Annotated in this window: 54 protein-coding genes, 1 tRNA gene and 1 pseudogene (2 of these 56 cut by a window edge); 43 read left to right on the forward strand and 13 right to left on the reverse strand. The window is 36.7% G+C overall.

What is annotated here, in order from left to right:
- A protein-coding gene (locus GGQ92_RS04435) for a Na+/H+ antiporter subunit A (protein ID WP_184245015.1) crosses the window boundary here: on the reverse strand, positions 1 to 1,914 show its 5' portion. Its footprint begins 501 nt before the window's first position; only the first 1,914 of its 2,415 coding nucleotides appear in the window; its start codon is at positions 1,912 to 1,914; its stop codon lies off the left edge, out of view.
- Between the two features lie 134 nt (positions 1,915 to 2,048).
- Here GGQ92_RS04435 and GGQ92_RS04440 point away from each other — a divergent pair, with 134 nt between their 5' ends.
- Complete coding sequence (locus GGQ92_RS04440; protein ID WP_184245017.1) at positions 2,049 to 2,732, forward strand: universal stress protein; 684 nt, start codon at positions 2,049 to 2,051, stop codon at positions 2,730 to 2,732.
- A 71-nt stretch (positions 2,733 to 2,803) separates the two neighbouring features.
- Here the strand turns inward: GGQ92_RS04440 and GGQ92_RS04445 are convergent, their stop codons facing one another.
- A complete protein-coding gene (locus GGQ92_RS04445) occupies positions 2,804 to 3,367 on the reverse strand; it encodes a tyrosine-type recombinase/integrase (protein ID WP_184245020.1) in 564 nt (187 codons plus the stop codon).
- Between the two features lie 178 nt (positions 3,368 to 3,545).
- Here GGQ92_RS04445 and GGQ92_RS04450 point away from each other — a divergent pair, with 178 nt between their 5' ends.
- The 3 genes from GGQ92_RS04450 to GGQ92_RS04460 all read left to right on the forward strand — a co-directional run bounded on the left by GGQ92_RS04450 (position 3,546) and on the right by GGQ92_RS04460 (position 6,527).
- Positions 3,546 to 3,974, forward strand: a complete 429-nt coding sequence (locus GGQ92_RS04450; protein WP_184245022.1) for a YndM family protein — start codon at positions 3,546 to 3,548, stop codon at positions 3,972 to 3,974.
- A gap of 304 nt (positions 3,975 to 4,278) precedes the next feature.
- On the forward strand, positions 4,279 to 5,997 hold the full coding sequence (locus tag GGQ92_RS04455) for a sulfate adenylyltransferase (RefSeq protein ID WP_184245024.1): 1,719 nt from the start codon (positions 4,279 to 4,281) through the stop codon (positions 5,995 to 5,997).
- Between the two features lie 155 nt (positions 5,998 to 6,152).
- The gene (locus GGQ92_RS04460) at positions 6,153 to 6,527 is read left to right on the forward strand and encodes a carbonic anhydrase (RefSeq protein ID WP_184245026.1); all 375 of its coding nucleotides are present in this window, start codon (positions 6,153 to 6,155) and stop codon (positions 6,525 to 6,527) included.
- A 49-nt stretch (positions 6,528 to 6,576) separates the two neighbouring features.
- On the opposite strand, the gene GGQ92_RS04465 is transcribed toward GGQ92_RS04460, so the two are convergent.
- Entirely contained in the window at positions 6,577 to 7,560 is a 984-nt protein-coding gene (locus GGQ92_RS04465) for a diaminopimelate dehydrogenase (RefSeq protein ID WP_184245028.1), read from the reverse strand.
- A gap of 502 nt (positions 7,561 to 8,062) precedes the next feature.
- Here GGQ92_RS04465 and GGQ92_RS04470 point away from each other — a divergent pair.
- Positions 8,063 to 9,202 (forward strand): alpha-hydroxy-acid oxidizing protein, encoded by a 1,140-nt coding sequence (locus tag GGQ92_RS04470; protein WP_184245030.1) that lies wholly within the window; start codon positions 8,063 to 8,065, stop codon positions 9,200 to 9,202.
- Positions 9,203 to 9,273: 71 nt separating this feature from the next.
- On the opposite strand, the gene GGQ92_RS04475 is transcribed toward GGQ92_RS04470, so the two are convergent.
- Positions 9,274 to 10,788: an extracellular solute-binding protein gene (locus GGQ92_RS04475; protein ID WP_184245032.1), complete on the reverse strand. Its 1,515-nt coding sequence runs from the start codon at positions 10,786 to 10,788 to the stop codon at positions 9,274 to 9,276.
- Between the two features lie 385 nt (positions 10,789 to 11,173).
- Here GGQ92_RS04475 and GGQ92_RS04480 point away from each other — a divergent pair, with 385 nt between their 5' ends.
- A complete protein-coding gene (locus tag GGQ92_RS04480) occupies positions 11,174 to 11,923 on the forward strand; it encodes a GTP pyrophosphokinase (RefSeq protein WP_184245034.1) in 750 nt (249 codons plus the stop codon).
- Here the strand turns inward: GGQ92_RS04480 and ligD are convergent.
- The gene (gene ligD / locus GGQ92_RS04485) at positions 11,920 to 13,668 is read right to left on the reverse strand and encodes a DNA ligase D (RefSeq protein ID WP_184245036.1); all 1,749 of its coding nucleotides are present in this window, start codon (positions 13,666 to 13,668) and stop codon (positions 11,920 to 11,922) included. The two genes, GGQ92_RS04480 and ligD, sit on opposite strands and share 4 nt — an antisense overlap.
- A 110-nt stretch (positions 13,669 to 13,778) precedes the next feature.
- On the opposite strand from ligD, the gene ku reads away from it, so the two are divergent.
- The 8 genes from ku to GGQ92_RS04525 all read left to right on the forward strand — a co-directional run bounded on the left by ku (position 13,779) and on the right by GGQ92_RS04525 (position 20,545).
- Entirely contained in the window at positions 13,779 to 14,609 is an 831-nt protein-coding gene (gene ku, locus GGQ92_RS04490) for a non-homologous end joining protein Ku (protein WP_184245038.1), read from the forward strand.
- A gap of 48 nt (positions 14,610 to 14,657) precedes the next feature.
- Positions 14,658 to 14,837 carry an H-type small acid-soluble spore protein gene (locus tag GGQ92_RS04495; protein ID WP_184245040.1) on the forward strand — a complete coding sequence of 60 codons (180 nt, stop codon included), beginning with the start codon at positions 14,658 to 14,660 and terminating at the stop codon, positions 14,835 to 14,837.
- Between the two features lie 134 nt (positions 14,838 to 14,971).
- Complete coding sequence (locus tag GGQ92_RS04500) at positions 14,972 to 16,216, forward strand: cytochrome P450 (RefSeq protein ID WP_184245042.1); 1,245 nt, start codon at positions 14,972 to 14,974, stop codon at positions 16,214 to 16,216.
- A 13-nt stretch (positions 16,217 to 16,229) separates the two neighbouring features.
- Positions 16,230 to 16,955, forward strand: coding sequence for a CBS domain-containing protein (locus GGQ92_RS16570; protein ID WP_184245044.1), 726 nt, complete (start codon positions 16,230 to 16,232; stop codon positions 16,953 to 16,955).
- A 28-nt stretch (positions 16,956 to 16,983) separates the two neighbouring features.
- Positions 16,984 to 17,643, forward strand: coding sequence for a phosphatase PAP2 family protein (locus GGQ92_RS16575; protein ID WP_184245046.1), 660 nt, complete (start codon positions 16,984 to 16,986; stop codon positions 17,641 to 17,643).
- An 87-nt stretch (positions 17,644 to 17,730) separates the two neighbouring features.
- Positions 17,731 to 18,765 (forward strand): oxidoreductase, encoded by a 1,035-nt coding sequence (locus tag GGQ92_RS04515; protein ID WP_184245048.1) that lies wholly within the window; start codon positions 17,731 to 17,733, stop codon positions 18,763 to 18,765.
- A gap of 167 nt (positions 18,766 to 18,932) precedes the next feature.
- Positions 18,933 to 19,685, forward strand: a complete 753-nt coding sequence (hisA, locus tag GGQ92_RS04520; RefSeq protein WP_184245050.1) for a phosphoribosylformimino-5-aminoimidazole carboxamide ribotide isomerase — start codon at positions 18,933 to 18,935, stop codon at positions 19,683 to 19,685.
- Positions 19,686 to 19,723: 38 nt separating this feature from the next.
- Positions 19,724 to 20,545, forward strand: a complete 822-nt coding sequence (locus tag GGQ92_RS04525) for a carbon-nitrogen family hydrolase (RefSeq protein ID WP_343068759.1) — start codon at positions 19,724 to 19,726, stop codon at positions 20,543 to 20,545.
- 55 nt (positions 20,546 to 20,600) lie between these two features.
- On the opposite strand, the gene GGQ92_RS04530 is transcribed toward GGQ92_RS04525, so the two are convergent.
- The gene (locus GGQ92_RS04530; protein WP_184245052.1) at positions 20,601 to 21,056 is read right to left on the reverse strand and encodes a DUF2269 family protein; all 456 of its coding nucleotides are present in this window, start codon (positions 21,054 to 21,056) and stop codon (positions 20,601 to 20,603) included.
- 306 nt (positions 21,057 to 21,362) lie between these two features.
- Here GGQ92_RS04530 and GGQ92_RS04535 point away from each other — a divergent pair.
- The 6 genes and pseudogenes from GGQ92_RS04535 to GGQ92_RS04560 all read left to right on the forward strand — a co-directional run.
- A pseudogene (locus GGQ92_RS04535) lies at positions 21,363 to 21,610 on the forward strand (DUF6434 domain-containing protein); the annotation flags it as partial.
- A 327-nt stretch (positions 21,611 to 21,937) separates the two neighbouring features.
- On the forward strand, positions 21,938 to 22,795 hold the full coding sequence (locus tag GGQ92_RS04540; RefSeq protein ID WP_184245054.1) for an aminoglycoside phosphotransferase family protein: 858 nt from the start codon (positions 21,938 to 21,940) through the stop codon (positions 22,793 to 22,795).
- Positions 22,796 to 22,797: 2 nt separating this feature from the next.
- Complete coding sequence (locus GGQ92_RS04545; protein WP_184245056.1) at positions 22,798 to 23,739, forward strand: phosphotransferase enzyme family protein; 942 nt, start codon at positions 22,798 to 22,800, stop codon at positions 23,737 to 23,739.
- 30 nt (positions 23,740 to 23,769) lie between these two features.
- On the forward strand, positions 23,770 to 24,237 hold the full coding sequence (locus tag GGQ92_RS04550) for a VanZ family protein (RefSeq protein WP_184245058.1): 468 nt from the start codon (positions 23,770 to 23,772) through the stop codon (positions 24,235 to 24,237).
- A 51-nt stretch (positions 24,238 to 24,288) separates the two neighbouring features.
- A complete protein-coding gene (locus GGQ92_RS04555; RefSeq protein ID WP_184245060.1) occupies positions 24,289 to 24,999 on the forward strand; it encodes a class I SAM-dependent methyltransferase in 711 nt (236 codons plus the stop codon).
- 288 nt (positions 25,000 to 25,287) lie between these two features.
- Entirely contained in the window at positions 25,288 to 25,956 is a 669-nt protein-coding gene (locus tag GGQ92_RS04560) for a helix-turn-helix domain-containing protein (RefSeq protein WP_184245062.1), read from the forward strand.
- A 98-nt stretch (positions 25,957 to 26,054) separates the two neighbouring features.
- Here GGQ92_RS04560 and GGQ92_RS04565 read toward each other — a convergent pair whose 3' ends face one another.
- From GGQ92_RS04565 to GGQ92_RS04580, 4 genes are all read right to left on the reverse strand, one after another.
- Positions 26,055 to 26,498, reverse strand: a complete 444-nt coding sequence (locus GGQ92_RS04565) for a flavodoxin domain-containing protein (protein WP_184245064.1) — start codon at positions 26,496 to 26,498, stop codon at positions 26,055 to 26,057.
- A 36-nt stretch (positions 26,499 to 26,534) separates the two neighbouring features.
- Positions 26,535 to 27,587: a ribonucleotide-diphosphate reductase subunit beta gene (locus GGQ92_RS04570; RefSeq protein WP_184245066.1), complete on the reverse strand. Its 1,053-nt coding sequence runs from the start codon at positions 27,585 to 27,587 to the stop codon at positions 26,535 to 26,537.
- A 77-nt stretch (positions 27,588 to 27,664) separates the two neighbouring features.
- Entirely contained in the window at positions 27,665 to 29,950 is a 2,286-nt protein-coding gene (locus GGQ92_RS04575) for a ribonucleoside-diphosphate reductase subunit alpha (protein WP_184245069.1), read from the reverse strand.
- Between the two features lie 584 nt (positions 29,951 to 30,534).
- On the reverse strand, positions 30,535 to 32,253 hold the full coding sequence (locus GGQ92_RS04580; RefSeq protein ID WP_184245071.1) for an ABC transporter ATP-binding protein: 1,719 nt from the start codon (positions 32,251 to 32,253) through the stop codon (positions 30,535 to 30,537).
- A 119-nt stretch (positions 32,254 to 32,372) separates the two neighbouring features.
- On the opposite strand from GGQ92_RS04580, the gene GGQ92_RS04585 reads away from it, so the two are divergent.
- The 5 genes from GGQ92_RS04585 (at position 32,373) to GGQ92_RS04605 (ending at position 38,323) form a co-directional block, all read left to right on the forward strand.
- Positions 32,373 to 33,362 carry a LacI family DNA-binding transcriptional regulator gene (locus GGQ92_RS04585; protein ID WP_184245073.1) on the forward strand — a complete coding sequence of 330 codons (990 nt, stop codon included), beginning with the start codon at positions 32,373 to 32,375 and terminating at the stop codon, positions 33,360 to 33,362.
- A gap of 144 nt (positions 33,363 to 33,506) precedes the next feature.
- A complete protein-coding gene (locus tag GGQ92_RS04590) occupies positions 33,507 to 34,898 on the forward strand; it encodes a sucrose-specific PTS transporter subunit IIBC (protein ID WP_184245075.1) in 1,392 nt (463 codons plus the stop codon).
- A 126-nt stretch (positions 34,899 to 35,024) separates the two neighbouring features.
- Positions 35,025 to 36,428, forward strand: coding sequence for a glycoside hydrolase family 32 protein (locus GGQ92_RS04595; RefSeq protein ID WP_184245077.1), 1,404 nt, complete (start codon positions 35,025 to 35,027; stop codon positions 36,426 to 36,428).
- Positions 36,429 to 36,432: 4 nt separating this feature from the next.
- Positions 36,433 to 37,308, forward strand: a complete 876-nt coding sequence (locus GGQ92_RS04600) for an ROK family protein (RefSeq protein ID WP_184245080.1) — start codon at positions 36,433 to 36,435, stop codon at positions 37,306 to 37,308.
- 97 nt (positions 37,309 to 37,405) lie between these two features.
- Entirely contained in the window at positions 37,406 to 38,323 is a 918-nt protein-coding gene (locus GGQ92_RS04605) for an aldo/keto reductase (RefSeq protein WP_184245082.1), read from the forward strand.
- A 216-nt stretch (positions 38,324 to 38,539) separates the two neighbouring features.
- On the opposite strand, the gene GGQ92_RS04610 is transcribed toward GGQ92_RS04605, so the two are convergent.
- On the reverse strand, positions 38,540 to 39,730 hold the full coding sequence (locus GGQ92_RS04610) for a M14 family metallopeptidase (protein WP_184245084.1): 1,191 nt from the start codon (positions 39,728 to 39,730) through the stop codon (positions 38,540 to 38,542).
- Between the two features lie 196 nt (positions 39,731 to 39,926).
- Between GGQ92_RS04610 and GGQ92_RS04615 the strand changes: the two genes are divergently transcribed.
- From GGQ92_RS04615 to zupT, 15 genes are all read left to right on the forward strand, one after another.
- On the forward strand, positions 39,927 to 41,003 hold the full coding sequence (locus GGQ92_RS04615) for a Gfo/Idh/MocA family protein (RefSeq protein WP_184245086.1): 1,077 nt from the start codon (positions 39,927 to 39,929) through the stop codon (positions 41,001 to 41,003).
- Positions 41,004 to 41,111: 108 nt separating this feature from the next.
- On the forward strand, positions 41,112 to 42,035 hold the full coding sequence (locus tag GGQ92_RS04620; RefSeq protein ID WP_184245088.1) for an AEC family transporter: 924 nt from the start codon (positions 41,112 to 41,114) through the stop codon (positions 42,033 to 42,035).
- 24 nt (positions 42,036 to 42,059) lie between these two features.
- Positions 42,060 to 43,337, forward strand: a complete 1,278-nt coding sequence (locus GGQ92_RS04625) for a nickel pincer cofactor-dependent isomerase, group 22 (protein WP_184245090.1) — start codon at positions 42,060 to 42,062, stop codon at positions 43,335 to 43,337.
- A 23-nt stretch (positions 43,338 to 43,360) separates the two neighbouring features.
- Positions 43,361 to 44,131 (forward strand): SDR family oxidoreductase, encoded by a 771-nt coding sequence (locus tag GGQ92_RS04630; RefSeq protein ID WP_184245092.1) that lies wholly within the window; start codon positions 43,361 to 43,363, stop codon positions 44,129 to 44,131.
- 38 nt (positions 44,132 to 44,169) lie between these two features.
- Positions 44,170 to 44,976, forward strand: a complete 807-nt coding sequence (larE, locus tag GGQ92_RS04635) for an ATP-dependent sacrificial sulfur transferase LarE (RefSeq protein WP_184245094.1) — start codon at positions 44,170 to 44,172, stop codon at positions 44,974 to 44,976.
- 52 nt (positions 44,977 to 45,028) lie between these two features.
- Entirely contained in the window at positions 45,029 to 46,492 is a 1,464-nt protein-coding gene (locus tag GGQ92_RS04640) for a gluconokinase (protein ID WP_184245096.1), read from the forward strand.
- A gap of 71 nt (positions 46,493 to 46,563) precedes the next feature.
- A complete protein-coding gene (larB, locus tag GGQ92_RS04645; protein ID WP_184245098.1) occupies positions 46,564 to 47,313 on the forward strand; it encodes a nickel pincer cofactor biosynthesis protein LarB in 750 nt (249 codons plus the stop codon).
- 38 nt (positions 47,314 to 47,351) lie between these two features.
- Complete coding sequence (locus GGQ92_RS04650) at positions 47,352 to 48,932, forward strand: ABC transporter substrate-binding protein (RefSeq protein ID WP_184245100.1); 1,581 nt, start codon at positions 47,352 to 47,354, stop codon at positions 48,930 to 48,932.
- 2 nt (positions 48,933 to 48,934) lie between these two features.
- Entirely contained in the window at positions 48,935 to 49,918 is a 984-nt protein-coding gene (locus GGQ92_RS04655; RefSeq protein WP_184245102.1) for an ABC transporter permease, read from the forward strand.
- On the forward strand, positions 49,918 to 50,709 hold the full coding sequence (locus GGQ92_RS04660) for an ABC transporter permease (protein ID WP_221437234.1): 792 nt from the start codon (positions 49,918 to 49,920) through the stop codon (positions 50,707 to 50,709). Before GGQ92_RS04655 ends, GGQ92_RS04660 begins: the two co-directional genes overlap by 1 nt.
- A complete protein-coding gene (locus GGQ92_RS04665) occupies positions 50,702 to 51,490 on the forward strand; it encodes an ATP-binding cassette domain-containing protein (RefSeq protein ID WP_184245104.1) in 789 nt (262 codons plus the stop codon). The genes GGQ92_RS04660 and GGQ92_RS04665 overlap by 8 nt, the downstream gene beginning before the upstream one ends.
- A complete protein-coding gene (locus tag GGQ92_RS04670; protein WP_184245106.1) occupies positions 51,474 to 52,097 on the forward strand; it encodes an ABC transporter ATP-binding protein in 624 nt (207 codons plus the stop codon). Before GGQ92_RS04665 ends, GGQ92_RS04670 begins: the two co-directional genes overlap by 17 nt.
- Positions 52,098 to 52,120: 23 nt before the next feature.
- Positions 52,121 to 52,603 (forward strand): PH domain-containing protein, encoded by a 483-nt coding sequence (locus GGQ92_RS04675; protein ID WP_184245108.1) that lies wholly within the window; start codon positions 52,121 to 52,123, stop codon positions 52,601 to 52,603.
- Entirely contained in the window at positions 52,596 to 54,074 is a 1,479-nt protein-coding gene (locus GGQ92_RS04680) for a PH domain-containing protein (protein ID WP_246384047.1), read from the forward strand. Before GGQ92_RS04675 ends, GGQ92_RS04680 begins: the two co-directional genes overlap by 8 nt.
- Before the next feature lie 220 nt (positions 54,075 to 54,294).
- Positions 54,295 to 55,107 (forward strand): zinc transporter ZupT, encoded by an 813-nt coding sequence (zupT, locus tag GGQ92_RS04685; protein ID WP_184245112.1) that lies wholly within the window; start codon positions 54,295 to 54,297, stop codon positions 55,105 to 55,107.
- Between the two features lie 23 nt (positions 55,108 to 55,130).
- On the opposite strand, the gene GGQ92_RS04690 is transcribed toward zupT, so the two are convergent.
- Entirely contained in the window at positions 55,131 to 55,265 is a 135-nt protein-coding gene (locus GGQ92_RS04690; protein WP_184245114.1) for a lmo0937 family membrane protein, read from the reverse strand.
- A 352-nt stretch (positions 55,266 to 55,617) separates the two neighbouring features.
- On the opposite strand from GGQ92_RS04690, the gene GGQ92_RS04695 reads away from it, so the two are divergent.
- The 3 genes from GGQ92_RS04695 to GGQ92_RS04705 all read left to right on the forward strand — a co-directional run bounded on the left by GGQ92_RS04695 (position 55,618) and on the right by GGQ92_RS04705 (position 57,535).
- A tRNA-Gly gene (locus GGQ92_RS04695) sits at positions 55,618 to 55,691 on the forward strand.
- Positions 55,692 to 55,859: 168 nt separating this feature from the next.
- Positions 55,860 to 57,008 (forward strand): tRNA epoxyqueuosine(34) reductase QueG, encoded by a 1,149-nt coding sequence (queG, locus tag GGQ92_RS04700; protein WP_184245116.1) that lies wholly within the window; start codon positions 55,860 to 55,862, stop codon positions 57,006 to 57,008.
- Complete coding sequence (locus GGQ92_RS04705; protein ID WP_184245118.1) at positions 57,005 to 57,535, forward strand: methylated-DNA--[protein]-cysteine S-methyltransferase; 531 nt, start codon at positions 57,005 to 57,007, stop codon at positions 57,533 to 57,535. Before queG ends, GGQ92_RS04705 begins: the two co-directional genes overlap by 4 nt.
- A 33-nt stretch (positions 57,536 to 57,568) precedes the next feature.
- On the opposite strand, the gene GGQ92_RS04710 is transcribed toward GGQ92_RS04705, so the two are convergent.
- Positions 57,569 to 57,671, reverse strand: partial view of a hypothetical protein gene (locus tag GGQ92_RS04710; protein WP_184245120.1) — the 3' end only. 104 nt of this gene lie beyond the right edge of the window; the window shows 103 of its 207 coding nt (coding positions 105-207); the start codon falls outside the window, past its right edge — the gene reads right to left on this strand; its stop codon occupies positions 57,569 to 57,571.

Here is a 57,671-nt window from a genome sequence, read left to right on the forward strand (position 1 = left end):
AGCTAGAATACTAACATCATATATACTGACATTAGCCTTAAAATTCAGATTGAAGCTCACAGAATCGAGAGATATTACAGCTGTTGCTAAAATCCCAACGAAAGCAATTAAGATATACATAATATAGTGGCGAATGGAACCAGTCATATAAAAGTTAGTGAAGGAAGATGACGAGCTCTCCATTTTCTCAATACCTGAATTGTACAAAGAATTTAATGAAAGGTTATCAGGATAAATACGGAGAATCGAATTCCAATTCTTCACCATAAAGAATAATAAAAGTCCAACAACGATAACACCAATGGTCATATAGATTTCTGTGTTCCATCCATGCCATGCTGTTATCTCAAATGGAATTTCATTTAATGAAGTGAATGGTCCTATGGATAAAAGTGCCGGCTTTAATAGGGAATCTGAAAGAACGTTTGGTAAAAAGAAAATTACAACTACTAGGATCGCCAATATGGAAGGTGGTACAAGCATTCCCAATGGCGCTTCTCGTACTTTCTTTTTAGGTAATTGATCCAACCTTAAGGAACCAAAGAATGGTTTAAATAATAGGATAAAGCAATAGATAAATGTAAACACACTTGCTACCCATGCAATAATCGGGAATAGGATAGTAAACCCTTCTAAAGTGAACATATTAACTTCAGCAGCTTGTAACATCCCAGTAAAAAACATTTCTTTACTTAAAAACCCATTGAAAGGCGGCAAACCAGCCATGGATAAACTACCAATGACAGCAATCGTAAAGGTAACAGGCATGATTGCCATTAAGCCACCCAATCGCCTTATATCGCGGGTACCAGATTCAAGGTCAATAATACCGACGACCATGAATAAAGCACCTTTAAAGGTTGAGTGATTAAATAGATGAAAGAGTGCAGCGAATAGTGCAAGTGCATAAAGCTCTTGTTGCTCACCACCACTAAAATAATAGGCAGCGGATCCCACACCTAAAAGACTCATAATTAATCCGAGCTGACTGATCGTCGAGAAGGCTAAGAGTGCTTTTAAGTCGGTTTGTCTCACAGCTCGAAGCGACCCATATAATAAGGTAAGTAAACCGATTCCCGCAACTAACCAAAACCATAAGGAGTGTCCTCCAAATATTGGAGTCATTCTAGCAACTAAATAGATACCAGCCTTTACCATAGTCGCAGAGTGTAAGTAAGCGCTGATTGGAGTAGGTGCCTCCATTGCATCGGGTAACCATATACTAAATGGAAACTGTGCCGATTTCGTAAAAGCACCGAGTAACAGAAGTATCATCGCCGGTATAAATAAATAACTGTCCTGAATCACATTGACAGATGCTATCATTTCACGAATACTATACGTATCAGAGATCATTGCGAGCATAATTAAACCAGCGAGCATCATAAGACCACCAAAAACGGTGATAAGCATCGCTTTTAAAGCACCTGCACGAGATTTTTTTCTTTCATACCAGTAAGCAATAAGCAAGAAGGATGAAATGCTAGTAAGTTCCCAAACCGTATATAATGCAAGGACATTATCAGAAATAACAAGTCCTAACATAGCACCCATAAATAATAGTAAATAAATATAAAAATTATGAAGCGCTTCTCGCTCCTTTGACATATAAAAAATGGAATAGATAACAACGAGAACCCCTATCCCGCTAATGATTAAAGCAAACATTAATGCCAATCCATCTAAATAAATGTCAAGATTAATACCTAACGATGGAATCCATGGCATGGAAGTTGCAATGAAATTTCCATTTGATATTTCTGGGAGATATAGTAAGAGACTAATAAAAATAGTCAATGGTACGAATACAACGAACCAACCTGTGTGAATTCGATGACCCCACTTTTTATATAGAAAAGGAATGAGGATAGTTGCCAAAAATGGCATTAATACGATAAAATGCAAAAAACTCAATACGTTCACTCCTTGTGTAGCAATCTACTTTTCAGTATAATGATTTTATTCTTGGAATTGACTGTTTAGATAGCTTGGGTTATAGTCATACATAGTCAATCAATAAGATACACTTTTATTTTGAGGTGAAAGCTATGGAAAACATCAAAGATCGCCTTGCCGAAAGTATTTTAGTTTGTGTTCATTATGGTCCAAATGGTGAAAGATTAATTAAACGCGGCTGTAAAATTGCCGGTTTGTTAGGATCGCCGTTATATATATTAACGGTAGACGCTAAGCCGTTTGATGAGATGGACGCTGAAAAGTCTTTTTATGTGGAAAGATGGAAACAGCTAGCTGAAGAACATCCATCAGCTGAATTTATAATTATTGATAATGAAAAAAGACCCGTATCTAAAGTAATCGCTGAAGTTGCGAGAGATAAGCATATTACTCAAATTATCCTTGGCCAGACAGCGCAAAGTAGATGGGAACAAATTACAAAAGGCTCTTTAATTAATACGTTACTTCACGATATTCCTTTTGTAGATTTGCACCTCATATCTGTCAACCGTTATATCCGTGACGAAAATGGCCAATATCAAAGAGGTACTAGAGCCTATCTAACAAAAGAAGGAAATCATTATCGATTAACTTTCAAACATACAACGACCGTTGATTATGAAGGTATTTTTTATAAAGAACAAGGTACGGATTTTGACAACGGAATTTTCCGTTTTATGAAAGATCAGGAGATGTACCATGTTCAAGTAACGGACGGTGTCGTACAAGAATTAAAAAAAGTCGAGTTAAATTTTGATATCGATCATCGCCAATAATGTTCAACTCTCCTATATATAGGGGAGTTTTTTTTGCGAAAATTTAATGCAGCAACTAGAACTCTTAATAGTTATAAATTAACATCGACTTTTATTAAATTTTTCTCTTCTTCTGTGATGCCAATATATTTAAGTGTCTCCGACCTAGAATGGTGGTGAAACAAGGACATGAGGATGGAGATAGCAACTCCTTTTCGATAAGCATGATACCCGAACGTCTTCCTTAATGTATGCGTACCGATATTACCGTCTAATCCGACTTCTCTCGCGGCATGATTAATAATACGGTATGCCTGCTGTCGAGTGATCGGTTGAGTATCTCGTCTCGAACGAAACAAGAAATCTTCAGGCAGCAAATTCCCATTATCTAAATATAAATGAAGAGCCTCATGTACCCGGACATTTAAATAGTGAGTCACTAATGCTCCAGATTTTCTATTTTTAATCGTTAGAAATTCTTTTGGTTTTTCATTCTCCCATACATCTTTCACCTTGAGAGTTAGTAAATCCTGTGCCTTTATCCCTGTATTAATACCTAATACGAACAAACAATAGTCTCTTTTGGAGGATTTTTTCAGTATATTTTTCATCTCGTTAATTTTACGAATATCTTTAATGGGAACGACGTATTCCATACACTTCTCTCCAAACTATGTAACATAACTAAATAGTAACATAAGTTTATGTAACATCACAATAATTTTATTACATATAACTATCTTTTTTTACTATCTGCTTTTCTGCCAATTTCCATACATTTACTCTTATAAAAACATGCCCTTTTCCCATCCTATAAAGGAAGGAGGAATAAAATTGAAGCATTTGAAAGCATTAGCTATCAAATTACCTGTAATATTTCTAATTTCCTGGTTATTTCTTGGACGAGTTGAAGGTTTAACTACAGGCGACATTATATTGATTGCTTTAGCGTTTGGTATTGTTGAATATTTAGTGGGTGACTTATTACTCTTAAGAAGAACGAATAATACAGTAGCGACTTTTGCTGATTTTGGTTTGGCACTTATCGTTATTTGGTTCATGGTGAATAGCATGACTCCAGTCAACGATTTTTTCTTGGCACCATTATTAACTTCTATTGGGATAGCAGTATTTGAATACTTTTTCCATAAATATGTTGAACGAAACATTCTAACTTCAGATAACGAGATAAGACGTCAACCATTAAGATATCAGACAGAATCATCACGTGAGCTGACAGAAATGAAAAAGAAAGAAAAGTAACATATAGAAACCGAACCATGGATTTTTCCTCAGATAAGATACATGGTTCGGACATATTTCTTCTTAGCATTTAAAAAATGGAAAAGATAGTGAAATTATTAGGAAATATGTTATTATTATACTTGTAACAAAATGTTCACATTTTATAATGTGTACCATGTCTTTCCGTATAACTACAGATAATTATTGTAGGGAACGGATTTTTTATTCCACTTCTAAGAAAGCGCTAACATCTTCAGAGGATTTAAAACATATCATATTAGATGGAGAGATAATGCAAGAGAAGAGAGGAGAAAAAAACGATATGGAAACTTTGTCAAAAAAGAAACTTAACTTTGAGAACTATCCACAAAAACCACATGGTGGAAAGCTTGTAGATCGTGTTTTAACAGGTAAAGACCGAGAAGAAGCGATGGAGCGTGCTCGTAGTCTACCAACAATCATGGTGGATTTAGAAGCAGTCATCACGCTAGAAATGATTGCAACAGGAGTGCTTTCACCTAATGAAGGCTTTATGGTAGAAGAAGATTACATATCTGTCTTAACAGAGGGCCGTTTAGCTAACGGAGTTGTTTGGCCAGTTCCACTTAGCTTTGCACCAACTGGTAGTAAAAATAGTGAAACAATCAAAAATTTATCGGTAGGTGACGAAGTAGCATTAGTAGATGATACGAAAGAGCCTGTAGCCATATTAAAGCTGGAGGATATTTTTGCGTATGATCCAGCATTCCGAGCGAAGTATTTGTTTGGAACAACGGATCGGAGTCATCCTGGTGTCGATTCTATTTATCGTAGAATGGGAAGAACAGCTTTAGGTGGACCTATCCAGCTTGTACGACGTGTTCATTGGGGACCATTTGAGAGCATAAGAATGGAACCAAAAGATACGTGGGAACTATTTTACGAAAAGAAAAAGTTAAAATCTGTAGGTGGATTTATTACTGGTGCTAATCCGCTTCATAGAGGTCATGAATATATACATCGAAATGCATTAGAGGAATTAGACGGATTATTTGTTCAGCCATTAGTCGAGATGGCAAAGAGGGAATACACTCGTCATGAATTTAGAGTGTTAGCCTACAGAAGTGTACTGGAGGAATATTATCCGAAAGAGCGCACGATTCTAGCTCCCCTTCGTGTTACGTATATTTTTGCCGGGCCACGAGAAGCTGTATTACATGCCTTAATTATGAAAAATTATGGATGTACACACGCGCTGATTGGTAGGGATCATGCTGGTGTGGGTGATTTTTATAGTAAGTACGATGCGCACAATGTGTTTGATACATTTACTCCAGAGGAATTAGGTTTGGATGTCCGGTTGTTCCATGAAGTATTTTATTGTACGAGATGTGATAATTTAGGAACCGAATTAACGTGTCCACATGATTTGAAATATCGAATTAACATTTCCGGTACTGGGATTCGTGAATTGTTACGGTATGGGGTACTACCTCCGAAGGAAATTGTTCGGCCAGAATCAGCTAGAATTGCTATGCAAGGTGTACAACCGAAAGGAACGGATGACCACAACCAAGCAATTAATCCAGTTGGTAAAACAATCAAGAGTATCTTTCCTTACTACTTGGAACATTCTCGGATTGGTGGTGCTAAAAGAGAGAACCCGCTCGATGTTGAAGAATTAACAATTAAGGATTTAGAGGATGCAATACTAGATGTTCGAGAAAATGCTTCACAAATTTATAAAGATATTTTTAGCCAATTTAGCTATGTTGCGGATACATTACGTAACACACAGCCTGATTGGATAACAGAAGCACATGCTTCCATGCATAAACAGCAGGCAATGGTTGTCGAATACTTAGAAGAAAAAGTAAACAATGCACCAACTACTGCGTCTGATGAATTTCTATATCAGGATAAAGAAGAAGCAAGTAAAGAGTTGACTGTAGCAAAGAAAATGTTTGACGATATTCCGAATGTGTTACAATCAGAGGATTTGGATTACCGCACTTGGAATCCATTGCCTTACCGGCGATATAGAGGGGATGACGAAGAATAGGGGGAGAGGACAGCCAAACACCGGCTGTCTTTTTTTATGAGAATTATCGGGTTATAAACCATACGAAAGATTTTTCAATTATTTTAAATAATCGGGTTTTAAGTGGTGAAAATAGGGTATAAAGCAGAGTATTATTTTTTTAGGGGGAAGGTTATATGGGAAAATTCGTAACAGCAATTAATTGTATGGACGGTCGTGTTCAAGAACCGGTTATTAAATGGTTGAAAGAAACGTATAAAGCGGACTATGTTGATATGATTACAGAAGCTGGGCCAAACAAAATTTTACTCTATGGACCAAATGAGACAATAGAAGCAATCAAAGAAAAATTGAAAATCTCTTATGAAAAACACGGCTCCAAAGTTCTAGCAATAGCAGGCCATTATGATTGTGCAGGCTATCCAGTATCACGTGAAAAAAAGATTGGGAAAATTAAGCACTCTATTGAACTTATTCAGACATGGGGTTTAGAAATGGAGATTGTTGGTCTGTATATTAATGAGAATTGGGAAGTAGAAGTTGTAGGGTAACATAGTAATACAAAAAACGGCTCTATCAGTATGATAGAACCGTTTATTTTTATAAATAATTTTTTCTTAAATCTGCTGCAGAAAGAGGAGAGATGTAACCTGGTGCAATATCATAGACTGTTTTCGCACCGAATTGTTTTTCCTCACTTAGTCTGTGTGCAGCACGAGCGTAAGCTACAAGGACACTAGCAGTAAACTCAGGATTACTATCTAACTTTAGTGAAAATTCATAAATTTGGTTATTGTCGCCCGTATTACCACCACGGATAACGAATCCGCCGTGAGGAGCTTTTGAATGATCTCTCTTTAACTCTTCTTCTGTAATAAAATGTACCTCTGTATTATAATCAGCAAAGTAGTTTGGCATAGTTTTAATTTCATTTTCAATAGCTGCCTTGTCCGCTCCGTCTTCTGGGACGATATAACAAACGCGGTTGTGTTTTTCAGAAGTAGATAATTCAGGATTACTACCACTTCTTACTTTTTCGATGGCATCTTCAGAAGGTATTGTATATTGAACGCCATTCTTTACACCATTAACGCGTCTAACAGCATCGGAATGCCCTTGACTTAAACCTTTACCCCAGAAAGTGTAATTTTCTCCGCTCGGTAAAATTGCTTCTGCCATTACACGGTTAATTGAGAATAGACCTGGGTCCCACCCAACAGAAATGACCGCTGTTGTATTACTATTCTCCGCTACTTCATTTACAGATTGATAGTATTCAGGGATTTTAGCATGTGTATCATAACTGTCTACCGTATTAAACAGTTTTGCGAATTGAGGTGTCTGTTCCGGAAGATCTGTTGCAGAACCCCCACATAACAGCATAACATCGATTTTATCTTGGTAATCTTCTACTTCGTCTATGTGTGCTGCTTTTATTCCTGGCTCGCTAATTTGTAGTGTAGATGGATCTCTTCTTGTAAAGATTGCTACGAGCTCCATGTCGTTCGTGTTCTTAATTGCTTCTACTGCACCTTTACCGAGATTTCCGTAACCAATGATACCAAGTTTGATTTTATCTGACATCTTCGTTCCTCCTTTAAAATTATCGCATTTCGACAATCTTTTACTTTCTTACTTTAAATAATTTTTACTAAGAAATCAAACAAGTGTACCTAGAATGTATTATTTTTTTACATTTTTAGGTATAAGCGAGGTCGGAAAAAGATGAAATAAAACGACTCGCGATAGGAGGTATGTGACTCGAGATAGAATGGAACGACGCGTGATAGGCACCATCTCATTTGAAGAAAAATGTGAGAATCCAATATTCAGTAGTGTGAATCCCATGTTAAATCACACAATCCAATATTCAGTAGTATGAATCTCATGTTAAACCTTACAATCCAATGTTAAGTAGTATGAATCCCATGTTAAATCTCACAATCCAATCTTGAACACTATGTATCCGATGTTCTACGTGCTTCTATAGAAAAAATTCACCTATAGCTGTGTGCTCAAAACTTGTATGATATCCTTTTTATAAGTAACCTTAAATAACAATGAAAATAAGGAAGGACAACGAGACATGCAAAATAGAGATAAATTAATTCAAGATATTAGTCAGCAGGAAGAATTTCCATTCCGGTTTGAAGATTGGGAACAGAAGGCGAAGGAAACGATGGAAGAAGGAGCTTTTGCCTATGTTTATCATGGAGCTGGAAGCGAGGAAACGTATTATCGAAATCAATCCGCCTTTAAAAAATGGGCGCTCATTCCAAGAATGCTTCGCGATGTTAGTCAAATAGATATGAGCATCCACCTATTCGGAAAAAAGTATACGACTCCATTTTTACTCGCACCCATTGGAATGCAAAAACTTGCGAATGGTGAAGGAGAGTTAGCTACAGCAAAAGCTGCAGAATCGCTTGATATCCCTTTTATTGTAAGTACGGTTTCGAGCTATTCTATGGAGGCTATTGCAAATGTCGCTCCTAAGGGACCAAAATGGTTTCAATTATATTGGTCTAGTCACAATACAGAGCTTTCCTTTAGTATGGTGGAGCGAGCGGAAAATGCAGGCTATGAGGCAATCGTTCTTACCGTAGATACGGTAATGGCTGGTTGGAGAATTGGGGATATGAAGAGTAAATTTTCTCCTTTGTCTTTAGGTTATGGGAAAGGAAATTACATGGAGGATCCTATCTTTCTAGATAATCTTGAAAATCATGAGGAAGAGACTATTTTGGAATCGATATTGGATAATATCCAACATCCAGGCTTAACATGGGACGCCATTGCTCAACTTAAAAAAAGAACGAAATTACCTATTTTAATAAAAGGAATCCTTCATCCTGAGGACGCGAAATTAGCTTTGGAATATTCCGTTGACGGGTTAATCGTTTCGAATCATGGTGGAAGACAATTGGACGGTGTTATTGCCTCCATTGATGCATTGCCAGAAGTGATAAAGGCAGTGGATGGCAAAATTCCTGTATTATTTGACAGTGGAGTACGGCAAGGGATAGACGCAGTCAAAGCATTGGCATTAGGTGCAAAGGCTGTGCTAATTGGTAGACCTTATTATTATGGATTAGCTGTACACGGTGAAAAAGGTGTGCGTAATGTAATGGAACGTCTTATACAAGAAACGGAAGTAACGTTAGCACTTTCAGGGATTAGTCAGTTAAGCGACGTTTCTAACATCGCTATAAAAAAAGATTTATAATTTTTAAAGGGAGGGGTTAACGTAGGACCCCTCCTGTTAGTTGAACAAGACAAATGTTACTCCATTAAAAGTTACTGTGACTCCCAAGCTTCGTTGTATTCATCGATGACATCTTGCCCACCAGCATTTAACCAATTCTCAATTGCCGCATCGAAACCGGCTTCATCAATCTGACCTAAGAAATAATTATATGTGGCATCCTCCATTATTTGATTCAATGTTTCAGAGACTTTTGCCCAAGTTGGAGAATCTAGAGCAACCGTCGGATCATGAACAAGATAATTATCGTTATCATCGTACAACTCATCGGCCTTTGTACGTGGTTCATAGTCGTAGTAGCCCATATAACGACCATTTGTCGCAGGTTCTCCAATTTCTAGAGGGGTATATGGCAGAATTTCACGGTTAAATGCATCTCGATTTTCTTCTATTACATTCGCTCTACCATCAATTATTTCATAGTGTTCACCTTCCACACCCCACATTAGTAAGTTAGAACCTTCTGGGCTCATTAAATAGTCAAAGAACTCTAATATCCCCAATAATTCTTCCTCTGTTTCCACAGATGCTTTCGGGAATATTAGCATACTTCCGTACCCTGGAATGGCACGTGTGCGATATTCTCCATCAGGACCTTCAATATAATTATGAACATCGAACACTACATCTGGATTAATGTTGACAGCATCTTCGTACATCGGTAGAACATCACCCATCGTACCGATATAAACACCCGCAGTTCCATTTTTAAGCATTGCCTGCTGGTCAGTTTTACTTGTAACAGGTGCATCTTTATTTATATAGCCATTATCAAAGAGACTCTTAAAATAGTCCATTGCTTCTTTGTATTCTGGAAACATAAACTGTGGCAATAACTCCCCATCTTTTTCTCCCCATCTATTAGGAGCTCCATGCCATGTTGCAAAATTTTCAAATGTACCTAGAATTTGACGATCCGTTAACCCAATTGTGTCATCTTTTCCATTGCCATCCGGATCGTCTTCTGTGAAGGCCCGCATCATTTCATATAATTCATCTAAATTGGTAGGTGCTTCTAATCCTAAGTTCTCTGCCCAGTCTTTACGATAAATTAAACCTTGACGAGAAAGTGGACGTCCTGCATACAGCGTGTATATTTTTCCGTCAATCGACGTGTTATTTAGAATATCAGGATTTAACTTACTTAGATTAGGGAAATCTTCTAAGTAGGGCCCGATTTCCCAATATTGGTCATCCCGCACGGCTTGCTTTTGTTGGTCCAACGTCACATCTTTTAATAGAAATACATCAGGTAGATCATTTGTTGCGATTGCTGTATTTAACGTCTCAGCATAGTTGTTATCAGGTACCCAGCGAATATCTAAATCTGTGTTCGTTGCTTCTTCTAACATTTCTTCTAAACGCGGTTCTGGTACTTCAGGTACGTGAAGGTTAAACATCATGGAGATTTTCTGTGGCTCATTATCTGTCTCTGTTTTTGTATCGCTGCTGTCATCTGTTTTATTTGTTTCTTCATTTGACCCACATGCAGCTAGGAAAAATAACATAGAAACCATACATAAGCTTACAAGCCAACTCTTTTTCATAGAAACCCCACCTTTTAGTTAATAGGATAAAAACATAAGATTAATTACCAATAATTACAAATAACAACGTTTTCATTTTTGTGATTTTTAAAAAATAACTCTACGACACCCCCTCTCATTAAATAAAGCGCTTACAAAATAGGATATGCAAATTTTATTAAATGATGATTGAACGACGAAAAATAAAGCGCTTACATTTTTAATGAATTATACATAAACGAATTGAAATATACAAGACTTTTTTAAAAAATAGTTCTATTTACTCTAAATTACACGCTATTTTCATAATTTATTTAAAAATTAACCATAAATCTTTGATACAATATACTAGAAAGGGTTTAGTTCATGTCAGATTGTTTTAATTGACGAAGGGAGTAGGTCTGCAATGATTGAACCAGTAAGAGAGAACCTGGTGATGTTTAAAAAGATGAGGGATGAACTAACAAGGTTTTCTGTTGTCTATAAGTTTGCATTAGACGAAATGAATACAAAAATTAATATTTTAAAGGAAGAATTTAAGTATATACATGATTACAGTCCTATTGAACATGTTAGTTCTCGTTTAAAAACACCTGAAAGCATTCTAAATAAACTTCAACGAAAAAATTTAGATATGTCTTTGAAAACGATTAAAAAGAACATACAGGATATTGCAGGTATTCGAATTACATGTGCATTTGCATCTGATATTTATACGATTAGTGAAATGATTTCACGACAGAAAGATGTAGAAGTTTTAGAAATTAAGGATTATGTTAAAAATCCAAAGCCAAATGGATATCGCAGCCTGCATCTTATTGTAACAGTTCCTGTATTTTTATCGGACCGCGAAGAAAAAGTTCCAGTTGAACTTCAAATCCGAACAATCGCAATGGATTTCTGGGCAAGCCTGGAACATAAAATTTATTATAAGTACGATAAAACTATTCCTGAAAGACTATCAAAGGAATTAATGGAGGCAGCTCAGTCAGCAGCCGCCTTGGATGAAAAAATGGAAAATATCCATAACGAAATAAAGGTTATTAAAGAATTTTCTAGTCTGGATTCGTCTGATGAAAATGTACTATTAAACCAATATAAAGATAACAAAAGTGCTATTACTGCATTCTTAACGCATTTTGATACCGAAAATTAAGTAGATTGTAACCAAGGACAGCCTTTATCGATTAATCGGTCTGGGATTGTGTGAACTGTAAACGCTTTTGGGTTCAATTTTTCATTCACTTCCTCCCAGAAAAGTGGAGTAGCAACTGTTGCTTCTTTCGTCGCACGACAAGAGTAAGGAGCAATAATTGTTTTCCCAGGTGCATGCTGGACGTAATCTAGATAAAGGCGATTTTTTCTGTTTTTCTTCAACCGCTCGACTGTAAACAAGTCTGGGAAATTTTCTGTTAAAACTAGAGAAACTGCTTCCATAAACACCCTTGTTTCTTGAAAAGTCATTTGCTTCTCCTTTAATGGTATATGGAGCTGTAATCCCGTTCTCCCAGATGTTTTGACAAGTGGTTGAAATCCTTTTTCCTCCGTCATCTTCCTAATCAATTGAGCAGCTTTAATAGCATCTGATAACTTGGAAAGGGAAGGGGGATCTAAATCAAAAACCATTTCATCTGGAAGGTTTGATTCTACGGTTTGAAAAGGGACATGAAATTCAATCGCGCTATGGTTTGCTAACCATAATAGACTCTCCAAATTGTTACAAACGATATCGTAATTCCCTTCTTCATCAGAAACACTCTCTAAAAAGTCAGGAGCATAAGATGGGACATGTTTTTGATAAAAGGACTTATCATGAATTCCATCTGGAAATCGGATGGTTGTTAAGCGTTTGTTCATCAGTCTTGGTAATAGAAACGGTGCAACTGTTCGTATATATTGTACATAGTCACGCTTCGTAACATCCGGGAAGAATAATTTATCAGGCTTCGTTATCTCTACGTCATCTGGTAACTGCGAGAGACCAAGTTTAACATTCTCTACTGTACAGTCCTCAGGCTTTAAATCAAAACGAAATTGACTGAAAACAGGTTCTCGTAATTCTCCATTATCTACCCCTAAACAATGAATTTCTATACAGACACTTGGATCTAACGTCCACTCATTTCTTTTTTTCTTCCCATTATTTTTTATAAAGGTAGTCAATGTCTCTTCTTCATTATCTGAAAAACCATTTTTAACTTTACCACAAGGAATTATTTCTTCTGAAGAAAATACACTAACATCAAAATAATCGTTCTCTACATTCCAGCCAGTTATAAAAGTTGGAAAAGACCGATAATATTTCATTTTCGTCCAGTCTTCGGAACGTTTTCCACGAAGATAAGAGGTTTTTTTGTTCTTTGCGATTATTCCTTCTGCTTGATGCAATTCCATGATTTTCTCAATGTCAGATAATTTTTTATAGGTTGTAATCAGCTGTAATTCATAATGATTGCCTATTTGTCTAAAAATGTCATCTAAATAGGATAACCGTTGCTGTAAGTTCTCCTGTACAGCATCTTTGCCTTTAAAGGTAAGGACGTCGAAACAAATAAAAGTTGCAGGTCGTTCCTTAGCAGCTTGGTTAATTTTTTCCGTATTTCTCGTTCTTCCGCGTTTCTGAATTAGAGAAAATTCAGCTTGAAACGGGGTGCGCAAAACGGTAAGCTCTCCATCCAAAAAGAGAGGAAGGTACGATTCTATTTGATCTTTGACTTTTTCGCATGCCTTTATGATTTCCGGAAATTGTTTCGTTAGTTCCTTACCGTTCCTACTCCATAGCCGAATAGAATCCTTTTCCCATTCCAAACCACAGCGGAAACCATCATATTTAATTTGATAGACCCATTCACTCCCAGTAGGTAAATGGTCATTATACACAGTAAGCATCGGTTTCCACATTGATAGCTCCTCCTAAATAAATCTTCCATCTTCTATATATTTAAGCTTATTGTTGCTTTTTTTGTATTTTTTATTTGCGCCTGGAGAAAACTACGATTAGAGGTGATAACATGCACACAATGTGGAAAGGAACGATTAGCTTTGGACTGGTGAATATACCCGTTAAGCTACATTCTGCTACAGAGAATAAAGACATTCCGCTTAAGAACCTTCATAAGGAATGTCAATCTCCAATTAAATATGAAAAAGTTTGTCCTGCTTGTGATAAAGAAGTGACGAATGATGATATTGTAAAAGGGTTCGAATATACAACTAATAAATTTGTCATTTTAGAGGATGAGGACCTTCAATCAATTCGTGATGAAAAACAAGAAAAGTCCGTAGAGATAATGGATTTTATCGATTTAAAAGAAATTGATCCTATTTATTTTGATCGTACGTACTTTTTATCACCTAATGAGGGTGGTGGGAAAGCTTATACGTTGTTAAGAGAAGCATTGAAAGAAACAGGGAAAATTGGATTAGCAAAAATTACAATTCGTTCAAAGGAACATTTAGCTGTTGTACGCTTTTATGAGAATACACTCGTAATGGAAACGATCCATTGGCCTGATGAAGTAAGAGACTATAAGGATGTACCTAACGTCCCGGAAGAGGCGGAACTGGTAGAGAAGGAATTGGAAACCGCAAAGCTCCTTATCGACCAGCTAACCACTGCATTTGAACCAACGAAATACAAGGATGAATATCGAAGTGCCTTACTAGACTTAATCGAACAAAAGAAACAAGGAAAAGAAGTTGCAACTGGTAAAGAACCGAAGAAGAAGGATAATGTGACGGATTTAATGGAAGCATTAGAAAAGTCATTAAAGAAGTCAACGAAAAAAACAACAGCAAAAAAGCAGACAAGAAAGAGAAAAACGGCCAAAAAAACGGGATAATTTTATATTTCTCTGGAAAAACTATGAGAGCAAGAAAGGGTGATATAAATGGATCCAAAACGTGCAGAAGAAATTAGAAATGCAGAAGAAATGGTACATGTTACGTATAATGGAGAGCAAGTATACATTGAGCATGTAGATGAATCTGCTGGTTATGCGACAGTTCATCCATTAAACGATAAACATAACAAGCTAAGTGTATCGCTATCCGAATTGAATGAAGCTTAGAGTAGAAATAATTCCCCAGACGAATAGCTGGGGAATTTTTCATACTTCGCTTTTAAACTTCGTATTTACGTAACGTTTTCTTTCCTCCTTATAGGGAACAATAAAATGGAAACCAATCGTTCGGAGGGATTATAATGAGTAACGATAACATGCCGAGGGAAGAAGGATTCGATCACACACTTCAATTACTAAAAGAAGGCTACCACTTTATTTTAAATCGGGAAAATCGATTCCAATCACGAGTATTTGAAACGACACTGCTTGCTGAAGATGCAATATGTCTTGTAGGTAAGAAGGAAGCTGAGTTGTTTTATGATAACGATAAATTTATCCGAAAAGGTGCTGCACCAAAAAGGCTACAAAAAACTTTATTTGGTGAAGGTGGGGTACAGGGGCTTGATGGCATACAGCATCGCCAACGGAAGGAAATGTTTCTCTTTTTAATGAACGAGGAAAGTCTAATGGCTGTGAAAACCATCTTACGCGATGAATGGAAGAAGGAGTTCACCCAATCTTTAAAAGAAATCAATGTATACGAAGCTGCTAAGAATGTTCTAGCAAGAACAGCATTACGATGGACAGGTATTCCATTCGAGCGAAGTGAAGAATGGGTAGAAGAATTATCACCGATGTACGAGTATGCATCTAATGTAGGGATTAGGCATTATCAATCTAGACGAGCGAGAAAAAAAGCAGAGGAATGGATGTTTGAATTAATTCGTGACTTACGGACTGGGAATCTCCATGCCGATCCGAAGAGTGCATTTCATCGATTTACTTGGCAACGAAATGCAGAAAACGAGCTACTAGATGAAGAAGTCGTTGCAGTGGAGCTCTTAAATTTGTTAAGACCAATAACTGCGGTAAGTGTTTATGTGACCTTTCTTATCTTAGCAGTTCATGAATTTCCAAATGAAGCTGACCTTTTACGTGGAGAGGCTAAATCAGACATGCTTGAACCTTTTGTTGAGGAAGTAAGAAGGTATTATCCATTTTTTCCATTCGTTGTTGCAAGAGTAAAAAATGATTTCGAATGGAATGGTTATACTTTTCCGAAAGATACGTTAACGTTACTTGACTTATACGGTACCAATCATGATCCAGACATATGGTCGGAGCCGAACCGATTTAACCCTGAGCGTTTCATGAATTGGGATAAGAATCTGTTTGCGTTTATTCCCCAAGGCGGAGGCCAAGTCGATAAAGGACATCGTTGTCCAGGGGAACAAATGACAGTAGAAATATTAAAAACGACTTTGGATTTCTTTGTGAATGATATACGTTACACGTTACCAGAGCAAGATTTATCTTATTCAATGAATGATATACCTAGTCTGCCGGTAAGTAACTTGCTCATTCATCACGTTACATTTGTTTAATGGAGGGACACATGTGAACGACGAAAAGAAAAATTTTAGCTTATCAGAACGATTTGAGGTGGCTTATAATCTTATTCATGATGCACTAAAGCAACTGGTCGACGGAGAAGAAGATCGATTTTCGGTTCTTCTTAAAGTTGGCCAGCCCCGCCACCATTTAATTGACCGCTTTTATAATGACCTGAAACAATATAGTAAGCTAAGAAATGCGATTGTACATGAAAAGAGAGAACCGGGATTATATATCGCTCAGCCGAATGAAGAGGTAGTAGAACATATAGAAAAAATTGCCGCTATATTTGGCAAGCCTATGACTGGACTATCGATTGCAACAAAAGAGGTGAAATTTTTTGAGACTACTCAATCTCTTTTAGAAGTATTAGAAGCCATTCAAAAATATGGCTATTCACAGTATCCAATTTATGAGGAGAAGAACTATAAGGGATTGCTAAAAACAACGCATATACTTTCATGGATGTCGGACACGTTACAAGATGGTAAAATTAATATTGCGGACAGGACAGTAGCAGATTTAATCCCTTATATAAAAGAAGCTCCGATTGAATTTGTACAAAAGGATATAAATATATTTGAAATTGAAGAAATATTTGAAGAAAAGCATCGTAGAAAAATTGATTTGGAAGCTGTTATCGTAAATGAGAATGGGGAAGAAAACCAATGGCCAATTGGGCTTATTACTCCGTGGGATTTAATTGAAATAGATTATACAGTGGATTAATCGCATTGTTTAGAAATTAGGTGTAATCGTGAAAAAGGTTATTTTTACAGTAATTGTATCACTTCTTATTATTACATCTAGTAGTATTCTATTTATTGAAATAGCTGAGGAAGTATGGGAAGAGGAGAGCTTTTACATTGATGAGATTGCGAATGAGATATTGCAGATAGATGATACACAATCCTTTCATTTGATTGCCACTTGGATAACAGAATTGGGATCCGTACCATTCCTCGTAACTACTACGATTTTTTTATCTATATACTTTATACTCTCCAATAAATATACTAGATGGACTGTCATGTTCTTGCTTGTAAATATGCTTGGTATAAGCGCCATCACCTCCTTATTGAAAATGATTTTTCAACGTGAGAGACCAGCAATTTTTGCGCAATTTGATGGTGTCGGCTATAGTTTTCCCAGTGGACATACGACTGGAGCCATCGCTTTTTATGGGTTCTGTGCTTATGTTGTATGGAGAAGTGGGAAAAAACATGTTGGTCGTATTTTATTAACACTATTCTTAACGGTATTGGCTGTTATGGTGGCTCTTAGTCGCATTATGCTCGGTGTTCATTACTTTACCGATATCATAGCAGGAGCGGCAATTGCAACTTCATGGTTAATCATTTGTTTGCTATTAATGGAATGGTTTACGTGGAAGCAGAAGGAACGCAAAAGTTCGTAATGCACCTTTTCATAAGTTGACAGAAGTGAAGTCTAACTTAAAACTTGCTATACTTGTTATAGAAAAATGCTACTAGGAGGAATGATTGTGAATACACTATTTAGCCCATTTACATATAAAAGCTTATCTTTAAAAAATCGAGTAGTTATGCCACCAATGTGTCAGTACTCTGTTACAAAAATGGATGGAACACCGAATGATTGGCATTATACGCACTATGTTAGTAGAGCAATCGGCGGAACAGGATTGATTATTGTAGAAATGACAAACGTTGAACCAGACGGTCGAATTTCTAATCATTGTCTTGGTCTATGGTCAGAGGAGCAGGTCGCTGCTTATAAGAGGATTGTTGACGGTATTCATGATAATGGTGCAAAGGCTGCTATTCAAATTGCGCATGCTGGTAGAAAAGCGGAGGATGCAGCTACACCTGTGGCTCCTTCAGCAATCCGTTTCAATGAAAATTATAACGAGCCTCGTGCGTTAACAACAGAAGAAGTAAAAGAAATGGTCGAAAAGTTCCGGACTTCAGCTAAGCTAGCAGTGCAGGCAGGGTTCGACGCGATTGAGTTACATGGTGCACATGGTTACCTCATTCACCAATTCCATTCTAGTTATACGAACAAACGGGACGATGAGTATGGCGAACTATCCCGCTTTGGAGTTGAAGTAATTAAAGCGGTGAAATCTGAAATGCCAGAGGATATGCCGCTAATTATGCGAATCTCCGCTACGGAATTTGTTGAGGATGGCTATGAGCTTAAGGATGGTATAGAATTAGCAAAACAATATAAAAATGCTGGTGTAGATATTTTCCATGTCAGTGCAGGTGGAGAAGGGAAAATCGCTTCAAGTCGTAATCCAGGTTCACACGAAGGATATATGGTTCCATTCGCACGTACTTTTAAAGAGGAGCTGAATGATACGCCAATCATCGCTGTTGGCCGTTTAGAGGATGCGGGACTGGCGAATGCGATTGTAGGGAACAATGATGCTGATTTAGTTGCTGTTGGAAGAGGGATGTTACGTGATCCATATTGGGCGATCAATGCAGCGAACGCTATAAATCAAGACATCGAAGTGCCAGAGCAGTATACACGTGGATTTGCTATCCGTAAATAAAGAAACTGGGATAAAAGTATGTAACAATCCGAAAAATATTTAATGTTTTTCCCGAAAGAGTCTCATATGTTGACTCAGCTACCTAAAAGTCATTTATTCTTCGGATATTTTGTTAGCATTTTATTCTAGTGGACTTACAGATAAAGCATTGGAGAGGGAGTGGCTTCATGCAATTTCGACCTTGTATTGATTTGCATCAAGGGAAAGTGAAGCAAATTATTGGAGAAACATTAAATAAAGAAGGACATGATGTTGTAGAAAATTATGTGTCCAAACACGATAGTACATATTATGCCTCGATGTTTAAGGAAGATAAACTTACAGGCGGACATGTTATTATGCTTGGTGAAGGAAATAAAGAGGTAGCCAAACAGGCACTACAAGCCTATCCGGGTGGCTTACAAATTGGTGGAGGGATCAATGAAGCAAATGCTGAAGAGTTTCTAGAAATGGGAGCCTCTCATGTGATTGTGACTTCCTATATATTTCAGAATGGCCAATTAATGATGGATAGGTTGCAGCGTTTAGTTGAGCGCATTGGCAAGGAGAAATTAGTGATCGATTTAAGCTGTAAACGAAAAGGAGACAGTTGGTTTGTAGTAACTGATAAGTGGACGAAGTTTAGCAATATAGAAATAAAGGAAGAAACGATAAGAGAGCTTGAAAATTATTGTGATGAGTTTTTGATCCATGCAGCGGATGTTGAAGGAAAACGTGGTGGAATGGATGAAGCTCTCGTTGCAAGATTAGCAGACATTGTATCGATTCCTACTACGTATGCAGGTGGAGTAAGTTCTTTAGAGGATCTTGCACGTTTTAAACAAATAACTGCTGGTAAGCTACATGTTACGATTGGTAGTGCTCTCGATATATTTGGAGGGGACTTAACTTATCGTGATGTGGTGAATTTTTGCAAATAAAACTTTCAGATTGCTACCTCCAACGGTGAGGTAGTTTCTTGTTAGCAGAAAGGGTGAAAGGTTTGAAATATTTAATCTATCAAATGGACGTGGAGCCAGCGAATCCAGAGAAGAATAGACAAAAAGTGAAAGACTGGATTGAGAAACAAGTACCACTCCATCAACCAGACACGATAATTTTGCCGGAAATGTGGAATACAGGTTATGCCTTAGATCAATTAGATGATGGTGCTGATGATGATGGAAAAGAAACACTAGAGCTATTACAACCTCTTGCCAAAAAGCATGGTGTGCATATTATTGGCGGTTCTGTGGCAAATAGAAGAAACGATGGCATTTACAATAGTAGTATGATTATTCGAAACGACGGAGAACTGATTCATGAATATGATAAGGTTCACCTTGTGCCTATGTTAGATGAACATAAATTTTTACAAGGTGGACAAGCTGGTGGGGCTATCTTTGAATTAGACGGAATTAAGATGGGGCTTGTGATTTGTTATGATTTACGGTTCCCTGAACTAATGCGTTCTATTGCATTACAAGGTGCAGAGGTAATTCACGTCGTAGCACAATGGCCAGAATCAAGACGAACCCATTGGAGATATCTACAACATGCGCGTGCTATCGAGAATGAATGCTACGTTATTTCAGCAAACAGTGCAGGAATTTGTAACGACACACAGTTTGCAGGAGAATCGTTAGTGATTGAACCAAATGGTGATTTGGTAGTAGAAGGTTCACCGAAAAAAGAAGAAACAATCCAGTTTACGATTGATTTAGATAAAGTGAAGGATATGCGTGAGAGGATACCTGTATTTTCTGACCGAGTTCCTAATTTATATAAAATGGATCAATAAAATAATAGGATTAAAACAAGCTCAACCCTTAGGGGAAGAGCTTTTTCTAATTCTATTAAAAAGGCTTTGTAATCATCAATACAATTACAATGAATAAGAAAGTATTTACTAGGTACTCCAAATGAAGAAGCTTTTTCGATGATTCTTCATATTGAGCTGGCAATTCTTTTAGGGAAGGATCTTCAAGGATATCTCGGACTGCTCTCGAATGCTTCTTAAGAAGGGTGGGACCCAGTACGAGTGCAATTAAATAAAGTATCATACTAGTAAGATACCAACCTTGCTGGAATAAAACGGGTTTTATTGCTCCCATCGTTAAGCCAGTAAGAAGTACCATCGTGCCACCAATCATGACTAAAACATGTACTTTTAATTTAACAAAATGTGCATAGCGAGCTTGAGCTAATGTTTTAGCAAATTTAGTAATCGTCGTAAGAACAAACCCTGGGCCTATGCCAACAATTGCTGAAAATATATGTAAAAAGACGAGAATTCGATAAAATGTCTCCATAATAACCTTCCTTCATAAATGCTCCATTCTATAACCATTATACCAAAAATAAATCTACCTCTCTGTGACGGATTTTCTAATTTATGGATCAATTTTTATTAAATGAATAATTTTTAGCGAAGAGTTGTTTCAGTTCCTTGTAATCTATATTTAATTTGATGAAAACGAACATTTGTTCTATAATGAACTAAAATCAAATAAGAGGTGAGTTTATGAGACCTAATCTAACAAAAGATATAAGTATAGAAAGTTTTAAAGATTATTATTGGTTAAAAGAAGAATTACAATTATTTTTCAACCTATATTCAAAATTACTTTAAAAATAACGTTGGGAAGACATACTGTGACGTTGTTAGAGCCTGGTATGAGGAAGAAGAGCGTAAGAAAGACCTTTCATACAAGAAGGAAATTGGACCTCAATTGAATATAACCAATTCATTCGTGACTTTTTTGCAGATCCTAAAAATAAAGGAAAAGGACGAGAAGAAGCAATAGCTGCCTGGAATGAAATTAAAAAACTCCCTGGTAGTAATAAATATCAATCGAATAATTAACATTTTAAAATTCTATACTTAAGATTTCGTAGTTAACTTCTTTGTGAAACACTTCATCTTAATGCTCTTATCTTCACCTAATTTATATACATTTTTTTAGAATATCTCATAATTTAAAATTCTCACGATTGATGGAGCTTTCCATTGAATTCTCTAGCCTTTCACAGACCCACAATTAAATATGAGTTAAGTATAACGCATATTTTAGCAAGTACGATATCTGTCAAGAAGGAGAAAGTCCTTTTCTGTCGAATTTATAATTTGTAATAGATTATTTTTCTTAGAATAGATGCTATTTTATTATATTAAAGAATAAGGAGACATTTTATGGGAATCGGACGGAAAATTGGTGAAGGTGCTAACGCCGAGGTTTATGAGTGGGAGGACAGTAAAAAAGTTATTAAATTAGCAAAAACAAATATCACTAAAACAGATTTACAAAGAGAATTTAATAATAATTTTATTGCATGGAAATTAGGTTTACCTGCTCCACAACCATATGAAGTCGTGGAGTTTAATCAACGTCCTGGAATTGTATATGAACGTATTCACGGAAAAATGTTAAGTGAACTTTTCTTTGAATCATTAATTCTACAGACAAACACTGATCAACCGCAGTTCCCTATGAAAAATGTAAAATTAACTGCTCGACTACTTGCTAAAGTCCATCATCATGTAGCCAATCAAGAAATTTTAACCAACCAAAGGGATTTTCTCAAGAATGCGATCCTAAGCGTGGATTACTTAAATGAAGATGAAAAGAGGGCAGTGCTTGATGTTTTGGCAGGATTGCCTCAAAAGAAAATGATTTGCCATGGGGATGTCAACCCAAATAATATATTGATTTCTAGTGGAGAGCCTATTCTAATTGATTGGATGAATGCAGCAAATGGTAATCCAGAAGCAGATTTAGCCGAATTTATTATTATGATTAGGTATGCTATTCTTCCCCCAGATATCCCTCAGAATGCAGTCAGGTTATTTGATGATTATAGAGAAATAATTATTAAGGCGTTTATGGATGAATATACACAATTAACTGGTATTACATATGATGAAGTCGATCCTTGGATTGTCCCATTAGCAGCCCGAAAACTGTCTTCAGATGGTATAGAGGAAGCCGAGAAACAAATACTCGTCAAGGTAATACAATCACGACTAGATTATATTAGGCGGGGAGAATAACTATGGTAGAAAATATATTGGAATTATTAAATAAATTATACCCAATTACCATTATTAAAGTCGAGGCAGTAACGGATGAAATGTTTCGCTGCACGAGTGAAAAAGGGACTTACTTTGCTAGGATAACAAATTATAAAAATATGGATGAACAAATGGAAGAAGTTAAATATACTGATTTCTTATATAAAGAAGGATTGGGTGTATCGCCAACCATTACTTCTATTCAAGGTAAAGTAGTAGAAAAAGTAACACTAAATAACAATGAAGTTTTAACGGTTCTTTATCAAGCAGCTCCTGGTGTGCATCTACCAAGAAATCAATGGAATGCAGAAATATTTAATAAATTAGGTCAACAAATTGGTAGATTGCATCGAATATCTCAAAAGTTTGAGGATGTGCATCAAGTTAAACATATCAATGACTGGCATGATAACGAAGAATATGCCTTTTTAAAGTATATACCTAAAGAGGAAAGGTCTATTAGGGAAGTTGTGCAAGAAGCCTTATCAACAATTAAGAAGATTCCAAAAAATCGTTCGAATTATGGTTTGTTACATGGTGATTTATGGTTAGAAAATATATTGGTCGATAGAGATTCGAATATAACAATGGTAGACTTTCAAGATTGTGAGAAGCATTTTTATATATATGACATAGTAGTACCAATCTATAGTGCGTTGGAATATTCATTTGTAGGTGGAAGTAATATCGCTGAATACGAACAAGCTATTACTAAAGCTATTATTAAAGGATATCTAGAAGAGAATGAACTACCCAATGAAATGTTAGAGATGTTTCCTCAATTTATAAAGTTAAAGGAAATATTTGATTACAGCTTAATGCATATGTACTGGGATAAAGAAAAGTTAACAGAAGAACAAGTTAGAATAATGAATCTATACAGAATGAGACTAGAACGCAATCATTCCAATTTTACAATTTAATATTATGGAGAAAGATAGGTAGAACAATAAATGAAAAAGATAATACGAGTGATTATTAATATTAGTTTCATCTTTTACTTATTAGCACTAGTAACGATGCTGTTTTTGGGAATGAGAAGTAATCTATGGACAAACTTATCCTTAATAGAATATATAAAGAGCTCTACAAATATTATTCCCTTTAAAACAATTAGTACATATGTTATTGCAATATTTGATGGAAGTATGAATATAGACATCCCTATAAGAAACCTATTGGGTAATTTGATAATGTTTTTCCCGATGGGTATTTACCTTCCTTACTATATAAAGAAAATAAACAAGCTTAGTAGATTTATAGGTGCAATGACTGTCTTATTATTTCTTATTGAAATAACGCAATTAGTTTCTAGAAGAGGCAGTTTTGACATTGATGATTTTATTCTTAATATGGTCGGATCTTTAATAGGTTTTGTTATTTGGAACACAAGAATCGTTCAGAAATTAATTAAACATTAAATTCATAGATGGCGTTGATGGGCTAAAGACTATTCCTCGGGAGGCTAAATATTGAATAGGCTTGAATTAATTCGTAAAGAAGAAAAAAAGTATCACGATTATTGTTATGAGAATTATACATTATTTGAAGAAGGCTCTTGGCTACACAAACCGGTTAAGACGGTGATGAATTTACTGCCTCTCTTTAATGGTAAAGAAAACATTCGTATTTTGGATTTAGGTTCTGGTGTAGGAAGAAATAGCATTCCAATCGCTAAAAAGATTAAAGATAGAAATGGTCAAGTTGTTTGTGTAGATTTACTAGATTCAGCGTTAGAAAAATTAAAACTATATAGTAAAGAATATGAAGTAGAAGAAGTAATAAAGCTACAACAAGCAGATATTGGACATTACAAGATTAAAAAGAATGAGTATGATTTTATTGTTGCTGTATCGACTTTAGAGCATGTAGAATCAGAAGATGTCTTTGAAGATGTAGTAAGACAAATGGCACAAGGAACAAAAAGTAAGGGGATAAACTGTATAATCGTTAATTCAGAAGTAGAAGAAATAGACATAAAAACTAACCAAAAGCTAGACGTTATGATGGAAATTAATATGAAGACAGAGGATATGAAAAATAAACTAGATAGAATATATGATGGTTGGGAAAAGTTAGATAACCATGTTAAGTCATTGGAATATAGTATTGTAAGAGACGAGAAAGATGTTTTATTAAAAACGAATGCTATAACGTATGTTGTTAGAAAAAATGATAGTTAACAATATTACTTGTCATTATTTGTCTCTTAAATAGAAAAAGGAAATTGAATTTAATAGTAAATCAATGTTTATCAGAACACTATCCATCTAAGGAGGGGTGTTCTTTAATTTTTGTAAAGAGCCTTTTATAAAAAATTGGCTCACTAATTTTTAATAAAGAATGAGATAGAAAAGTTGCTGTATCAAGGATGTTAAGATTCTTAACATCCGAAAAAGTATGCTGTGAAGAAGATTATCTAGTCATTTAAATATATGCGATATATTCTGATTGTGGAAAGGAGCAAAGAGATGAATTTATCTGTGAAATTAAAAACTCTTAGAACAGAAAAAAATTTAACACAAGAACAACTTGCCGAAAAATTGCAGGTTTCTAGATCGACGATATCTAGTTGGGAAACGGGTAGAAGTTATCCAGACTTAGAGATGGTGATTGAAATCTGTGATCGCTTTAATGTTTCATTAGATTATTTGTTAAGAGAGGATGAAAAGATGGTGCGGAAATTAAATTTTGGCACGAAGCAAAAAAGATGGCTAATCGGAATCGTCATCACTTTAGCATTTTTATTATTCAATACTGTAATTAGCTCTTTAACATTTCCAGCAAATCCAAAGCATTTGGAAGTCAGTAATGTTATGATGATTCGAGATGTGAGTTATAACGGTGAAAATCCGGATAGAGATTGGAACACAACAATTAATTTAGATATGAAGTTGAAAAATATATTTTTTAAACCTATAGCGGACGAGTTATTAGTTTTCAATGATAATGGGAATCTCGCTTTTCAAACAGGTTGGTCGTTCAGCCTGCTTCATATATTTGATACACAACGAACTGTTCAAGCTCACCAGTCTGTATTGATCAATGAAAATATTTCTAACGAAGATATTCAATTACAATTGTACAAAGACAAATCTAACAAAGAAATTCCTTTCCATATATCTACTATTAACGAATAGAACAACCACGAGAAAACGACGTCTTGACTAGCAAGGCAGAATGTAAAAAAGATAGATGCGCAGGTACTATACATACCTGTTCATCTATCTTTATTGGTTTACTGTATAACTAGTGTTTCTTGAAGGAGTCGATCGCAGAACTTCTCACATTTTACTAAATCGGGTTCTTGTGGCATTAGTTCTATCTTTAACGTAACTGCTAAGTTAGTATGGACATATAACATATCCCGGAATAGATCTACTGCCCCGCAATAATGAGCGAAGAAACTATCTCCAGAACCAAAAACCCCTGTTACCGTATGCTTGAGATCTTCCGTTTCAAATGCATCATATACTTCTTCCATCTCGATTGGTATTTCTCCATTAGCCCACGTATACATGCCAACAGCGATGATATCGTACTCATGTAATCGTTCGGGGTGAAATTCATCAACTGGAATTAAATCTGTCGCAACATTTCGCTTCTCCATATTCTCTTGAATGGTTTCTGCGATGAATGTTGTATTTCCTGTAACAGATGTATAAATAATTGCTGCTTTCATTTCTTACCCTCCCATATAAGCTTGGTAGCTCTAAGTTTAAAGTTCGTCAAAGCCGTTAGAGGAAGAAACTTTCGTGTATGTTCGAGATTTTTGCTCGAAGAAATCTGATTTCGTTTCGTTCATCATTTCATCACTAAACACATGAATCCATGGCATTGGATTTTCTTCTCGATTCGGATAATAATTTTCTAATCCAAGCTGACGGAAACGTTTATTAGCAAGGTATTCCACATAACCGTGAAATTCTTCTAAATTGATACCTTCAATATCTTTTAATATGAAATTCGACCATTCTTTTTCTAGCTGTACTGCATGATCGATTGCTTTATAAATGTATTGAATGTTCTCTTCTGTATTTAATTCTGGATTCTCGGTTAATAGAATACGTACAAATTGAGCGATAAAGTAGGCATGCTGCATTTCATCTCGTTGAATATAGCTAATCATTGTACTTGTCTTTAACATCTTTTGTTGACGTGCTAAGTTGTAAAAGAAAGCAAATCCTGCATAGAAATAGATCCCTTCAAGATTGATTGAATTAATCCCTAACTCAAATAGACGTTGAGGTGTAGGATCTTGGCGAAACGCTTCATAGCTTTCTAAGATGATCTCATTTCGTTTTTTAACGATTGGATCTTCTTTCGCTTGATTAAATCGTTCATTTTGTTCACGTAGAGGGATAAGTGAACTTAATACATAGGAATAGGACTCATTGTGAACAGCTTCCTGTTGTGAAATTACCGCAAAAATCGCTTTGAAGCTAGAGTCTGTTACATAATCCATCACATGTGACATAGTAGGTGTTTGTAAGCTGTCTAAAGACGCAAGTTGGGTATTAACACGTAGGAAAATATCCTTTTCTACATCTGTTAGACTATCCCATTGTTTAATATCATCCTGCATATTAATTTCTTGTGCCTTCCAGAAATTCGCAAGAAGAGTTTGATAAAGGTCGTACATTTGTGGATAGGCAATATCATTCCAGTTCAATAAACCGGAAGATTCTCCATTAATAATTCCTGTTGATTTATTTGGATACGTAGGATTTAATAATTTAATTTTCGTAAGTGGTTGATTGATCGTAGACATGCTAGCGATCCTCCTTTTTGTACTAAGTATTTATAAAAGAAAGCTTAGGAAAAGAGGAGAAATTCTCCTCTTTTCAATTAGCTATGGCATGCTTCACATTCTTCAATCTCTGTTTGAGATGTACTACGAACGTAATATGTCGTTTTTAGTTTGTTTTCCCATGCTGCGATATGAAGGTTTAATAAGTCTTTTGCTTTAATATCATGGCGTACATAGAAGTTAAAACTGATTGCTTGGTCAATGTGTCGCTGTCTCTTTGCGTTTTGTTTAATGCTCCATACTTGGTCAATTTCATGACGTGCACGACGGTAGTAATTGTACGTGACATGGTCTAAATCAGGTGCTGTTACTTTAAATTTAAAGTTTTTCTTCTCTTCGGCATACTCTACATTATAAATTGGATCGATACCGTCAGTTGAACCACCAATTTTTGCTGTAGAAGAGTTAGGTGCTACCGCCATTAACCAGCCATTACGAATTCCATTTTCTTGTACGCTTTGACGTAAATTGTTCCAGCGATCACTTTCATAGCCGCGACGCTCAAAATATCTTCCTGTTTCCCATTCCGATCCTTCGAATTCCGCATAAGCACCTTTTTCTTTTGCTAGTTCCATAGATGCTTGAATTGTATAATAGGCGATATCTTCATAGATTTTATCCGCATATTCTACAGCTTCTTCAGATTCCCAATGGATGTGTTGTAGAGCTAGCAAATGGTGCCAACCGAATGTTCCTAGGCCTACAGCACGGTATTTCTTATTAGTAGCTTGTGCCTGACCTACAGAAATAGTATTTAAATCAATTACGTTATCTAGCATACGAACTTGAATTTTCACTAAACGTTCGATGACATCTTCGCCAACTGCATTTGCAAGGTTAATAGATGATAGGTTACAAACAACAAAGTCGCCAGGCTTACGAACGATAACAATGTTACCATCTTCATCTTGGTATTCATTTACAATCGTAGTTGGAGACATGTTTTGTGCAATCTCTGTACATAAGTTACTACAATAGATAGAAGTTTTGCCGATACCGCGTTTATGTTTATTTGGGTTTTGACGGTTTACTTCATCACGGTAGAACATGTACGGTGTTCCAGTCTCTAGTTGTGCAATCATAATACGCGCCATAATGTCCATTGCGCGGTATGTTTTTCTTGGTAATAACGGATGATTGACAGCTTCCCAATATTTTTCTGAAAAGTATTTATGATCTTCTTCATCATAAAAGTCTTCTAAACCTAACGGGTTACCATTCTCATCTTTCCAGCCCATCACTTGTTTCACTTGGTGAGGACAGAATGTATGCCATTCTCCGATACTTTTCCCATCTTCGTCTTTTGTAAGAAGTTGTTCCATAAATAAGTCTGGTATAGATACACCTGTAAAGATATCATGTGCTTTACGGCGCTCATCACCATTATTCGTTTTTAAATCTAGGAATCCATTCATTATGTCTTTATGAAATACATCTAAGTAAATAGCAACAGCGCCTTGACGCTGTCCAAGTTGATCGACACTAACAGCCGTATCGTTTACTAGGCGAATCCATGGTACGACACCAGAAGAATTACCTTTAAATTTCTTTATATCGGATCCTAGAGCACGGACTTTTCCATAGTAAATACCGATTCCGCCACCATCTTTACTTAAGCGAGCGATATCCCAGTTGTTTAGATAAATTCCATCTAATGAATCATCTACAGTATCAATGAAGCAAGAGGAAAGCTGACCATAACTCTTACCAGCATTCGATAGTGTAGGAGTTGCCACTGTCATATAAAGGTTGCTCATTGCCCAGTAAGCTTCTTTAATTAAGTCGATACGCTTCTTTTTATCCTCTTCTTGCATAAGCGTCATTGCGATAATCATAAAACGTTCCTGTGGTAACTCATAGAGGTTACGTTCATGGTCTCTAGCTAAATATCTATCTGCTAAAAGGAATAAACCGATATAGTTAAATTTCTTATCTCGGTCTGGCTCAATAGCTTTTTGTAGTTCATCCATTTCTTCTTTTGTATACTGCTCTAAAAGAGCTGGACTGTATATACCTACCTTGGTAAGTGTATGAACAAGTTCATATAAACTTCCGTATTTATCTTCTGCACTAAAACCTCTATTTTTGGCAGCTTCTTGATAAAGTTGCGTTAGATGAAGATGTGCAGCAGTAAACGTCCAATTTGGCTCGTCCATCGCAATTCGATTTAAAGAGTAAAATAATGCTTCTTGTGTTTTTTCTTCTGGTGATTTAATAGACGCATCTATTTTTTCTTTTAGATCTTTTACATCTAGACCGTATTTTGTTTCCGCCTCCTCCAATGCTTTTGTTACTGAGTGAATAGAATGTACATCAATCGACATTTGAGATAACCCCCATATACATAATAAAAGCGCTCATAAAAAAAGAGCGTTATTAACAATGATGCTTAGTATTCGATACCCGAATTAGATTCGGATATAACATGAAATTACAATATGTAGTATGAAAACATGTTGTGTGTCACTATATATTGTAGTGTATACGAGAAGTATATAATTTGCAATAGCATTTTGTGAAATAAAAAGAGAAGGATTATAGAGAAGTGGAAGAGAAGCATGTGGGATATAGCTTCTACAATTTTTTAAAAAATTAGATTTTATGATGTGTCGATTTTTCTCATAGTTTGTTAAATGATGTAAAATTTTAATAGAAGTGAATTTTCATTTTACCATAAAATTTCAGGTGAGGAAATAAGAAAACTTCTTAATATTATTTTAAAAAGAAGTGAGGAATCGTTAAGATATTTGATGGCCTTGAATAAGCGCAAGAAAATAAAAAGTGAAGCTAAGCAGTGATATTTTGATTTTTTTATAAAGTAAAGTCTAATTTGATGTAATTATCAAAAAAATAGAGTGATAGAATAAAAAAAATGGTGCTGACCGTTTACTGGTTAGCACCATTTAAATTAGTTTTCTTCGTATTGAATTTTATGAAGTCTCGCAAAGATTCCATCCTTATCAAGTAATTCTTTATAGGAACCTTGTTCTGCAATCCCTTCTTGTGTTACAACTACAATTCTATCAGCATTTCGAATGGTAGCTAAACGGTGTGCAATAACTAGGGTTGTCCGATTTACGCTAAGGTCGTCTAATGATCGCTGAATCAATCGCTCAGTCTCTGTATCTAATGCTGAAGTTGCTTCATCCAAAATAAGGATAGGCGGATTTTTTAAGAATGTTCTGGCAATCGCCATTCTCTGCTTTTGTCCACCAGAGAGCTTCAACCCTCGCTCACCAATTTGAGTGTCATACCCATCTGGTAATTGCTCAATTACCTCGTGTAGATGTGCTCTCTTCGCCGCTTCGACAATCTCTTCCTCTGTAGCATTTCGCTTTCCATACGCGATATTCTCCCGGACGGTTCCTGTAAATAGAAAGACATCTTGCTGTACGATTCCAATTTGGGAACGTAGGGAGTGTTTTGTCATCTTACGAATATCTAATCCATCTATCGTAATTACCCCATCGTCAATATCATAAAAACGTGGGATTAACGAACAAATTGTCGTCTTTCCAGCACCAGATGGACCAACAAAGGCAACAGTTTCTCCAGGATAAATCTCTAAGTTGATATTACTTAATACCTGTTTGTAGCGATCATACGAAAAATCAACTTGTTTAAATTCGATATTTCCAGTTAATGCACCAGCTTCTACAGCATCTTTTGCATCTTTAACATCTGGGTCAACATCTAATAAACTACGGAAGCGACGGAATCCAGCCATTCCCTTCGGATAAAGTTCTAGAATGGCACTAATTTTATCAATTGGCTTAATCAAAACATTGGTATATAGTACAAAACTTACTAATTCACCATAAGAAAGCTTTCCGTTAAAACTTAACCAAGCACCTACAACTAAAATGACTAATGTTAAAAGTCTTGTCATCATATAAATACTGGAATGTGTACCAGCCATTACTTTGTAAGCTTTTAATTTCGCTTTACGAAATAGATTGTTATCTTTTTTGAAGCGATCGATTTCAAATTCTTCGTTCGTAAAGGATTGCACCACGCGAACACCTGAAACGGCGTCCTCTACTCGCGCATTAACATCTGCAATTCGACCATACATTTGATGCCATGCTTTATTCATTGCCATATTGCAGTATGTTACCAACGCTACTAATAAAGGAACCATAACGAGAGCAATCAAAGCTAGAGTAGGATTGACTGTAAACATAATCCAGAAGGCACCAGTAAACGTCATAATAGCAATAAAGACATCTTCAGGACCATGGTGTGCAAGCTCTCCAATATCAAACAAATCATTCGTTATTCGACTCATAATATGCCCCGTTTTCGTATTATCAAAAAAGCGGAAAGACTGTCGCTGAACATGTGTAAATAGCTCCTGTCTCATATCCGTCTCAATATTTATACCGAGCTTGTGTCCCAAATAACTTACAACATAATGCAGAAAAGTACTTAGCAAATAAACTGCAAATAATATAATTGCAACTGTTACAATGAGGTTCCAATTACCGTCTGGTAGCAGGTCATCAATCAACCATTGTACAGCAATCGGGAATGCTAGCTCTAACATTGCTACAATTACTGCACTACTAAAATCAATCACAAATAGCCGTTTATGTGGTTTATAATAAGAAAAAAATTGTCGTATCATTGCAAGTCTCCTTTTGGCTATGATTATCATATTATAGCAGGTCTATTAAAAAGTTGTCCTATAGATAGCTTTTTAAGTAAAATAGGTAGGGATAAGAGTTAAAAAAGGATGGAAAATCAATGATAACGATAAATGATATTGCAAAGTTAGCCGGCGTATCGCGCTCAACGGTCTCAAGATATCTAAATGACAATGGATATGTCGGTAAAGAAGCTTCAGAGCGAATAAAAAAAGTAATCGATGAAACAGGCTATATACCTAGTCAATCTGCTCAATCGTTACGTACGAAAAAAACAGGCGTTATCGGTATTATTGTACCTAAAATAAGCACCGAAACAGCAAGTAGACTTGTAGGAGGGATGAATGAAGTACTTATTGATGAAGGATATCAAATGTTATTGGCGGATACTACGTTAGACAAAGAGAAAGAAATTGAGTATTTACGCTTATTACAGTCTCGTAATGTCGATGGCATCATCTTGCTAGGAACGAATAAATCTTCACGTCTTATTAAAGGAATCGAGGAGGCTAAAGTACCTGTTGTTGTGCTTGGGCAAGATGTTCCAGATGTTACATGTGTTGTTCATCAAGATTATGAAGCTACGAAAGAAATGCTCGAATATATAATAGAAAGGGGAAATAGAAATATAGGATTTATCGGGGTAGATGAGAGTGATCCAGCTGTAGGGTATCAACGAAAAAAAGCATACCTAGACGTCATGAAGCAACATCATTTGACGATAAAAGAGGATTGGCTTCAACAAGGTGACTTCTCAATCGAATCTGGTTATGCAGCAATGCAACAGATGTGGGAAAATGATCCTTCCAAAGAGCTCGAAGCAATATTTGCGGTTACTGATCAGATGGCTGTCGGTGCAATACAATTTTTGAAAGAGAAAAAGGTTCAAATACCTCGTGATATTGCAGTAGGTACTACAGGAGCATCTACATTGTCTAAGTACATGGAGCCAAGTTTAACAACGATAGACTTTTTAAACGAAGAGGCTGGTAAACTAGCAGCAAACCTACTATTATCGAAAATAGAGGGGAAGAAAGTCGAAGAAAAAAACTATCATCGGTATAGACTTTTAAAAAGAAATAGTGTATAGTGATTTTGAAAATAATCATGGGAACGATTCCATAATTACTCATCCATGTTTATAAACTATTCATTTGGGAAAAGATTCTCAAGAATAGTTTCTTTTTCTCAGAATGTGGTATCGATTCCATAAACGTTAAAGGAGGAAAAAAGTATGGCAACGAACGAGCAAATTGCAAAGCAAGTCATCGAAGCTGTTGGTGGAGAGGAAAACATCCAATCTTTCGCTCACTGTGCAACAAGGCTCCGTATTATTGTTCACGATCGAGAGAAGATAGCTGAGGATAAAGTTGAATCCATTGATAAAGTGAAAGGCGCATTTTTTAATTCAGGCCAATATCAAATCATCTTTGGAACAGGTACGGTGAATCGTGTCTATGAAGCTGTTCAAAAATTAGGTATTACAGGTTCGTCCAAAGAAGAAGTTAAAAAAGAGGCTAAAAATCAAGGAAATACTTTTCAGCGTGCTATCCGTACATTTGGCGATGTATTTGTACCGATTATCCCTGTCTTAGTTGCAACAGGACTATTCATGGGATTACGTGGCATGTTAACACAGGAACAAGTTCTTAGTTTCTTTGGATTGGCACCAGACGACATTTCGCAAAACTTTTTACTATTCACAGAGGTGCTAACAGATACAGCCTTTGTCTTTCTTCCAGCGTTAGTCGCATGGTCTACATTCCGTGTATTTGGTGGTACTCCAGTAATTGGTCTCGTATTAGGTTTAATGTTAGTATCACCAGCACTACCAAATGCATGGGCAGTAGCTAGTGGAGATGCAGATCCGTTAAACTTTTTAGGTTTTATTCCTGTTATCGGTTATCAAGGTTCTGTACTACCAGCGTTTGTTGCAGGTTTAGTAGGTGCAAAAATAGAAAAGTTTTTCCGTAAGCGAGTTCCGGAGGCATTGGATTTAATTGTAACCCCTTTTATTGTACTTCTAATTATGAGTATTTTGTCTTTATTCGTTTTAGGACCAATTTTACATGTTGTTGAGAATTGGATTTTCACAGGAACGAAGGCTCTATTAGAATTACCATTAGGGATTAGTGGTTTAATTATCGGTGGACTTAATCAAATTATTGTTATAACTGGTGTGCACCATATATTTAACTTCTTAGAAATACAACTATTAGAAAATTTAGGCTATAATCCGTATAATCCGATTGTTACTGCGGCGGTTGCTGCGCAAGGTGGGGCTGCTCTAGCTGTAGGATTTAAAACAAAACAGAAAAAGTTAAAAGCATTAGCGTATCCATCCTCGCTATCTGCCTTTTTAGGAATTACCGAGCCAGCTATTTTTGGTGTTAATTTACGACATGGAATGCCTTTCGTGATGGGGTTAATTGGTGGTGCCGTTGGAGGATTCATCGCCTCGTTATTCCAGTTAAAAGCAACAGGTATGTCAATTACTGTTATACCTGGACTATTGCTTTTCCTTAATGAACAGATTTTTATGTATATCTTAGTTAACGTAGTAGCAATTGCGACGGCTTTTGCACTAACATATTTCTTTGGATTTAAAGATAAAGAATCAATATAAATAGAGAAACAGGCAGTAGGTGAGTCTAAATGAAGATTTTTCATTGGTCTCACCAATGCCATTTTATAGGGATATGGAAGAATCAACACAATAACAATTATTTTAACTACTGAAGGAGATGATAGGATGAACCGAGAACATGAATTACTAACCGCAGCAATAGAAAAGGCAAATGAAAATAAATCGAATATAAAAAAAGATCCCTATTATCCCTTATATCACGTTGCTTCACCTGTAGGATTAATTAATGACCCGAATGGCTGGATACAATGGAAAGGTACGTATCATCTGTTCTTTCAATGGAATCCATTTGAAAATAGTCATGGAGCAAAATTTTGGGGGCATGTGACCTCGACAGATTTAGTTCATTGGAAGGAAGAATCACCAGCACTCGCACCAAGCGAGTCTTATGAAAAGGATGGCTGCTATTCTGGAAGTGCTATAGCTATAGATGACAAACTCTATTTATTTTATACAGGGAATGTGAAGAATGACGATCAACGTGAATCCTATCAATGTATTGCAGTCTCTCAAGATGGTCATCAGTTTCGCAAGCTTGGAAATGTGCTTGATGTACCAGAAGGATATACAGCTCATTTTCGTGATCCAAAAGTATGGAAAGAAAACGATGTTTATTACATGGTAATGGGTGCACAAACGTTAGAAGAAAAAGGATGTGTGCTTCTTTTCCAGTCAAAAAATCTACATCAGTGGGAGAATTTAGGTGTGTTAGCGGATGGTTTTGGTTACATGTGGGAATGTCCAGACTTTTTTTCATTACAAGGCAAAGATGTACTCCTTTTCTCACCGCAAGGAATGGAACCAGAAGGGATTCATTATCAGAACACCTTTCAATCTGGATACTTTATTGGAGAATGGAAAGAAGGAACCAATCGATACACACACAATCATTTTCAGGAAATCGATCATGGCTTTGATTTTTATGCACCTCAGACGACAGAAGATGAAAAGGGAAGAAGAATACTCATCGCTTGGATGGGAATGGCGGATGGATTTGAACATTTGCACCCCACACTTGATTACAATTGGATTCATCAATTAACAATCCCTCGCGAATTATCGATAAGAGATAATAAATTAATTCAACAACCAGTTGAGGAATTGAAGCAGCTTCGTGGGAATAAGCTTTATGATCGTACAATCAAGGACCGATGGAATGGAGAAATTTCTCGAACAGTTGAATGGATATTCAAACCTAATGATGAGCAAGAGTTCACATTAGAATTATATAACGGAATACAATTGGTGTATAATCAGAGAGAGAAAACGCTCTCTTTTTATCGGGAAAGATTAGATCATAAAGGACATGAAGTAAGAACAGCTCTAGTGGAAGGGAACGTTTCAGAAGTAAGAGCCTATGTAGATCGGTCATCTATTGAATTATTTATTAATGATGGAGAGTTAACGTTCACGTCGCGTATTTTTCCATCGATTAAAAATAAAGAAATGCAGATACATGGTGATGGCCATCTAACTGTTTGGAATTTGGCTAAAAAGGTAGGAGAGTGAAAGGATGTTAATTGGAGGAATTGAAGCAGGTGGTACAAAATTTGTGTTGGCAATTGGGAATGATCAAGGTGAAATACTAGAAAAACAAACAATACCGACAGAGCATCCAGATTATACACTGCCAAAAGTAATTGACTTTTTTAAGAACAAAGGGATAGAGCGTCTTGGTGTTGGGGCTTTTGGTGCAATCGATATTAATCAGAATAGCCCCTCTTATGGAACACTACAAGAAACACCGAAAACAGATTGGATTGGCTATCCTTTCGGTCGAATATTAAAGGAAAACTTAGAAGTACCGGTGATTATAGATACAGATGTAAATGTTGCTGCGATGTCAGAAGCGAAATGGGGAAACGCAACGGACGTTGATAGTTGTCTTTATATTACAGTCGGTACAGGTATAGGTGGTGGAGCCTATTTGAATGGCTCAACCTTAAAGGGACTTTCACATTCTGAGATGGGTCATATTAAAATACGGAGACATAAGGAAGACACGTACAAAGGGAACTGTCCGTACCATGATGATTGCTTAGAAGGCTTAGCATCAGGACCAGCGATTGAAAAAAGATGGGGTAAAAAGGGACATGAACTTGTAGATAATGAAAAAGTTTGGGATATGGAGGCTTATTATTTAGCGCAGGCAATTACGAATTATATCTATATATTGTCACCAGAGCGAATCATACTAGGTGGTGGAGTGATGAAGCAGCAACAATTGTTTCCGCTCATCCGTAAAAATGTGATTGAAATGTTAAACGGCTATGTATCTTCCCCATATTTAACAGAAGATGAAATTGATCAATATATTGTATCCCCAGGTTTAACAGATGAAGCAGGCGTGAAAGGTGCATTATATCTTGCTATGATGGAAACTGTATAATTAAGGGTTAGCTTCCGTCACATTTTCTCAACGATTAAAAATATCGCTTACATGGAAAGCTCATGCTATAATACCGGTTAATAGGGAGTGATATAAGATGAATAAAGTAGAACTAGGTAAAAGCGGATTGCAAGCTAGTGAAATATCTCTTGGTTGTATGCGAATGGACCAACTATCCAAACAGGATGCAAATCGTATGATTCAATTGGCGTTAGATTTAGGAATTGATATGTTTGACCATGCAGATATCTATGGTGGTGGAGCCTCGGAACAAATTTTCGCTGATGCCATCCAAATGAATCCATCGATTCGTAGTAAAATGATTTTGCAAACGAAATGTGGTATACGAAAAGGTTTTTTCGATTTCTCGAAGAAACATATCATATCCTCTGTCGAAGGAAGCTTGGAGCGATTAAAAACTGACTACATAGACATTCTTCTATTACATCGACCGGATGCTTTAATGGAGCCTGAAGAAGTAGCAGAAGCATTCAACGAATTGAAACAGAGTGGAAAAGTGCGCTATTTTGGTGTTAGTAACCATAATCCAATGCAAATAGAGCTATTGAAAAAATATGTAGATCAAAAACTCATCATTAACCAGCTACAGCTTAGTCTTATGTTTACTCCAATGATTGATGCAGGTTTAAATGTGAATATGAAGCATGACCCGGCAACAGTTCGTGACGGTAGTATATTAGATTATTCGAGGTTGAATGATATGACGATTCAGCCATGGTCACCGTTCCAGTACGGATTTTTTGAGGGAGTTTTTGTAGATAATGAGAAATTTCCAGAATTAAATAAAAAGCTACAGGATTATGCGGACCAGTATAGTACGAATAAATCAGCAATTGCGATTGCATGGATTTTACGTCACCCTGGAAACATGCAGCCTATTATTGGGACGATGAACCATGATAGATTAAAACAAATAGCCGAAGCATCGAAGGTACGATTAACTAGAGAAGAATGGTACGATCTCTATCGAGCAGCAGGAAATACATTGCCATAATTAATAAACTCCGAACCGTTTTGTGGTTCGGAGTTTATTGCGTTTAATGGAGAGAATGTTAAGGTGATATCCGATATTAAGGTCTCAGAATCTCATGTTAAGACGTGCAATCCGATTTTGGGGAGGTAGTATTCGATGTTAGCCTAGCTTAATCAAATGTTTACCCCATCAAATCTAACTTTAGACTGCTAGAATCCGATATTGAGCTGCTCGATATCACATGTATAAGGTTGCAAGCATAATTCCTAATGTTTCTTCATAAATTTCTTCAAATTGTGAGATTGGTAATGGATTAACACCTTCTCCTAGTTCAAAAGTGAAACCAGGCTTGCGGAAATGATAGATATACCAATCCTTATACCCCGCGTAACTATCAACATAACGAATGGCTTTATAACCACTTGTTCGTTCAAACTCTTCCACGATTCTTTCTGAATCAGTTGGTTCTCTTCCTTCAAAACCCCAATAAATTTCTTCACCTTGTGTATGCATGCAATTTAACATGTCAAACTCTCCAGCACCAGCTAAGTTAGCCATTGTAATTGCCTCCGGTTCGGTTAGCGGTTCAAACCCAGGAAAATCTCGTGGAGCGGGTTCTGCTGGCTTTCTTACTTGTTCCAAATCCCATTTTGCAGGGAATTGATTATTTAAATCCACTCCTTTAATATTCGCTTTCCAATTTGAAAAGTCTACATTTCCATCGTTCAAATCTAATACATAATCCTTCCAATCTTCCGCAGCATCGGCCCCATTTAATACTAAATCGACCCCATCAGGATTGACCATTGGCACAATGGATAAGGTTACAGATTGGAAGAAGGGTAGTAACTGTAACTCGCGAATCGCCTGATTCGTTGTTAATGCTAGTGCATAATCATTTAAAAACCTCATAATTACAGAAGTAGTAATCCATTCGTTAGCATGGAAGGAACCATTAATATGTCGTTGTTTTGGTCCGCTACCAATTTTTAATTCAAATATATCCTTTGATAGAACAGATTTGCCAATTGAACGACGAAATATAAAAGGATAGAGAGTGATTAACCGTTGAAGGTCTTTTTGTAGCTTTGCATACGTATAACGGTCTGGATCGTGAATAATCCGGTCTTTTACTAAGTAAGGAATATAAAGTTGTTGTTTGGGAGTGATAGAATCAGGATCTACGTTTTTGTTAGCCAGCTGTAACATGTCAACAGGTACTTGATAGTTCTTTGCGATATCCGATAATGTATCCTGTTGTTGAACAATATACGTTCGAGTAGCATATCCTGGTATGTTGACAGCTTGACCAGCGTCTAACTGTAAAGGTTGTAAAGTCATATTAGAAGCTTGAAGAACGGAAAGTGGAATACGAAAGAGCTGGCTATAGTACCAAAGTGAATCTCCTTTTCTTACGACGATTTTCATCTGCATTCTCCTCTTTCATTTGTTTATCTCATCCTATGAACCTGGTTGGTAAAATAGAAGAAGAGGGAGTGTGAAGTAGAAGAAGTCAAAAAACGGATAGAAAAAAGAATTCTTTTTTTGAAGGAAGTATATTAATAGAAAAGAGGAATGAAAACACTTACAATAGATATGAATTTATATTGAGGAGGAATTACAGATGAGCAATGCGGATGGCATGAATTACGCGCCGAAGGGAAAACCGAGTCCAGTTGTTAAAGAAGGTGAATTTGTTATTGCGGCGGTGGCATTAGATCACGGTCACATTTATGGACAGTGTAATGGTTTAATCGAAGCAGGCGCAACCTTAAAGTGGGTCTTTGATCCAGACCAACAAAAAGTTGATCGATTTTTACAAACCTATCCACAAGCAAAACAAGCGAGCTCATTAGAAGAAATTCTATTAGATGAAGAGGTCCAGTTAGTTACAGCAGCCGCTATTACATCGGAAAGAAGTGCATTAGGGAATAAAGTGATGAGAGCTGGAAAAGATTATCTTACAGATAAAGCGCCTTTCACAACAATGGAGCAGCTAGAGGAAACAAAACAAGTAGTAAAAGAAACAGGAAAAAAATATATGGTCTACTATAGCGAACGACTACACGTAGAAAGTGCGATATTTGCAGGACAGTTAATTGAGCAAGGAGCAATTGGAAAGGTTATTCAAGTTACTGGTTTTGGTCCTCACCGTTTAAATGCATCTAGTCGTCCTGAATGGTTTTTCCAAAAGGAGAAATATGGTGGAATTTTATGTGATATAGGGAGTCATCAAATTGAACAATTCCTCTATTATACAGGTGCGAAAGATGCGAAAGTACTGCATAGTAAAGTAGGTAACTACAATAATCCAGAATATCCGGAGTTAGAGGATTATGGAGATGCGACATTAGTGGCTGATAATGGTGCAACAGGCTATTTCCGTGTTGACTGGTTTACACCGGATGGCTTAAGTACGTGGGGAGACGGGCGAATATTTATTACGGGAACAAAAGGTTTAATTGAGATTCGGAAATATGTAGATTTAGCACGAGGAACAGGAGGTAATCAACTCTACTTAGTAACGGATAAGGAAGAAAAACATTATGAACTAAGTGGAAAAGTAGGTTATCCTTTCTTTGGTGAGCTTATTCTCGATTGTATAAATCGAACAGAGAACGCGATGACTCAAGAGCATGCTTTTAAGGCGGCTGAGCTTTGTCTACAAGCGCAAGAACAAGCCATTGTAGTTACTGACTAAAGCATTTTATCTTCTAAATTAAATAAAGAGGTTTCCAATCTCAGCCATTCATGTTACAATAATAACAACGTTGTTATTTTAGCGCTTTCAATGCTAAGGAGTGACAGAATGGCTGAGTTTTTATTAATTTTTACAAATATTATTTTACCTATTTTTATTTTGCTTTTTATTGGCTTCGTCATTCAGATGAGATTTCAGCTGGATTTAGGTACGTTAGCAAAAATTAATATATATTTCATCGTGCCTGGATTTATTTTTGTTCGACTATATGAATCTGATTTTGGCCTTGATCTGTTTTTGAAAGTGTTATTATTTTTTATTTTATTAGTATTTTTATTATATTGTTTAGCGTTCATCACGGCAAAGCTAATGGGGATTAAAGGGAGTAAGCGGACGACATTTTCCAATAGTGTGATGTTTTTTAATTCAGGAAATTATGGAGTGCCTGTTAATGACCTTGTATTTCGCAGTGATCCATTCGCGATGTCGATTCAAGTAATTATGCTTACATTACAAAATATCTTTCTATTTTCTTATGGAATCTTTTCACTGAGAGCACATCAAGATGGGAAATTAAAGGCAGCTTTAGGTTATTTTAAAATGCCTGTTTTATATGCAATGCTTGCTGGTGTTTTATTAAATTATTGGAATGTACCTATTCCGAGTCAGATCTGGATACCAGCTAATTATATTGCGAATTCGATGATTGCAATTGCACTGTTCACCTTGGGGGCACAAGTAGCCAAGTTAAAATTTAAGAAAGGCTTATATTCTGTCTATGCTAGTATTGTCTTACGATTATTAGGTGGGCCTTTACTTGCACTACTCATAATCGTTACGTTCAATATTGAGGGTGTCCTGGCAAAGGCACTTTTTATCGCATCAAGTATGCCGACGTCAGTGAATAGTGCTGTTATTGCAGAAGAATATAAAAGTCATCCAGATTTAGCCGCACAAACGGTCTTATTTTCTACTGTAGCAAGTATGGCAACTGTAACAGCCGTTATTTATGTAGCGAATCTAATATTCTAATAAAGATAAAAAGGAGTGAGCAATATGAGTATTCTTCATGAATTAGTAAAAGAAATCCCTATTCCAAAAATGGCAAAGGTAAAGCAAACATTTGATAACACAGAAATTGAAGATGTTACTTCTGCTTTAAACAGAGAATTTGAACAAAAAAAGATTGCTACTACAATCAAGCCAGGTATGAGTATTGCAGTTGCTGTTGGTAGTCGAGGATTAGATCGTCTTGTAGAGATGACAAAGGTAACGATAGACTTTATTAAACAACAAGGAGGGAAGCCGTTTATTGTCCCGTGTATGGGAAGTCATGGTGGTGCGACGGCAGAGGGACAAAAAGCTGTATTAGAACATCTAGGTGTAAAGGAAGAAATTGTAGGTGCAGAAATTCGTTCCTCAATGGAAGTAATTAAAATTGATGAGCTTGAAAATGGTCTACCGATCTATATTGATAAGCTTGCCTCAGAAGCCGATGGAATTGTTGTAATTAATCGAGTGAAGCCACATACCGCATTTCGTGGCCCATTTGAAAGTGGCATTATGAAAATGATTAGCATTGGTTTAGGTAAACAAAAAGGTGCAGAAGCATGTCACCAACTAGGCTTTAAACATATGGCAGAGCATGTTCCTGCGATGGCAAAAATAATTATTGATAAGATGCCTATTCTCTTTGCAGTCGCATCCGTTGAGAATGCCTATGACCGAATTAAATTAGTAGAAGTATTACTACCAAATGAAATCGAAGGTCGGGAACCAACATTACAGGAAATGTCGAAGGCTTCTTTACCAAAGTTATTTTTCGAGCAAATTGATGTCCTAATTATTGATGAAATTGGAAAGAACATTAGTGGTGATGGAATGGATCCGAACGTAACAGGAAGATACCCGACACCTTATGCTTACGGCGGACCAGATGTTTCCAAGATGGTTGTACTAGATTTGACTGATGAAACAGAAGGGAATGCCAATGGTGTAGGTACTGCAGATTTTACTACGGAACGACTAGTAGACAAAATGGATAGGGAAGCAACCTATGCAAATGGTTTGACTTCAACCGTTGTGGGACCGACACATATTTCCACTGCGATGCCTTCCGACAAAACGGCTATTCAAGCAGCCATTAAAACGTGTAATATTCTTGATTTCAGTAAAGCAAGGGTTGTCAGAATCAAAAACACATTGGAAATAGGAGAGATTGAAGTCTCCATTAATATGATCGAAGATATAGAAGCACATGACCATTTAGAGCGCTCTTCTAATTGGTATGACTGGAGTTTTGACGAGAATGGTAATTTTATTAAAACAAAGTAAAAGAAAACTAGGAGGAAACTAATATGAGTCGATTATTTGATTTGTCAGGTAAAACAGCAGTAGCACTTGGTGGTAACAGTACATTAGGTGGTGCAATTTCAAAAGGTCTTGCTGAACATGGTGCAAGAGTTGCAATTGTAGGGAGAAATATCGAAACAGCAGAGGAAGTTGCAAATGAAATTATAGCATCCGGAGGAGAAGCAAAAGCATTCCAGGCAGATGTTAGTAATTTAGACACGGTAAAACAGGTAGCATCAGATATTGAAGCATGGTCAGGAGGATGGGACATCTTATTAAACGCTCCTGGCATGAATAGTACGACACCATTTTTAGAGCTTGAGGAAGAAGAATGGGATAAAATCATGGATGTTAATTTAAAAGGTATCGTGTTTGCTACGCAAATTTTTGCGGAAAAAATGATAGAGCAAAAACGTCCAGGAAGTATTATTAATATTTCGTCGGTGTCATCTACAACACCTCTATCAAAAGTGTTTACGTATTCAGCGTCAAAAGCGGGAATGAACAGTGTTACTCAATTCTTAGCAAGAGAGTTTGCACCACATGGAATCCGTGTGAATGCAATTATTCCTGGATTTTTCCCTGCCGAACAGAATCGAAAAATCTTGAGCGAAGACCGTGTAGCATCGATTATGAACCATACACCAATGAACCGTTTTGGAGAAGCAGAAGAATTACAAGGTGCCGCAGTATATCTAGCGTCTGATAAAGCGAGTAGTTTTGTAACGGGTACGTTCCTCCGAGTTGATGGTGGTTTTGGTAGTATGACGATATAATGAAAGCGTATAATAAGAGACAACAGGAGGGGTGTTAAATGCTAGAGCAAAAATATGAAAAGCTTGTTTCCATATTAAAGGATATGAGAAAGGTAGTCGTAGCTTTCTCTGGAGGAGTGGACAGTACCTTCCTTCTTAAGGTAGCCGTAGATACGTTGGGTAAAGAGCAGGTATTAGCCGTGACTGCTGATTCTGAAACCTATCCTACCTCTGAGCTAGAGGAGGCGAAACGATTGGCACAGCTAATTGATGTACCTCATCAAATCATTGAAACAAGTGAACTAGCAATCCCGGGTTACACAGAGAATGATAAGAACAGATGTTATTTTTGCAGGAGAAGTCTATTCGAACATATTCAACCTATCCTTGAGGAAAAAGGTTTTAAAAATGTCGTCTACGGTGTTATTGCAGATGATTTGAGTGAATATAGACCAGGAATGCGTGCAGCAAAAGAACAAGGAGTCCGCGGACCACTACAAGAAGCAAATTTATTTAAGGAAGAAATCCGTGAATTATCTAAAAATCTTGATTTACCAACATGGGATAAACCATCGTTTGCTTGTTTATCTTCTCGTATTGCCTATGGAGAAACGATAACGCAAGCTAAACTAACAAAGGTAGAAAAATCTGAAGCCTTTTTGAAAACATTAGGTATTCGACAAGTAAGGGTGCGAACACACGACGATATTGCACGTATTGAAGTAGAGGCACAAGATATGCAGAAATTACTTGCCAACCATGGCCGTATAACAGAAAAATTACAGTCTTATGGCTATAAGTTTGTAACGATGGATTTGATGGGTTATAAAAGTGGTAGTATGAATCGTGCATTGCCGAAAATCTAGTAATCTATATAGATAGAAAACTAGCGAACGAGGATGGAAAGGGAGTTGGAAGATGAGAGAGTTAGTAATTGGCCTGGACCTTGGAACTACTAGTGTAAAAGCAGTGGCATTTGCTAGAAATGGGAAAGTAATCTATGAAGCAGAGCAACTAATTAATACATTCTATCCTGAAGCATCTTATGTTGAACAAGATCCAGAGGAAGTAGAAATGAAGTCAAGATTAGTATTGCAGAAGGTGCTTGCACAGACAACGAACGAACGAGTATTAGCAATTGGAATATCGTGTGCAATGCACTCCCTTATATGTGTAAATAAAAAAGGTGAACCTCTCTCGCCTATGCTTATATGGTCGGACGGTAGAAGTAGCGATTTAGTTAAGAATCTATCTGAAGACGAAAAGCAACATATTTATAGTAGGACAGGCACTCCTATCCATCCAATGGCACCAATTTGGAAATTAAAGTGGATGATGGATAATCAATATTCACCTTATACAGAAGCATGTTTCTATCTATCTATGAAAGACTATCTTCTCTATCAATGGACAGGTGAGCTAGTTACCGATTATTCGATGGCTTCCGCAAGCGGATTGATGAATATTCATGGGCTTCATTGGGACAAAGACGCACTTGAAGTAGCGGGAGTAAAGGAAGAACAGCTACCTCGGATCGTTCCACCAACGTATATCTTAGATACAATAAAAGACTCGGTACAACAACAATTAAAATGGCCGAATGAAACAAAGCTCGTTATAGGCGCAGCTGATGGCCAGCTAGCGAATTTAGGTAATGGTGCAATTGAAGCGGGTGAAGTAGCAGTAACGGTTGGAACAAGTGGAGCAATTCGTCAAATGATTGAAGGGCAACATGTGAACGAAAATGGTGAAACCTTTAGCTATGCTTTTACAGATCAATCTTCCATTATAGGTGGTCCAACGAATAATGGTGGAATTGCTCTTCAATGGTTAAAAGATGTGATGGAATTTCAAGGATCACACGAGGAATTTTTAGCAGGTGCAGATAGGATTAAGCTTGGTTCTGAAGGCTTACTATTTATCCCTTATATTAATGGAGAGAGAGCGCCTGTTTGGAATCAACAGGCACGTGGAAACTTCTTTGGATTATCTATTACCCATCAACGAGAGCATTTAGTGCGATCTGTATTAGAGGGGATTGTTTTTAATTTGTATAAAATCGGAAAGTCACTAGAAGATATTGCTGGGAAGCCGAAGACAATTTCTGTGAATGGCGGACTGTCCAAATCTCCGTTATGGGTGCAAATAATGGCTGATGTATTTGGCCAAGAGATTCAGCTCGCAGAAACACATCATGCAGCTGCATGGGGTGCAGCATGGACAGCTCTCGTAGCTATACAGGAAGAGCCGAGCTTTACAGCAATAAAACAACACATCCCAATCGAGAAATGGATACAGCCAAATAAAGAAAATCATCAACAGTACATGACAATTTTTAATAAATACGATCAGCTAGCAAAAGAAATCTCTAAATATTTCTAAGTTAACATCCCGGTAGAGAATAGTGATATAATAGCATCGATTCATAACATACAATAAGTGGATGTGGTCATATGCTCGATAACATTTTAAAACAAGTAGCAGAAGGAAATATGTCTCTCGAGGAAGCAAAAAAAGAATTGGCTACCTTCGAAAACTTAGGTTTTGCGAAAGTCGATCATCACCGACCGAAACGACAAGGATTTCCTGAAGTTATTTTTGGTGAGGGAAAAACAGCGCAGCAAATTATCGAAATCGCACACTCTATGTTGGCCAAAAAAGTGAATATTCTAGCTACGAGAATCGAACAGGAAAAAGCAGAAATAGTAAAAACTTCACTCCCTGAATTTGAATATGATCCAACAAGTCGTACGATGATTTTACGTAATGAAGAAAAGCCAACGATTTTAGCAGGTTATATAGCAGTTATTTGTGCAGGTACGTCTGATTTACCAGTAACAGAGGAAGCAGCAAAAACTTTAGAAGCTTTTGGTATCGAGGTTCGACGTTTTTACGATGTTGGTGTTGCTGGTATTCATCGTCTTTTTAATTACATAGAAGAGATACAACAAGCAACAGTCTCTATTGTTGTTGCTGGGATGGAAGGAGCATTACCAAGTGTAGTTGGTGGTCTTGTTTCACATCCAGTTATCGCTGTTCCGACGAGTGTTGGTTATGGCGCAAATTTTCAAGGGCTGTCTGCATTACTCACAATGCTTAATTCTTGTGCATCAGGAATTAGTGTCGTTAACATCGACAACGGATTTGGTGGAGCTTACAATGCAGCGTTAATACACCGTGTAGCTAATAAAATAGAAAATTAATAAACAATCTAGATGAATACTTGCTAGGAGTACGAGATATGAAGCGATATTATTTTATTCTTCTCATTCTTTCTGTTCTGCTGTTAGGATGTAACGCAAAGGGAGAAGAGATGACCACTAATGGACAACCAGATCATTTAGTTTTAGCGATTGGTTCCGAACCAGAGCAAGGCTTCGACCCTACCACAGGGTGGGGAAGCTACGGATCACCCCTTTTTCAAAGTACACTTCTCCGATTAGATGAGAATTTACAAATCCAATACGATTTAGCAACAGAGTATACGATCTCTGAAGATGGTCGGATATGGACAGTTACATTAAGACAGGACGCCTATTTTTCGAATGGTGAAGCCTTAACGGCAGAAGATGTTGTGTTTACGTTTGATTTAGCGAAAACAAAGCAATCGATAGTTGATGTATCCAATGTTGAAAAAATAGAGAAAACCAATGATTATGAAGTTGTTTTTTATCTAAAGGAACCTCAATCAACGTTTATTACTTTACTACAAACGCTTGGTATTGTTCCTAAGCATGCATACTCAGACGAATACGCATCCAACCCAATAGGCTCAGGCCCATATCAACTGATTGAATGGAGGAAGAATGAACAGCTTATAGTCGAAGTAAACCCGCATTATTATGGGAAGGCTCCTCTATTTGAACGGTTGACTTTTTTATTTATGGAACCAGATCAAGCATTAGCTGCAGCTAAAACAGGAGTGATAGATGTACTCTCTGTCCCAGCGACTTATCCAAAAGAGGATATAGCAGGCATGGAGCGTCTTTCGCTAGCTAGCGTAGACAATCGTGGTATTATGCTACCTTTTGTATCTCCAACTATTAATAGTGACGGTGTACAAATTGGACACGAGGTTACGTCAAATGAGGAGATTAGGAAGGCAATGAATCTGGCTGTACACCGACAGGAGTTAGTCGACACGGTTATGAACGGTGAAGGAACACCCGCTTATTCTAGTGCGGATCGGTTACCTTGGTTTCATGAAGAAAATATAATGAATGATAATGATAAGGTGGCAGCAGAAGAGCTACTTCTTTCCAATGGTTGGAGTAAGGGGGATGATGGTATTTTTCAAAAAGAATCCCTACGAGCCAGTATGATGCTTTATTATCCGGCGGGTGACCAATTACGCCAATCTCTTGCTTTACTAGTTGCACAACAATTGAAGGAAATCGGGTTAGAAATCGTGCCAAAAGGGGCTAGCTGGAATGACATCGAAGAAGTAATGCATAAAGAAGCTGTTTTAATGGGATGGGGAAGTCATAACCCAATTGAATTATTTAACTTATACCATTCTGGCATGGCAGGAATGGATTATTATAATGCAAACTATTACCAAAATGAAAAAGTGGATGAATATATGGAAAAAGCTATCCAATCTACCAACTTAGAAGATGCATATGAATACTGGAAGCTTGCTCAATGGGATGGTACAACTGGTTTTAGTGGGAAAGCAGACGCTCCTTGGGTATGGTTAGTAAATGTCAATCATATTTATTATGTGAAAGAACCGTTACAAATAGGAGAACAAAAAATCCAACCTCATGGTCATGGTTGGCCAATAACAGACTTTATTATGGAGTGGACGTGGGAGGAATAACGATGCCATTTATTCGTTGGCTACTTATAAAGCTATTGCAGTTATTTCTTTTGCTCCTAGCAGTTTCCTTTGCCTCTTTTTCTTTAGTGAAACTTTCTCCTATTGATCCCGTACAAGCTTATTTAGGAGCGGGAAGGATGCAAATCAGTCCAGAGCAGTTAAAAGATATTCAAGCGTATTGGGGATCTGAGGTGCCTTTTTTCGAGCAATTTCGACAATGGTTTTATGACGTTTTACGAGGTAACTTTGGAGAGTCTTCGATCTATCGGCAGCCGGTCATCGAGGTAATCAGTGAGCGATTTCTTGCCTCTTTTCTTCTTATGCTTGTTGCATGGCTATTATCGGGTTTGCTCGGTGTAGTACTTGGTTCGATAGCTGCTATGAATGAAAATAAATGGTTAGATAAATGGATAAGAACGTATTGTTATATTCTGTTAGCAACACCTGGTTTTTGGCTTGGTATGATTATCTTACTCTTTTTTTCTGTTTATATGGGGTGGTTTCCGATTGGATTTGAAGCTCCGATAGGGATGACATCGGATGAAATTTCAATAACAGATCGTATTTATCACATGATATTACCTGCACTTACGTTAAGTTTATTAGGTATTGCTAATGTGTGCTTACATACAAGAGAAAAATTATTAGAAACTCGTCGTCAGTTGTTTTTTATTCAAGCACAAGCAAATGGTACAAGAGGATGGAGTTTAGTTTACCGACACGGTTTACGCCATATTTCTTTTCCTGTTATCTCGGTACATTTCGCTAGTTTTAGTGAATTATTTGGTGGAACCATTCTGATTGAACAAGTTTTCAGCTACCCGGGAATAGGTGAAATTATTGTGAATGCAGGACTACGTGGAGATGTTGCATTATTGCTAGGTACAGTAATATTTAGTGCTTGTTTTGTTTTTGTAGGAAACTTTTTAGCAGATTTGCTTCACAAGTGGATTGACCCGCGTACTAGAAGAGAGGGAATTCAATAATGAAACGAATCATATACCCTCTTCTATTACTTATTCTTATTTTTCTTATAGCGAGATTATCTCAACTAATTCCAATCGATTTAGTACCCGAAAACAGAAATAGTGCACCAAGCTTACAACACTTATTTGGTACCGATTGGATTGGTAGAGACATGTTGCTTAGGACACTATCAGGTCTTCAGCTAAGCATGGTGATAGGTTTCATCACGGCAATTGGAGCAAGTTTAATCGGTTTAATTTTTGCTGTTATTGCGTCTACCCATCCGATAATGGATCGAATTGTTACATGGTGTATTGACTTTACTTTAAGTATCCCGCACATTCTAACATTATTGTTCGTTTCATTTCTGTTAGGGGGAGGCGAAAAAGGGATCCTTATTGGTTTAATTCTTACCCATTGGCCTGTTATCACAAGGGTTATCCGTTCAGAAATCAAACAACTAAGTAAAATGCCGTTTATACACCTATCATCAAAATTAGGAAGATCATCAAATTGGATTGTGAGACATCATTATATTCCACACCTTATGCCACAAATTATGGTAAGTTTTATGATTGTGTTTCCGCACTCAATTATGCATGAGGCTGCTGTTTCGTTCCTAGGATTTGGTCTTTCTACCGATAGAGATGCTATCGGTGTTATTCTAGCAGAATCGATGCAATATTTAACTTCAGGCTATTGGTGGCTTGCGTTTTTTCCAGGTCTCACGCTTTTAGGAGTAATTCTATTGTTTCACTATTTCACACATCAATTAAGAGCATATATAGAAAGGGATAGGTCTTATGAATAGAATACTAGAAGTGAATACCCTGACTATCCACCATTCATCCTCTAATCTTCGGTTGGTCCACCCTTTATCGTTTACAATAAAAAGTGGAGAAGTACTCGCATTAGTTGGTGCTAGCGGATCCGGGAAAAGTTTAGTAGCTCAAGCGTTGTTTCATATTTTACCTACTAATTTATCGTGGGAAGGAGATATTCGTCTTAAGGGAAATCTAGTTCATAATAAAAATGTTCAAAATTACCGAGGGAAATCGATGGCTTATATACCACAGTCTGTGGATGCCCTCGATCCGTTTTTAAAAATAGGTAAGCAATTGAAACAATTAACACCGACTCATACTGGAAAAAAAGAAATAATAGAAGGTTTGAAACGGTTAGGTTTAACAAAAAGCATTCTAACGAAATATCCTTTTGAATTATCTGGTGGTCAAGCTAGAAGAATACTTATTCTCATGGCTTTGGTAAGCGAAGCGGATTTAATCGTAGCGGATGAACCAACACCAGGTATCGGAGAGCAAGCAACAGAGGACTTTAGGAAACTACTACTAGCAAAGAAAGATAGTGGAAAAGCAGTCCTTCTTATTACACATGATTTAGACCTAGCATCAGACGTAGCAACTAAAATCGCTGTAATGAAGGATGGTAAAATGGTAGATATATTCCCATCTAGTTGGCTCCAGAAAGACGCGCTGGATAGAAATAACCTCCACCCGTATACACTTGAATTATGGAATTCTCTTCCTCGGAATTTGAATACACAGGAGTGGTTCCATGCTACACGTTCATAATGTAAATTACGCTTATAAAAAACAAAGTCTTTTAGAAAATGTATCTTTTGAAATGAAGCGAGGAGAAATAATAGGATTAATAGGAGAAAGTGGTGTAGGTAAAACAACGTTCGGAAAAATTGTAGCTGACTATATCCGTCCAGACTATGGTAACATACAAATAGATTGGGAAAAAGATAAGCCTTATCCTGTTCAATTTTTATTTCAGCATCCAGAGCAATCTGTTAATCCTAAATGGCGAATCAAACGAATATTAGAGGAAGCAGGAAGGATTGATTCCTACTTATTACGTCTATTTAACATAGATAAGGTGTGGCTGCAACGTTTTCCTAATCAGTTATCAAGTGGGCAACTTCAAAGGGTCTGTATTGTAAGGTGTTTACTAGCTAAGCCTAGCTTTATTGTCGCCGATGAAATAACTACGATGTTGGATGCTATCTCGCAAAAAGAGGTATGGCAAAATCTTTTAAAAATAACGACGACAAATAATATTGGTATACTAGTAATTAGTCATGATCGTATTTTATTAGATAAGATATGTTCAACTATTTATGAATTAAAAGATTTACATTTGAAACCAATTGCACGTTCAGTACGTATTAATTAATGAAGTAGATTGGAGGGGGTATTATGAGAACAGAGCCAACAGAAAGAATAGCGGTAGAGGCAGTAAATGCTTGGCGTTTATCCGCTCATTTAATCAGTGCGATTGCCGCAATAGTAACGATTGGTGTATTTGTTGCCAGTCACTTTTTAGATTTTATACCTGGTTGGGTGGGATGGACATTAGCTGGTTTTACTATCATTGAGTGGGTAATTACCGCCTATGTTGTCCCAAAATTGCGTTGGAGACGTTGGCGTTATCAAATTTATGAACAAGAGATTTATATTCAACATGGAATTATTATCGTTACTCGTACAGTTATACCAATGATACGAGTACAACACGTTGATACGAAGCAAGGGCCAATTTTAAAGAGATATGGTTTGTCGAATTTAGAAATTTCGACGGCTGCAACGACACATGAGATACCAGCATTAAGTGAAGAACAAGCAGCTGATTTACGAGATCAGATATCAGAATTAGCGAGGGTGGAACAAGATGATGTATGAGCCAAAACGTCTTCATCCTGCAGCGATGATTATTTCTGTTATTAATACGGTACGACAAGTCATTTTTGGTTTAATACCTTTATTTATTATTGCAATTAATACAGATATTTGGAAATATGTCTTATTAGGGATAGGCGTGCTTGTACTATTAATTATCGTGAGCAGTATCCTAACTTGGTTACGGTATACATATACACTTGAAGAGGATCAAATTCGGATAGAACAAGGGCTAATTGTGCGTAAGAAACGAACCATATCGAAACATAGAATACAATCGATTGATCTTTCACAAAATATTGTCCACCGTATTCTGGGATTAACAAAAGTCCAGATTGAAACTGCTGGAAATGACCAAAAAATTGATGCTGCCTTACATGCTGTTACGATGGAAGAAGGTAAAATAATTCATGACCAGTTAAAATATACGCAGCAAACAAAAGAAATAGAAACAGATGAAGGTGTAGAAGAAACAGAAGAAATAATAGAAGAAAAAGATTATCCTTCGAAGAAAATAAGTTTACAGAAACTATTTATCGTAGGTTCTACATCAGGTGGGTTCGGTGTAGTATTAGGTTTATTCGCGCTTTTCTTCTCACAGGTGGAATCGTTCATTCCAGAGCAATTTTATGACACAGCTACTACCTGGGTAGTCTCACAGGCAGTACAAGTTCTTATTGTTTTAGTAGTTATCGCACTTATCTTATTATGGGCAATTGGGATTCTCTATACGGTTATTCAGAATTGGGATTTCACGATTACTCGTTATGAAAAAGAACTGTTCATTACGAGAGGATTGTTAGAAAAGAAACAGTCTACCATCCCTCTAAGCCGCATCCAAGCAGTTGGTATACAGGAGAATATTGTTCGTCAACCACTTGGCTTTGCAACGGTGTATGTCGATATTGCAAGTGGTGAGGTAACTAGTGGTAACAATGTAGAGTTACATACAGTGATTTTTCCATTAATAAGAAAGAAAGATGTCTCTACTTTCTTAAACGAATTATTACCTGAATATGAGCTGACAAGTGAAAAGCTAACACGATTACCTAAGAAAGCATTGCCTTACTATCTATTACGATTAGCTATAATCCCTATCTTAGCATCAATTGTTATGGCATTTACGTCACCTAACATAGTATTTATACCATTAATTATAACGGGTATCTCTTTAATCTTTGGATGGGCTCAATTTAAAACGGCGGGATATGCAATATCCAATAACCAACTAACTGTGCAATCGAGGATGATGAATAAAGATACTGTATTTGTACTTCATAAGAGACTACAATCTTTGAAAAAGAAGCAGCATATCATTCATCGAAAACAAAAGCTTGCCAGCTTAGATACAGCCATACTAAACAGGTATCAAGGACGTCATATTGCCATTAAAGAGCTCAGAGAATCAGATGTAGATAAAATAGCAGATTGGTACTCGTATGAAAAAAGAAACTCTGCACCATCATCCTCCTGATGAAACAGGGGGATGATTTTTATTTGCTTAGTTTTCTTCTAAGATCTCATTATAAAAGTTAGCCACCATTTTACTATTTGTTTAGTATACTAAATTTTCATAGATATGCTCAATAATATTTGACGTGCCCAAAAGTTAGGAGTAAAATCTTTCGCAAATGAACCTTTTTATTTACTCATGCATAAAATTGAAAAGAAAGCCTAGGAGGTGAGAGGAAGTCATGGAAGTATCGACCGAATTAATATTGCTTGCGTTCGGTTTGACCTTAATTGCAGGGTTAGCAACAGGAGTAGGAAGTCTACTAGCTTTTTTCACTTCGAGTACCAATACAAAGTTCCTATCGTGGGCTTTAGGTTTCTCCGCAGGTGTTATGATATATGTTTCCTTTGTAGAAATTTTAGTAAAAGCAAACGATGCCTTAACAGCTGGACTTGGCGAAAATAAGGGTGCTTGGGCAACTGTTGTTGGCTTTTTTGGAGGAATGTTACTTATTGCATTAATTGATAAATTTATTCCTTCCCATGGGAATCCCCATAATATAAAAAAAGTAGAGGATATGCATCGACCGAATCCTCAAGGGGATGGAGAACTTATCAAAATGGGTACGTTCACTGCATTGGCTATTGCTATTCATAACTTTCCTGAAGGGATTGCAACCTTTACTGCTGCTTTACAGGATCCAGTTTTGGGTATAGCTATTACAATCGCTATTGCCATTCATAATATTCCGGAAGGGATTGCTGTATCCGTTCCAATTTATTTCGCAACAGGTGACAAGAAAAAAGCATTTCGACTATCGTTTTTATCTGGATTAGCAGAGCCTGTTGGCGCATTAGTAGCATTTTTATTTTTGATGCCGTTTTTAAATGATATTGTTTTTGGAATTGTTTTTGCTTCTGTAGCTGGAATCATGGTGTTTATTTCCATTGACGAACTTCTCCCAGCTGCAAAAAAATATGATGAGGCACATACATCCATTTATGGTTTAATTATTGGGATGGCGGTTATGGCTGTAAGTTTATTATTAGTATAAAAAAACGGGTAAAATACCCGTTTTTATTTTCGAATCATATTTACAATAAAGACAATCAAGGCAATAACTAGTAAAATATGAACTAGTCCGCCAGCTACATCAAATATGAAACCTAATAGCCAGATTAATAGTAAAATTCCAATAATGGTCCAAAGCATTACGCTTCACTCCTCTTGTGTTTTGTTATATGTAAAATCCCCTAGTTGTAAATAGCTTAAACATATTTTTTTAAGTGACACTGCTCCGACCTCTTACGATTTAGAGATGAAAAGGTGTTTGGCATCCTTCTAGTAATCTTCAATTTATCATTTTTTCTACTAGGTGTTGGTTGCAAACATAAAAATAAATTGCTATAATATTAAACATCGTTTGAATCAAAGAAATATGTATAATCTAATCGAAATGTCCCGAAACAGTGTTTAATGAAGCGATGCTAGAAGATGCAGGGACAGGGACCATAAGCTTAAATTAAAAGCGTGTTGGTATTGAAATTTATTATACTATTATAATGCGGGTGTAGTTTAGTGGTAAAACCACAGCCTTCCAAGCTGTTGTCGAGGGTTCGATTCCCTTCACCCGCTCCATACATAGGTGTGAACGTAGTGCTTTGTTTTAAATGAAGCATTACGTTTTTTCTTTTGTATAAAAGCCGTATGTAATAATAATTTTTAGCTCCTCCGTTCGTTGAGGATTATACAGATATGTTACTATATAAGTGTACTACCTATTCGTGAAAGCGGAGGACAGTAAATATGTATGAAGCATTAAGAAATGAATTAATTGAATATAGTAAAACAATTGGTATTGATGAAGTAGGATTTGCGAGTGTCGAACCTTTTCAAGATTTAAAGACTCGCCTAAAAGAGCAACAGGAATTAGGTTATGCTTCAGGCTTTGAGAAAGGAACTATAGAGGAACGAACAACCCCTTCTCTTCTAATGTCAGAAGCAAAATCTATTATAGCAATAGCACTTAGTTATCCAACGAGAATGAAAAATAAATTACCGAATAAAAAAGGTGAAAGAAGAGGGATGTTCGCTCGTGCTTCTTGGGGAATAGACTATCATATAGTTTTGCGTGATAGACTAGAAAAGCTAGCTGATTTTTTAAGTGAGAAAATCCCTTCCTTTCAATATAAAATAATGGTCGATACTGGGGAGCTATCTGATCGTGCCGTTGCCGAGCGAGCTGGGATTGGCTTCAGTGGGAAAAATACAATGATTATCCACCCAGAGTTAGGCTCTTATATTTATTTAGGTGAAATGATAACAAATATCCCATTTACACCAAGTCAACCACTAAACGTAACGTGTGGCGATTGCACCAAATGTCTCGATGCATGCCCTACTGGAGCTCTTGTGGAACCGGGACGTTTGAATGCACAACAATGTTTAGCTTTTCAAACACAAACAAAAGGTTTTTTAGATGATGAATATAGAGATAAGTTAGGCAACTACGTATATGGATTTGAAACATGCCAAGTTGTTTGTCCTTATAATAAAGGGGTCGATTTCCATCATAATGAGGAATTCGAGCCAGATCCAGAATTAGTCACGCCAAAATTAACGGATCTATTACAAGTATCGAATCGGCAATTTAAAGAGCGTTTCGGGATGATGGCTGGTTCTTGGCGCGGAAAAATGCCAATTCAGAGAAATGCAATAATTGGCTTAGCACATTATAAAGAAGAATCCTCTGTAGGCTTGTTGATTGAGCTTATGACAACAGATCCACGTCCTGTAATAAGGGGAACTGCTGCTTGGGCAATAGGGAAGATAGGTACAGATGAGGGTTTTCATGCCATTTCTACTGCCCTACAGGAGGAAAGTGATAAAGAAGTTATTGAAGAAATGAAAAAGGGGTTATCATTTCAAAAGCTAGAAAAGGAGCAAGAAGGATGAAGCAACTTACTGTATGCGAAACAGACTCTCCAATTGGCAAACTTACGATGGTTGCAAAAGGAGAAAAACTTATCTTAATAAAGTTTGGTACTTGGCAAGAGAATAAAGAAATCATTACACATTGGTGTAGGAAACACAAATTACCGCAAAAATTCGACTTTGATGATAATCCTTTTGAACTAATAAAAACACAACTACAGAACTATTTCCTGGGAAATAGTCATACATTTACTATCGATTATGAATTACATGGGACACCTTTTCAATTGAAGGTGTGGAATAAGTTAGCGGAGTTTGCAAAATATGGGGAAACACGATCGTATCAAGATTTAGCAATCGCGATTGACTCGCCTAAAGCAGTTCGCGCGATTGGTGGAGCTATGAACAAGAACCCAATTTCAATAATTATTCCTTGTCATCGAGTAATTGGTAAAAATAAGCAGTTAGTAGGTTATGGTGGCGGTTTGGATAAAAAAACATATTTATTAAATTTAGAGAAGGAAATTAATCATATGAGAAGAGAGTAGAATGGCAGACCCCATCCTACTCTCTCTATATTTTTATTCAGGTGCCATTTCTGGATCTTCTTGCATACCATCCTCTGTAGCTGGTGGCTCATTCACAGCTGGAGGTGGTGTTTCTTCGTCTTGAGTAGGTGTATTA

The organism is Gracilibacillus halotolerans, from assembly GCF_014206945.1.
Lineage (GTDB): Bacteria > Bacillota > Bacilli > Bacillales > Amphibacillaceae > Gracilibacillus > Gracilibacillus halotolerans.

Coding starts and splice junctions, on each gene's coding strand:
- GGQ92_RS04550 (WP_184245058.1), top strand. CDS start 23,770: ATGAAAAAGATAATACGAGTGATTATTAATATTAGTTTCATCTTTTAC.
- ligD (WP_184245036.1), bottom strand. CDS start 13,668: ATGTGGAAACCGATGCTTACTGTGTATAATGACCATTTACCTACTGGG.
- GGQ92_RS04660 (WP_221437234.1), top strand. CDS start 49,918: ATGAAACGAATCATATACCCTCTTCTATTACTTATTCTTATTTTTCTT.
- GGQ92_RS04690 (WP_184245114.1), bottom strand. CDS start 55,265: ATGCTTTGGACCATTATTGGAATTTTACTATTAATCTGGCTATTAGGT.
- GGQ92_RS04605 (WP_184245082.1), top strand. CDS start 37,406: ATGAATAAAGTAGAACTAGGTAAAAGCGGATTGCAAGCTAGTGAAATA.
- GGQ92_RS04655 (WP_184245102.1), top strand. CDS start 48,935: ATGCCATTTATTCGTTGGCTACTTATAAAGCTATTGCAGTTATTTCTT.
- GGQ92_RS04675 (WP_184245108.1), top strand. CDS start 52,121: ATGAGAACAGAGCCAACAGAAAGAATAGCGGTAGAGGCAGTAAATGCT.
- GGQ92_RS04585 (WP_184245073.1), top strand. CDS start 32,373: ATGATAACGATAAATGATATTGCAAAGTTAGCCGGCGTATCGCGCTCA.
- GGQ92_RS04705 (WP_184245118.1), top strand. CDS start 57,005: ATGAAGCAACTTACTGTATGCGAAACAGACTCTCCAATTGGCAAACTT.
- GGQ92_RS04500 (WP_184245042.1), top strand. CDS start 14,972: ATGAGTAACGATAACATGCCGAGGGAAGAAGGATTCGATCACACACTT.
- GGQ92_RS04590 (WP_184245075.1), top strand. CDS start 33,507: ATGGCAACGAACGAGCAAATTGCAAAGCAAGTCATCGAAGCTGTTGGT.
- GGQ92_RS04445 (WP_184245020.1), bottom strand. CDS start 3,367: ATGGAATACGTCGTTCCCATTAAAGATATTCGTAAAATTAACGAGATG.
- GGQ92_RS04470 (WP_184245030.1), top strand. CDS start 8,063: ATGCAAAATAGAGATAAATTAATTCAAGATATTAGTCAGCAGGAAGAA.
- GGQ92_RS04565 (WP_184245064.1), bottom strand. CDS start 26,498: ATGAAAGCAGCAATTATTTATACATCTGTTACAGGAAATACAACATTC.
- queG (WP_184245116.1), top strand. CDS start 55,860: ATGTATGAAGCATTAAGAAATGAATTAATTGAATATAGTAAAACAATT.
- GGQ92_RS04640 (WP_184245096.1), top strand. CDS start 45,029: ATGAGAGAGTTAGTAATTGGCCTGGACCTTGGAACTACTAGTGTAAAA.
- GGQ92_RS04570 (WP_184245066.1), bottom strand. CDS start 27,587: ATGTCTACGATCAATCAACCACTTACGAAAATTAAATTATTAAATCCT.
- GGQ92_RS04560 (WP_184245062.1), top strand. CDS start 25,288: ATGAATTTATCTGTGAAATTAAAAACTCTTAGAACAGAAAAAAATTTA.
- GGQ92_RS04650 (WP_184245100.1), top strand. CDS start 47,352: ATGAAGCGATATTATTTTATTCTTCTCATTCTTTCTGTTCTGCTGTTA.
- hisA (WP_184245050.1), top strand. CDS start 18,933: ATGCAATTTCGACCTTGTATTGATTTGCATCAAGGGAAAGTGAAGCAA.
- larE (WP_184245094.1), top strand. CDS start 44,170: ATGCTAGAGCAAAAATATGAAAAGCTTGTTTCCATATTAAAGGATATG.
- GGQ92_RS04595 (WP_184245077.1), top strand. CDS start 35,025: ATGAACCGAGAACATGAATTACTAACCGCAGCAATAGAAAAGGCAAAT.
- GGQ92_RS04480 (WP_184245034.1), top strand. CDS start 11,174: ATGATTGAACCAGTAAGAGAGAACCTGGTGATGTTTAAAAAGATGAGG.
- larB (WP_184245098.1), top strand. CDS start 46,564: ATGCTCGATAACATTTTAAAACAAGTAGCAGAAGGAAATATGTCTCTC.
- GGQ92_RS04615 (WP_184245086.1), top strand. CDS start 39,927: ATGAGCAATGCGGATGGCATGAATTACGCGCCGAAGGGAAAACCGAGT.
- GGQ92_RS04465 (WP_184245028.1), bottom strand. CDS start 7,560: ATGTCAGATAAAATCAAACTTGGTATCATTGGTTACGGAAATCTCGGT.
- GGQ92_RS04575 (WP_184245069.1), bottom strand. CDS start 29,950: ATGTCGATTGATGTACATTCTATTCACTCAGTAACAAAAGCATTGGAG.
- GGQ92_RS04440 (WP_184245017.1), top strand. CDS start 2,049: ATGGAAAACATCAAAGATCGCCTTGCCGAAAGTATTTTAGTTTGTGTT.
- GGQ92_RS04620 (WP_184245088.1), top strand. CDS start 41,112: ATGGCTGAGTTTTTATTAATTTTTACAAATATTATTTTACCTATTTTT.
- zupT (WP_184245112.1), top strand. CDS start 54,295: ATGGAAGTATCGACCGAATTAATATTGCTTGCGTTCGGTTTGACCTTA.
- GGQ92_RS04665 (WP_184245104.1), top strand. CDS start 50,702: ATGAATAGAATACTAGAAGTGAATACCCTGACTATCCACCATTCATCC.
- GGQ92_RS04625 (WP_184245090.1), top strand. CDS start 42,060: ATGAGTATTCTTCATGAATTAGTAAAAGAAATCCCTATTCCAAAAATG.
- GGQ92_RS04610 (WP_184245084.1), bottom strand. CDS start 39,730: ATGAAAATCGTCGTAAGAAAAGGAGATTCACTTTGGTACTATAGCCAG.
- GGQ92_RS04670 (WP_184245106.1), top strand. CDS start 51,474: ATGCTACACGTTCATAATGTAAATTACGCTTATAAAAAACAAAGTCTT.
- GGQ92_RS04580 (WP_184245071.1), bottom strand. CDS start 32,253: ATGATACGACAATTTTTTTCTTATTATAAACCACATAAACGGCTATTT.
- GGQ92_RS04530 (WP_184245052.1), bottom strand. CDS start 21,056: ATGGAGACATTTTATCGAATTCTCGTCTTTTTACATATATTTTCAGCA.
- GGQ92_RS04600 (WP_184245080.1), top strand. CDS start 36,433: ATGTTAATTGGAGGAATTGAAGCAGGTGGTACAAAATTTGTGTTGGCA.
- GGQ92_RS04680 (WP_246384047.1), top strand. CDS start 52,596: ATGTATGAGCCAAAACGTCTTCATCCTGCAGCGATGATTATTTCTGTT.
- ku (WP_184245038.1), top strand. CDS start 13,779: ATGCACACAATGTGGAAAGGAACGATTAGCTTTGGACTGGTGAATATA.
- GGQ92_RS04630 (WP_184245092.1), top strand. CDS start 43,361: ATGAGTCGATTATTTGATTTGTCAGGTAAAACAGCAGTAGCACTTGGT.
- GGQ92_RS04540 (WP_184245054.1), top strand. CDS start 21,938: ATGGGAATCGGACGGAAAATTGGTGAAGGTGCTAACGCCGAGGTTTAT.
- GGQ92_RS04545 (WP_184245056.1), top strand. CDS start 22,798: ATGGTAGAAAATATATTGGAATTATTAAATAAATTATACCCAATTACC.
- GGQ92_RS04455 (WP_184245024.1), top strand. CDS start 4,279: ATGGAAACTTTGTCAAAAAAGAAACTTAACTTTGAGAACTATCCACAA.
- GGQ92_RS04495 (WP_184245040.1), top strand. CDS start 14,658: ATGGATCCAAAACGTGCAGAAGAAATTAGAAATGCAGAAGAAATGGTA.
- GGQ92_RS04460 (WP_184245026.1), top strand. CDS start 6,153: ATGGGAAAATTCGTAACAGCAATTAATTGTATGGACGGTCGTGTTCAA.
- GGQ92_RS04475 (WP_184245032.1), bottom strand. CDS start 10,788: ATGAAAAAGAGTTGGCTTGTAAGCTTATGTATGGTTTCTATGTTATTT.